Source organism: Limosilactobacillus reuteri, from assembly GCF_034259105.1.
GTDB classification, from domain to species: Bacteria; Bacillota; Bacilli; order Lactobacillales; family Lactobacillaceae; genus Limosilactobacillus; species Limosilactobacillus reuteri_G.
This window is the reverse complement of sequence record NZ_CP139478.1, coordinates 115344-170000: the sequence shown is the minus strand read 5'-3', so window position 1 is coordinate 170000 and position 54657 is coordinate 115344. Positions and strand designations below refer to the sequence as shown.

General features: G+C 40.2%; 47 protein-coding genes, 1 rRNA gene and 4 pseudogenes (2 of these 52 running past the window's edge). 4 read left to right on the top strand and 48 right to left on the bottom strand.

Going from position 1 to position 54657, the window contains the following annotated elements:
* The 20 genes from SH603_RS01710 to SH603_RS01615 form a co-directional block, all read right to left on the bottom strand.
* Window positions 1-484 (bottom strand): 16S ribosomal RNA (locus SH603_RS01710); it reaches 1092 nt to the left of the window's first position.
* Between the two features lie 537 nt (window positions 485-1021).
* On the bottom strand, window positions 1022-2272 hold the full coding sequence (tyrS, locus tag SH603_RS01705) for a tyrosine--tRNA ligase (RefSeq protein ID WP_169477805.1): 1251 nt from the start codon (window positions 2270-2272) through the stop codon (window positions 1022-1024).
* Between the two features lie 352 nt (window positions 2273-2624).
* A complete protein-coding gene (locus SH603_RS01700; RefSeq protein WP_169471793.1) occupies window positions 2625-3674 on the bottom strand; it encodes a hypothetical protein in 1050 nt (349 codons plus the stop codon).
* A gap of 166 nt (window positions 3675-3840) precedes the next feature.
* Window positions 3841-4527, bottom strand: coding sequence for a 2,3-diphosphoglycerate-dependent phosphoglycerate mutase (locus SH603_RS01695; RefSeq protein WP_003665449.1), 687 nt, complete (start codon window positions 4525-4527; stop codon window positions 3841-3843).
* A 95-nt stretch (window positions 4528-4622) separates the two neighbouring features.
* A complete protein-coding gene (gene purD / locus SH603_RS01690; protein WP_169472826.1) occupies window positions 4623-5882 on the bottom strand; it encodes a phosphoribosylamine--glycine ligase in 1260 nt (419 codons plus the stop codon).
* 15 nt (window positions 5883-5897) lie between these two features.
* Complete coding sequence (gene purH, locus SH603_RS01685) at window positions 5898-7436, bottom strand: bifunctional phosphoribosylaminoimidazolecarboxamide formyltransferase/IMP cyclohydrolase (RefSeq protein WP_169483240.1); 1539 nt, start codon at window positions 7434-7436, stop codon at window positions 5898-5900.
* A gap of 3 nt (window positions 7437-7439) precedes the next feature.
* A complete protein-coding gene (gene purN, locus SH603_RS01680; RefSeq protein WP_169483239.1) occupies window positions 7440-8012 on the bottom strand; it encodes a phosphoribosylglycinamide formyltransferase in 573 nt (190 codons plus the stop codon).
* A gap of 9 nt (window positions 8013-8021) precedes the next feature.
* Window positions 8022-9059 (bottom strand): phosphoribosylformylglycinamidine cyclo-ligase, encoded by a 1038-nt coding sequence (purM, locus tag SH603_RS01675; protein WP_169472827.1) that lies wholly within the window; start codon window positions 9057-9059, stop codon window positions 8022-8024.
* 4 nt (window positions 9060-9063) lie between these two features.
* Window positions 9064-10518, bottom strand: coding sequence for an amidophosphoribosyltransferase (purF, locus tag SH603_RS01670; protein WP_169472828.1), 1455 nt, complete (start codon window positions 10516-10518; stop codon window positions 9064-9066).
* Window positions 10494-12722 carry a phosphoribosylformylglycinamidine synthase subunit PurL gene (purL, locus tag SH603_RS01665; protein ID WP_169472829.1) on the bottom strand — a complete coding sequence of 743 codons (2229 nt, stop codon included), beginning with the start codon at window positions 12720-12722 and terminating at the stop codon, window positions 10494-10496. Before purL ends, purF begins: the two co-directional genes overlap by 25 nt.
* A 3-nt stretch (window positions 12723-12725) precedes the next feature.
* Window positions 12726-13406, bottom strand: a complete 681-nt coding sequence (gene purQ, locus SH603_RS01660; protein WP_135951739.1) for a phosphoribosylformylglycinamidine synthase subunit PurQ — start codon at window positions 13404-13406, stop codon at window positions 12726-12728.
* Complete coding sequence (gene purS, locus SH603_RS01655) at window positions 13407-13655, bottom strand: phosphoribosylformylglycinamidine synthase subunit PurS (RefSeq protein WP_169472830.1); 249 nt, start codon at window positions 13653-13655, stop codon at window positions 13407-13409. It abuts the gene before it with no gap.
* On the bottom strand, window positions 13656-14375 hold the full coding sequence (gene purC / locus SH603_RS01650) for a phosphoribosylaminoimidazolesuccinocarboxamide synthase (RefSeq protein ID WP_169472831.1): 720 nt from the start codon (window positions 14373-14375) through the stop codon (window positions 13656-13658).
* Between the two features lie 223 nt (window positions 14376-14598).
* Window positions 14599-15894: an adenylosuccinate lyase gene (gene purB / locus SH603_RS01645; RefSeq protein WP_169472832.1), complete on the bottom strand. Its 1296-nt coding sequence runs from the start codon at window positions 15892-15894 to the stop codon at window positions 14599-14601.
* A gap of 71 nt (window positions 15895-15965) precedes the next feature.
* Entirely contained in the window at window positions 15966-17120 is a 1155-nt protein-coding gene (purK, locus tag SH603_RS01640) for a 5-(carboxyamino)imidazole ribonucleotide synthase (protein WP_169477811.1), read from the bottom strand.
* Window positions 17083-17568 carry a 5-(carboxyamino)imidazole ribonucleotide mutase gene (gene purE, locus SH603_RS01635; RefSeq protein ID WP_169472834.1) on the bottom strand — a complete coding sequence of 162 codons (486 nt, stop codon included), beginning with the start codon at window positions 17566-17568 and terminating at the stop codon, window positions 17083-17085. Before purE ends, purK begins: the two co-directional genes overlap by 38 nt.
* A gap of 185 nt (window positions 17569-17753) precedes the next feature.
* Entirely contained in the window at window positions 17754-18470 is a 717-nt protein-coding gene (gene budA, locus SH603_RS01630; RefSeq protein WP_169472835.1) for an acetolactate decarboxylase, read from the bottom strand.
* Window positions 18471-18486: 16 nt separating this feature from the next.
* On the bottom strand, window positions 18487-20166 hold the full coding sequence (alsS, locus tag SH603_RS01625) for an acetolactate synthase AlsS (protein ID WP_321534005.1): 1680 nt from the start codon (window positions 20164-20166) through the stop codon (window positions 18487-18489).
* Window positions 20167-20359: 193 nt separating this feature from the next.
* Window positions 20360-22021, bottom strand: coding sequence for a formate--tetrahydrofolate ligase (locus tag SH603_RS01620; RefSeq protein WP_321534004.1), 1662 nt, complete (start codon window positions 22019-22021; stop codon window positions 20360-20362).
* Between the two features lie 179 nt (window positions 22022-22200).
* Window positions 22201-23232, bottom strand: coding sequence for an AI-2E family transporter (locus SH603_RS01615; protein ID WP_169483238.1), 1032 nt, complete (start codon window positions 23230-23232; stop codon window positions 22201-22203).
* 170 nt (window positions 23233-23402) lie between these two features.
* Here SH603_RS01615 and SH603_RS01610 point away from each other — a divergent pair, with 170 nt between their 5' ends.
* The 4 genes from SH603_RS01610 (at window position 23403) to SH603_RS01595 (ending at window position 27286) form a co-directional block, all read left to right on the top strand.
* Window positions 23403-24578, top strand: a complete 1176-nt coding sequence (locus tag SH603_RS01610) for an SAM-dependent methyltransferase (protein WP_169471778.1) — start codon at window positions 23403-23405, stop codon at window positions 24576-24578.
* Between the two features lie 145 nt (window positions 24579-24723).
* Window positions 24724-25689, top strand: a complete 966-nt coding sequence (locus tag SH603_RS01605; protein WP_321534003.1) for an IS30 family transposase — start codon at window positions 24724-24726, stop codon at window positions 25687-25689.
* A gap of 221 nt (window positions 25690-25910) precedes the next feature.
* Window positions 25911-26573 (top strand): 3,4-dihydroxy-2-butanone-4-phosphate synthase, encoded by a 663-nt coding sequence (gene ribB, locus SH603_RS01600; RefSeq protein WP_169471777.1) that lies wholly within the window; start codon window positions 25911-25913, stop codon window positions 26571-26573.
* A gap of 53 nt (window positions 26574-26626) precedes the next feature.
* The gene (locus SH603_RS01595) at window positions 26627-27286 is read left to right on the top strand and encodes an HAD hydrolase-like protein (protein WP_169473528.1); all 660 of its coding nucleotides are present in this window, start codon (window positions 26627-26629) and stop codon (window positions 27284-27286) included.
* Between the two features lie 71 nt (window positions 27287-27357).
* On the opposite strand, the pseudogene pyrE reads toward SH603_RS01595, so the two are convergent.
* The 28 genes and pseudogenes from pyrE to SH603_RS01455 form a co-directional block, all read right to left on the bottom strand.
* Window positions 27358-27999 (bottom strand): annotated as a pseudogene (gene pyrE / locus SH603_RS01590) (orotate phosphoribosyltransferase).
* Window positions 27996-28743: pseudogene (gene pyrF, locus SH603_RS01585) on the bottom strand (orotidine-5'-phosphate decarboxylase). Before pyrF ends, pyrE begins: the two co-directional pseudogenes overlap by 4 nt.
* On the bottom strand, window positions 28725-29651 hold the full coding sequence (locus SH603_RS01580; RefSeq protein ID WP_321534002.1) for a dihydroorotate dehydrogenase: 927 nt from the start codon (window positions 29649-29651) through the stop codon (window positions 28725-28727). The pseudogene pyrF and the gene SH603_RS01580 overlap by 19 nt, the downstream one beginning before the upstream one ends.
* Window positions 29651-30941: pseudogene (locus SH603_RS01575) on the bottom strand (dihydroorotase). Before SH603_RS01575 ends, SH603_RS01580 begins: the two are co-directional and overlap by 1 nt.
* Window positions 30942-30954: 13 nt before the next feature.
* Window positions 30955-31884 carry an aspartate carbamoyltransferase catalytic subunit gene (locus SH603_RS01570; RefSeq protein ID WP_169473520.1) on the bottom strand — a complete coding sequence of 310 codons (930 nt, stop codon included), beginning with the start codon at window positions 31882-31884 and terminating at the stop codon, window positions 30955-30957.
* A gap of 297 nt (window positions 31885-32181) precedes the next feature.
* A complete protein-coding gene (locus SH603_RS01565) occupies window positions 32182-33105 on the bottom strand; it encodes a LysR family transcriptional regulator (RefSeq protein WP_225437708.1) in 924 nt (307 codons plus the stop codon).
* 96 nt (window positions 33106-33201) lie between these two features.
* The gene (locus SH603_RS01560; protein WP_169471308.1) at window positions 33202-33546 is read right to left on the bottom strand and encodes an AzlD domain-containing protein; all 345 of its coding nucleotides are present in this window, start codon (window positions 33544-33546) and stop codon (window positions 33202-33204) included.
* Between the two features lie 2 nt (window positions 33547-33548).
* Window positions 33549-34457: an AzlC family ABC transporter permease gene (locus SH603_RS01555; RefSeq protein WP_169471307.1), complete on the bottom strand. Its 909-nt coding sequence runs from the start codon at window positions 34455-34457 to the stop codon at window positions 33549-33551.
* 135 nt (window positions 34458-34592) lie between these two features.
* Window positions 34593-35738 (bottom strand): sensor histidine kinase, encoded by a 1146-nt coding sequence (locus tag SH603_RS01550; protein ID WP_169472892.1) that lies wholly within the window; start codon window positions 35736-35738, stop codon window positions 34593-34595.
* Window positions 35739-35769: 31 nt separating this feature from the next.
* Window positions 35770-36459, bottom strand: coding sequence for a response regulator transcription factor (locus SH603_RS01545; protein ID WP_321534001.1), 690 nt, complete (start codon window positions 36457-36459; stop codon window positions 35770-35772).
* Window positions 36460-36639: 180 nt separating this feature from the next.
* Window positions 36640-37782, bottom strand: coding sequence for an IMP dehydrogenase (gene guaB, locus SH603_RS01540; protein ID WP_169471356.1), 1143 nt, complete (start codon window positions 37780-37782; stop codon window positions 36640-36642).
* 78 nt (window positions 37783-37860) lie between these two features.
* A complete protein-coding gene (locus SH603_RS01535; protein WP_113896975.1) occupies window positions 37861-38799 on the bottom strand; it encodes a sugar-binding transcriptional regulator in 939 nt (312 codons plus the stop codon).
* 110 nt (window positions 38800-38909) lie between these two features.
* Entirely contained in the window at window positions 38910-39620 is a 711-nt protein-coding gene (deoD, locus tag SH603_RS01530) for a purine-nucleoside phosphorylase (protein ID WP_003665392.1), read from the bottom strand.
* A 19-nt stretch (window positions 39621-39639) separates the two neighbouring features.
* Entirely contained in the window at window positions 39640-40938 is a 1299-nt protein-coding gene (locus SH603_RS01525; protein ID WP_169472894.1) for a pyrimidine-nucleoside phosphorylase, read from the bottom strand.
* A gap of 28 nt (window positions 40939-40966) precedes the next feature.
* Window positions 40967-42160 carry a phosphopentomutase gene (locus tag SH603_RS01520; RefSeq protein ID WP_153703336.1) on the bottom strand — a complete coding sequence of 398 codons (1194 nt, stop codon included), beginning with the start codon at window positions 42158-42160 and terminating at the stop codon, window positions 40967-40969.
* A gap of 52 nt (window positions 42161-42212) precedes the next feature.
* On the bottom strand, window positions 42213-42887 hold the full coding sequence (gene deoC, locus SH603_RS01515) for a deoxyribose-phosphate aldolase (RefSeq protein ID WP_003665386.1): 675 nt from the start codon (window positions 42885-42887) through the stop codon (window positions 42213-42215).
* Between the two features lie 205 nt (window positions 42888-43092).
* The gene (locus SH603_RS01510; RefSeq protein WP_065533546.1) at window positions 43093-43863 is read right to left on the bottom strand and encodes a DUF1129 domain-containing protein; all 771 of its coding nucleotides are present in this window, start codon (window positions 43861-43863) and stop codon (window positions 43093-43095) included.
* A 32-nt stretch (window positions 43864-43895) separates the two neighbouring features.
* Window positions 43896-44993: a redox-regulated ATPase YchF gene (gene ychF / locus SH603_RS01505; RefSeq protein ID WP_003670336.1), complete on the bottom strand. Its 1098-nt coding sequence runs from the start codon at window positions 44991-44993 to the stop codon at window positions 43896-43898.
* An 83-nt stretch (window positions 44994-45076) separates the two neighbouring features.
* Entirely contained in the window at window positions 45077-45274 is a 198-nt protein-coding gene (locus SH603_RS01500; protein WP_003665382.1) for a DUF951 domain-containing protein, read from the bottom strand.
* A gap of 13 nt (window positions 45275-45287) precedes the next feature.
* Entirely contained in the window at window positions 45288-46172 is an 885-nt protein-coding gene (locus tag SH603_RS01495) for a ParB/RepB/Spo0J family partition protein (protein WP_019251490.1), read from the bottom strand.
* On the bottom strand, window positions 46159-46929 hold the full coding sequence (locus SH603_RS01490; protein ID WP_004562448.1) for a ParA family protein: 771 nt from the start codon (window positions 46927-46929) through the stop codon (window positions 46159-46161). The genes SH603_RS01495 and SH603_RS01490 overlap by 14 nt, the downstream gene beginning before the upstream one ends.
* Before the next feature lie 12 nt (window positions 46930-46941).
* Window positions 46942-47910, bottom strand: coding sequence for a ParB/RepB/Spo0J family partition protein (locus SH603_RS01485; protein WP_321534000.1), 969 nt, complete (start codon window positions 47908-47910; stop codon window positions 46942-46944).
* A gap of 17 nt (window positions 47911-47927) precedes the next feature.
* Window positions 47928-48652, bottom strand: a pseudogene (gene rsmG, locus SH603_RS01480) (16S rRNA (guanine(527)-N(7))-methyltransferase RsmG).
* A gap of 177 nt (window positions 48653-48829) precedes the next feature.
* Window positions 48830-49714, bottom strand: a complete 885-nt coding sequence (locus SH603_RS01475) for a 3-hydroxyacyl-CoA dehydrogenase (RefSeq protein ID WP_153700710.1) — start codon at window positions 49712-49714, stop codon at window positions 48830-48832.
* A gap of 103 nt (window positions 49715-49817) precedes the next feature.
* Entirely contained in the window at window positions 49818-50726 is a 909-nt protein-coding gene (gene rihC, locus SH603_RS01470) for a ribonucleoside hydrolase RihC (RefSeq protein WP_065533541.1), read from the bottom strand.
* Window positions 50727-50806: 80 nt separating this feature from the next.
* Window positions 50807-52012 (bottom strand): NupC/NupG family nucleoside CNT transporter, encoded by a 1206-nt coding sequence (locus SH603_RS01465; RefSeq protein ID WP_169470888.1) that lies wholly within the window; start codon window positions 52010-52012, stop codon window positions 50807-50809.
* A gap of 955 nt (window positions 52013-52967) precedes the next feature.
* Window positions 52968-54317, bottom strand: coding sequence for an amino acid permease (locus tag SH603_RS01460; RefSeq protein ID WP_113896999.1), 1350 nt, complete (start codon window positions 54315-54317; stop codon window positions 52968-52970).
* Between the two features lie 302 nt (window positions 54318-54619).
* On the bottom strand, window positions 54620-54657 hold the end of the coding sequence (locus SH603_RS01455) for an amino acid ABC transporter ATP-binding protein (RefSeq protein ID WP_003665372.1). 706 nt of this gene lie beyond the right edge of the window; only the last 38 of its 744 coding nucleotides appear in the window; the start codon falls outside the window, past its right edge; it ends in the stop codon at window positions 54620-54622.

Sequence of the window (54657 nt, the reverse complement as noted above, 5' to 3'; positions counted from 1 at the left end):
TCTTCTCCAACAACAGAGCTTTACGAGCCGAAACCCTTCTTCACTCACGCGGTGTTGCTCCATCAGGCTTGCGCCCATTGTGGAAGATTCCCTACTGCTGCCTCCCGTAGGAGTATGGACCGTGTCTCAGTTCCATTGTGGCCGATCAGTCTCTCAACTCGGCTATGCATCATCGCCTTGGTAAGCCGTTACCTTACCAACTAGCTAATGCACCGCAGGTCCATCCCAGAGTGATAGCCAAAGCCATCTTTCAAGCAAAAGCCATGTGGCTTTTGCTGTTATGCGGTATTAGCATCTGTTTCCAAATGTTATCCCCCGCTCCGGGGCAGGTTACCTACGTGTTACTCACCCGTCCGCCACTCACTGGTGATCCATCGTCAATCAGGTGCAAGCACCATCAATCAGTTGGGCCAGTGCGTACGACTTGCATGTATTAGGCACACCGCCGGCGTTCATCCTGAGCCAGGATCAAACTCTCATATAAAATATATAAGAACTTGAATAGCTCTCAATTATCTTTGTTATTAAGCGAATTGACTTCGCAAATGTTTTGCTTCAAATCACATCGTGATTGAAGACCCTACACATTTGATTCGTCGAAACTTTGTTCAGTTTTCAAAGGTCTACCTGTTGGCTAATCAAGCATCCAATCAACATATTCATTATAACATGTATCAGATTAACTTGTCAAGAAGAAATTTTAATTATTTTTGAATCCCATTTGATTGATAACTCAATCAGCAACTTTATTAGTATATCATGTTGCCAAGTCGATGTCAACAATTATTTTTAACTTTTTTGTTAAACCATCTCAATAACACTTGGCTGTTTTGACAACGATAACTACTATACATGGATTTCATCCTTTCGTCAACAACTTTTTCCAACTTTTTTAATTTATTTTTTAAACATGAACTTTTTTATTATTTGAAATAGAAAAAATTTGTTTTTTATATCTAAAAACAAAAAATACGCCCTTAAATTATCTTTTAAGAACGTATTTGCTAACAATTGGTCTAATTTATTTTACGCGAGCTAAGTAATAATGCTTCTTACCCTTTCGAACAATCACAAACTTACCATCAAAATGTGCTTGGGGATCAATCTCGGCGTCAACATCATCAACTTTTTCCCCATTAATTCTGATAGCCCCACTCGATACATCTTGCCGAGCTTGGCGACGTGAAGGTTCAATACCATTATCGGTTAACCAAATAACAATATTTTCTTTCTTATTTTCTACATCTACTGAAGGCATATTCTTAAAGCCTTGTTCAATTTCTGCAACAGAAAGGTCAGTAACATCCCCAGAGAACAATGCTTTACTAATTCGTTCTGCTTCTTCAACTGCTTCTTGGCCATGAACAAATTTAGTTACTTCTTGGGCTAGGCGTCGTTGAGCTTCTCGCTTCCATGGTTCTTTCTCAACTTTTTCTGCCAAGTCATCAATTTCTTCCTTTGATAAGAAAGTGAAGTACTTCAAGTATTTAATAACGTCACGGTCATCTTGGTTAATCCAGAATTGATAAAATTCGTATGGAGAAGTCTTTTCTGGGTCAAGCCAAATTGCACCACCCGCCGTCTTTCCAAATTTAGTTCCATCAGCTTTGAGCATTAATGGAATAGTAAGTCCGTAAACCTTAGTATCTGGTCCTTCAACCTTATGAATCAAATCAATCCCGGCAGTGATGTTTCCCCACTGATCGGAGCCACCAATTTGTAATTGCACATCGTTGTGACGATAAAGATGAAGGAAATCGACTGATTGAAGAATTTGGTAAGTGAACTCAGTAAATGAAATTCCAGCATCTAACCGACTTGCTACTACTTCCTTATTTAACATGGTGTTGATGTTAAACAGTTTACCGTAGTCACGAAGGAAGTCTAATAAACTGATCTTTGATAACCATTCATAGTTGTTTACAATCGTGAAGTTTTCAGTCCCAAACAACTTCTTCATTTGAGCGGTTAATGCTTCTTCGTTGTGGTGAACTTGATCCATTGTTTGAAGCTGCCGTTCTGACTTCCGACCGGATGGATCACCAATTGCACCAGTTCCTCCCCCAATAATAATTACTGGATGGTGTCCAGCTAATTGGAACCGTTTCAAAATCATAAATGGAATTAAGTGTCCAATATGAAGACTATCCCCGGTTGGGTCAGTTCCACAGTAAAGAGCAATTTTATCTTCTGATGTTAATTTGCGTAGGCCTTCTTCGTCTGTAACTTGGTTAATAGCACCACGCCATTCTAGTTCATTAAGAATATCCATGTTTACCTCCATAAGTTTCTCGGATGCAAAAAATCCCCAACTTCAAATAATGAAGTCAGGGACGATTTACCGCGTTACCACCTTGATTGCAGCTAGATAGCTACCACTCTAGTCGATAACGAGACGATCCGTTCAAATACTGAAAGACTCCGTAAGTGTAATTCGTATAACGGCATTGGCAAAGTTTACAGTTACCACTTGCTTCCTAAATGTCCAACCGCTTACTACTAAGATTACTTCTTCATCTTTGGTTATTGCCGTCATTGTACATGGAATTAACGATTACTGTCAAGAAGTATTTAAGATACAAAAAAGCTGAAGAGATTTCGTTACCCTTCAGCTTTTCGTTTTACTATTCATCTTTTTTTGCTTCGTGTTTCTTTCCATCATCACGCTTAACAGTTGGTGATGGTTGTTCTTTTGGTTGTTTTTCTACATATACTTCATGAACATAAGCTTCACCGGTTAATTCAGCTACTGGCTTAAAAGTATCCTTGAAGAGCACATCCATTTCCATTCCTGCTCGAGCCTTGTTGTAGTACAAAGCAAGAATTGCATATACCACTGGAAGGTAGCAGGAAATACCAACAATCACTAAGATGATTCCGATATAAGTAAGGACATAAGTTGCCGTGTAAACACCGTAAAATGCCAATCCACCAAAAATTAAAGTCCAGATAAAAATTGGAAGGAATTCTAAGACAAACTGAATCGCAAAGTAGTTCCACTTTCGGCCAGTCATGAACCGCCGACTAGCAGTTAAGGCATAACGCATTGATTGACCAAGGAATTGTGGTTGTTTTTCACGATAAAGGAAGTATGACTGTGAATATTCGATACTCTTCCACAATACAACAATATCGTTAAGGATTCGAATTGCCCACCCAGTATAAACAGCAGCAACGCCTGATAGACGTGGCAAGAGCAATGCATTAACAATGTTGAGTGGTAAACTCCACAAGAAAGTGAACAATCCAATGTAAAGCACGATCCGCCATACTTGATTCTTTCGCAAGTGCTTATAGTGCATCCAGATTGAGCCAGCACTAACTGGTTGTTCTGGATGAGCCATCTTATCTTGGTATGTATATTGAGTAGCAACGCCAAAGAAAGTATAGAAGAAAGCTAACGCAGCAATAATTGCGACAATCCCCACAATTTCTAATAATGAGAACAAGATTGCAACTGGGGAAGCCATTCCGTACATTACCATCATCATTGTCATACTCAATGAGGCAGCAATATTTGAATTAAGAAGTGCTAAGATCGCTGCTAAAGCAATAAAAATAATTGATACCCCTGCAACTGGCCACATTGCCTTTAAATAGTTGGGCTTTACCAGCTCTTTCAATGAAGGGAAAAATTCCTTCATTGGGAGTGCTCGTTGTTTTTCCATTTTCATTTAAATTCTCTCCACCTTATTAGATTCTGATGTTAATCATACCACAACTCACTATAAGCTCAATTTATTCGCCAATATCTTCAACATTTTTTCAAAAAAGCTACAAAAAAGAGGCGTTAGAAATTTAACTTTCCCGCCTCTCCAAACTTAATATCGTAAATTTATTTTAGTACTTTTCCTTGCTTAATACGTTAAGCTTATCATCGAAGTCATAAACAACTGGTTGACCAGTAGCCATTTCAAGGTTCATGATATCTTCATCAGAAATGTTTTCGATGTACTTGCTCAATGCACGAAGAGAGTTACCGTGAGCAGCGATGATAACGTTCTTGTTGTCCAAAAGCTTTGGTGCAATTTCATCTTGCCATAATGGAATAACACGTTCCAAAGTAACCTTTAAGTTTTCACCGCCAGGAATAGCACGTGGGTCTAAGTTAGCGTAACGACGATCCTTTGCAGCAGAACCTTCATCGTCAGCACTTAGCAATGGAGGTAATACATCGTATGAACGACGCCAAATGTGAACTTGTTCGTCACCGTACTTTTCAGCAGCCTTTTGCTTGTTGTGGCCTTGAAGTGCACCATAGTGACGTTCGTTTAAACGCCAAGTCTTGTATTCAGGAATCCATAATTGGTCACATTCTTCAAGAGCATAGTGCAAAGTCTTGATAGCACGCTTCAAAACAGAAGTGTATGCGTAGTCAAATTCAATGCCGTGTTCCTTAAGGGCTTTACCAGCATTCTTTGCTTGTTCAACACCCTTTTCACTTAAATCAACATCAACCCAACCAGTAAATTGGTTAGATAAGTTCCATTCACTTTGACCGTGACGAATTAATACTAATTTAGCCATGTTCAATTGACCTCTTTCTTCTTAAAATCGCTATAAACAGCATTACCATATTATTTTAATCCATTCCCCTGCAAATGCCAATAGTGATGAAGAAATTATTGTAGTCCAGCTTTTGCACCAATATCATGACGATAAAAACATTCAGGTTCATCAAGCTGGCGTAAGTAGTCATAAACGTGATCGCGGGCTTTTTGAAGAGAATCATCTTTCCCGATCACCATTAGTAAACGTCCACCTGCACCTCTTAAGTCATTAATCGTCCCAGCAACATTTGCATAATCAATAGTGACACTGGGATCAACGGGAAATGTTCCCAGCGCTTGACCATGGATTGGCTTAGTTGGATATCCTTTTGATGCCAAGACAACGCCAAAACAAGCCTCTTTATTTTCTTCAACTTCTGGTAATGGTCGATCATTAATTGCTGCATTTACGAGTTCGAACAAGTCGGTTTTCATGCGGGGCAAAATCACCTGGGTCTCTGGATCACCTAAACGAACATTATATTCAATTACTTTTGGACCATCGTCAGTCAAAATAAGGCCAATATATAAGATACCATGGTAGTGATACTCGCCAGCTACCAAACCATCAACTGTTGGCTTAAGTACTTCATCAATCATCTGTTGGCGAACAGCTGAGGAAAGTTGTGGCAAGGGACTATAAGCACCCATCCCCCCAGTATTAGGACCTTTATCGTCATCAAATGCTCGTTTGTGGTCTTGAGCCATGGGCAAAATTCGGTAATGCCCATTACTAATCAAAACAAACATCGAATATTCGGGACCCGATAAACATTCTTCAATCACAAGGCGCGCCTGCCCATTGACAAACATTTCTTTGATTGTCCTAATTGCTTCTGCACGATCCTTTGCAATGACAACCCCTTTTCCTCCTGCTAAACCATTTTCTTTAATTACTACCGGAAAGCCAAATTGGCCAACGTTATTAATCGCTGCTGTTTGATCCCGATATGTCGCATGGCGGGCAGTGGGAACGTGATAATTATTCATAAAATTAAGGGCATAGTCTTTTGAGCCTTCTAATTGGGCAGCCCGTGCATCAGGACCGAAAACCTTTAATCCAGCGGCCTTAAATTCATCAACAATCCCATCAACCAAACAATCCTCAGGGCCCACGAATGTCCACGCAACATTATGTTCTTTAGCAAATTGAATCAGCTTAGCAAAGTCAGTTTCCGCAATTGCAATGGGAACTACTCCTACAGTCGACATCCCCACGTTGCCTGGCGCACAATAAACTTGCTTAACACGGGGACTTTCTTGTAATTTCTTCGCCACGGCAAATTCACGACCGCCTTCACCTACAACTAATACGTTGACCTGCTTTTCCATGATACCCTCCTAGCTTTAATGGCGGAAATGACGAATACCTGTTATGACCATTGCAATTCCGTACTTATTTGCCATTTCAATTGATTCTTGATCGCGAATTGATCCCCCTGGCTGAACAATCGCCTTAATACCATTTTGGCCCGCATATTCAACACAATCGCCAAACGGGAAGAAAGCATCTGAAGCCATCACTGTCCGATCATCAATCGCTTCGCCAGCATGTTTTACGGCAATTTTCAATGAATCAATTCGGTTAGGCTGACCTTCTCCTACCCCTAATGTCCGATCATCATTTGCTAAGACAATCGCATTTGATTTGGCATGCTTAACTGCTTTCCAGGCAAACATTAATGTCTTAAGCTGTTCCTCTGTTGGTTGCTTTTCAGTAACACATTGCCAGTCGTGGTAATCTTCCTTAAGCGTGTCTTGTTCTTGCAACAACATTCCCCCCATTACTGAAACAACTTCATGTTTAGTAGGTTCATCCTTCTTACTAAAGTCCAGACTTAGTAAGCGAATATTTTTCTTCTTTGCTAACAACTCAAATGCATCATCATCAAAGCCGGGTGCAATAACAATTTCTAAAAAGATTTTGTGCATTTTTTCGGCGGTAGCTAAATCAACCTGGCGATTAAGAGCAATCACTCCTCCAAAAATGGAAACAGGGTCAGCTTCATAGGCATGATCCCAAGCTTGAACCAACTTCCCCCCACGGCCAATTCCACAGGGGTTCATATGTTTCATCGCTACAACTGTTGGTTCATCAAATTCGCGAATGCATCGTAATGCTTCATCAGCATCCTTAATGTTATTGTAGGAAAGCTTCTTACCATGTAATTGTTCAGCCTGTAAAACCGAAAAAGCCTTAGGAAGCGCATCTTCATATAACCAAGCCTTTTGGTGACTATTTTCACCATAACGCATTGTTTCTTTTAAATCCCAGCTTAAAGTTAATTTTTCTGGATCTTCAAGCCCTGTCTGCTTTGTAAGGTATTGAGAGATGAGGGAATCATAGGCTGCCGTATGACGAAAGGCTTTCGCTGCTAAGCGTGCTCGGGTTGCCAATGATGTTTCACCATCTTCTTTGATCTGGGCTAAGACTTCATCGTAATCGGCTTGGTCCACCACGGTTGTTACATCATGATAGTTTTTAGCAGCTGAGCGGACCATGCTAGGGCCACCGATATCAATATTTTCAATTGCATCGGCTAATTCCACTCCCGGCTTTTCGATCGTCTCTTTAAATGGATAAAGATTAACACAGACTAAATCGATTGGCGTAATATTAAGTTTTTCGAGAGTCGCCATGTGTTCTGGTAAGTCCCGGCGAGCCAATAGTCCCCCATGGACGTATGGGTTAAGAGTCTTCACGCGGCCATCAAGAATTTCTGGAAAATGAGTAACATCTTCAATCCCAATTGTTTCAATTCCTGCTTCGTCCAAAACCCGCTTCGTCCCCCCAGTCGAAATAATTTCAAAATCATTTTCAACTAATCCTTTAACGAATGGGACCAGGTTTTGCTTATCAGAAACGCTTACTAATGCTCTTTTCATAATTTAATGTTGCTCCTTTTCTAATGCCTGCTTTAGTGCTTCAGGATATAACCGGTGCTCAGTTTCGTGAACCCGTGCTTCTAAGGTTTCAATAGTATCAGTTGGTAAAATTGGGACGTGTTCCTGGGCGATAATTGGGCCGGAATCGAGTCCCGCATCAATATAATGGACGGTGACGCCTGTCTGTGCTTGTTGATCAGCAAATGCTCGTTCAATCGAATGTAGTCCAGGATATTCTGGCAACCATGCTGGATGAAGGTTAATAATTCGGTGAGCATAATGATCCAAAATCGTGGGCCCAATTACTCGTAAATAACCAGCAAGGACAATAAAGTCAATTTGATACTTTTTCACTACTCCCAATAATTTTTCCTCGTATTCCTGTTTTCCCCCACAAGATTTGACCGTAAAACTTTCTGCCGGAATCCCCAGCCGGGCAGCTCTTTTCATTACCGGAGCATCTGGATGATTACAGAATAATAATGCTAATTCACCAGGAAGGTCATTATTTTTGAAGTGCTGTGCTAAGACTTCAAAATTCGTTCCGTTTCCTGATGCTAAAATTGCGACTCTCATTTACAACCCTCACTTGATAACAATCTTTTTTGTATCTGGTAAACAATGACGAAGATAACCAATTTGATAACTTGTCATGTTTTTATTTGATAGAATCTCTTGAACTTGTGCTACTTGATCTGGTGCCACTGCTAAGACCATTCCTATTCCCATGTTAAATGCTTCGAAACAATCCTCCTTAGTAAGGCCTCCCAGCACCCGCAAATAGCCAAAGACCGGAAGCTGTGGCCACCGACTAGAATCAATCACCGCTTGCAAGTTATCGTCCAACATCCGGGGAACATTTTCAATCAATCCTCCACCAGTAATATGGCTAATCCCATGAACCAATTTGTGATGGACTAGTGGTAAAACGGCTTGAACATAAATCCTAGTAGGAGTTAGGATCGTTTCTCCTACCGTTTTTCCTCTCAATGTTTCTGGGCGATCAGTTAATTTGACATGATTATCCCTAAATAAGATTTGCCGAACAAGGGAAAAGCCATTGGAATGCAAGCCGCTTGATGGGAGGCCAAGTAAAATATCACCTTTTTGTGGTCCAGCAGCGGTAAGAAGTTCTTCTTTTTCTGCTATCCCTGATACTGTTCCTGCTAGGTCATACTCATTGTCTGCATACATATCTGGCATTTCTGCTGTTTCTCCACCAATTAAAGCGGCTCCAGCTTCTCGGCAACCGGTCGCTACTCCGCTAACAATCGCTGCCATCTTAGCCGGATCATTATGGCCGGTCGCAATGTAGTCGAGAAACGTTATTGGTTCCGCTCCCTGCGCCAGGACATCATTAACACACATTGCGACAACATCGATCCCGATTGTATCGTGCTTATTCATTTGTTGGGCAATTAAGAGTTTCGTTCCCACACCATCAGTGCCAGAGACAAGGACTGGATGCCGTACCTGTAATTTTTCTAAGTCAAACATCCCCCCAAAGCTGCCAATTCCCCCAATCACACCTGGGCGATCAGTTGATTTAACTGCATCTTTAATACGGTGAACAAGTTCGTACCCGGCATTTACATCCACTCCTGCATCTTGATAACGACTCATCCTCTTACCCCTTTCTTGCCAATCGCTCTTGTTCGCTTAACGACTTTAAGTACCCTTCTTCATAATCATAAAGCGGCGTTGGGTACTTCCCATCAAAATAAGCCACGGTAAGGCCACCATTAGGAGCATCCCCTGCATCTGGCACGTTAATTGCTTTGATTAAACTATCAATACTCAAAAAATTAAGAGAATCTGCACCAATTAACTGCCGCATTTCTTCAATGAAGTAATGAGCAGCCATCAGTTCTGAACGCGTTGATACATCAATCCCATAAAAACACGGAAACTTAAATGGTGGTGAGGAGATAAGCATATGAACTTCTTTGGCCCCAGCTCTTTTTAGCATTTGGACAATCTGCTTAGAAGTTGTTCCGCGCACAATCGAATCGTCGACTACTACCACTCTTTTTCCTTTTACAACTCCCCGGACAGCTGATAATTTCATCTGAACGCCTAACTCCCGTAACTCTTGAGTTGGTTGAATGAACGTCCGCGCAACGTATTGGCTCTTTATTAACCCCATTTCATATGGAAGGCCGCTTTCTTCCGCATACCCACTAGCAGCAGATAACGATGAGTTAGGTACCCCAATTACCATATCAGCATCAACCGGGTGTTCCTTTGCTAAGAACTTTCCCATTCGTTTTCGCGCATTATGTACCGTTACCCCATGAATAATAGAATCAGGACGGGCAAAATAGATATACTCCATTGAGCAAATCGCCAGCTGGGTTTGGGTAGTGTAATGGTCAATATGTAACCCATTTTTATCAATAACTACTAATTCTCCTGGCAAAACATCACGCACAAATTGAGCATTAATAATATCTAAAGCACAAGTCTCACTAGCAACAACATAAGCCCCATTTTCTAACCTTCCAATACATAAAGGACGAATCCCATTAGGATCTAAAGCCGCAATTAGCCGATCTTTTTGTAGTAATAGGTAGGCAAATCCACCATGGACAAGGTTGAGGCTTTTCTTCAAAGCAGGAATAAAACCTTCATTAATATATTTCCGGATAAGGTGAATTAAAATTTCCGTATCAGAATCTGACTGGAAAACTGCCCCTTCATTTTCCAATTCACGACGAAGGGTAACAGCATTAGTTAAATTACCATTATGGGCGAGAGCAACAGCGCCATCATGAAAGTGAAAAAGAAAGGGTTGAACATTGGCAATCGAATTATGTCCACTTGTCCCATAACGAACATGGCCAATCGCAGCGTTTCCTTTTAATCGTTTAAGCTCAGCCGGATCAGCAAACACTTTCGCCAACAATCCTCGGTCACGGTGTTGATAAAGTTCCGTCCCATCAGTTGAGACAATTCCTGCTCCTTCTTGGCCGCGATGCTGAAGAGTATGCAGGCCGTAATAGGTTAATTGACTAGCGTTAGCCGCATCAAAAATTCCAAAGACCCCACATTCTTCATTTAATCCTTTGATTTCAGTTGGCACGGAATTGCCTCCTCCCATGTTTTTTGTAATTTCGCAACATTTTCATTGAGTTCATCATTTGCCAGTTTAACCATTAACCAGTGACTATTCGTAACTTCTCCGATTAGGTGCGCATCTTTTCCTAATGCCCGTTCGAATTCAGTTGCCTTTTCAGGAGCAACCGTCACGATAAATCTTCCAGGAGTCTCACTAAAAAGGCGAGCTGCGGGCTGATCAGCAAGATCAATTTTCAACCCTAAATCAGTTTTGAAGACCGTTTCTGCTAAGGCCACGCCTAGTCCACCTTCACTCAGATCATGTGCACTAGAAACAAGGCCGTTCTCCATCGTTTTCAGTAACCGTTGCATATATTGATGGACATGATGAAGGTCAAATGATTTAACAATTCCGCTAATATCACCAGTCATCATTTTTTGCAACTCAGAACCCGCATAATCATCACGAGTTTGGCCCACTAGGTAAACCTTATCTCCCGGGTGTTGGACAAACGAAGGAATTACGCGATCAATATTTTTAATCAGGCCGACCATTCCAACCATCGGCGTCGGGTGAATTGCTTGTCCATTGTTTTCGTTATATAAAGAAACATTCCCAGAAATAACCGGGGTATTAAATTCACGGCAAGCATCAGCCATTCCTTGGACAGATTGATGAAGTTCCCAGAAAATTTCTGAATCGGTTGGGTCACCATAATTTAAGCAGTCAGTAATTGCTAACGGTTCGGCTCCACTGGCAATTATGTTGGCTGCCGCTTCAACTAAGGCAATTTGTCCACCAACTTCTGGACTAAGGTAAACAAACCGACCGTTCCCATCAGTTGTCATCGCTAACCCTTTATGTGTTCCACGAATCCGCAGAACCCCAGCATCACTCCCTGGACCGGCCACTGTGTTTGTCCGTACTTGAGAATCATATTGCTGATAAAGACTACTCTTATCCGCAATCGTTGACTGAGCAAGCAGCTTAGTTAAAACTTCAGCAACGTTATCAATATCTGGAATCCACGCTGGCTGCTGTTCGGCTAATTCAATCCGCGCAGGCTTTTTTTCTAGACTTTCTTCTTCTAGTACGTCATCCGTTAAACTCGATACTGGGATGTGACATACTTCTTCATTATCATGAAAGAGAACATAATCATGACCCGCAGTAATCCGGCCAATTGTGACCGCTTCAAGATCGTAAAAATCAAAAATCTTTTTGACATCTTCTTCATGGCCTTTTTTTACGCAAAGAAGCATTCGTTCTTGGGATTCACTAAGCATAATTTCATAAGCCGACATCCCGGGTTCACGTTGCGGAACAAGATCTAAGTTTAGTTCCATCCCACTTTGACCTTCGGAAGCCATTTCCGCACTTGAAGAAACAATCCCCGCTGCCCCCATATCTTGGATGCCTACTAACCAGTCTGGATGATTTCTAATAAGGTCAAGGCAGGCTTCTAATAAGAGTTTTTCCATAAAAGGATTACCGACTTGAACCGCCGAACGTTGCGTCATATTTTCATCATTAAAGTCCGCAGAAGCAAAGGTGGCGCCATGAATTCCATCACGGCCGGTTTTAGCGCCGACATACATCACTGCATTTCCAATTCCGGCAGCGCGACCCTGCTGGATATCTTTTTGGTCCATTAAGCCAACACTCATTGCATTACACAGAACATTGCCCTGGTAGCATGAATCGAATGTTGTTTCACCCGCAATTGTAGGGATTCCCATACAATTACCGTAATCACCAATTCCCCGAACAGTGTTAGTTACTTTCATCCGCGTTGTCGAATTATCTAATTCACCGAAATGGAGGGAATCAAGGGAAGCGATTGGTCGTGCCCCCATGCTGAAAATGTCCCGCAGAATCCCACCGACACCGGTTGCCGCTCCTTGATAAGGTTCAACAGTTGTCGGATGATTGTGACTCTCAGCTTTGAATACCACCGCTTGTCCATCATCAATATCAACAACCCCTGCTCCTTCTCCGGGACCTTGCAATACTCGCTCATTTTTATTAGGGAAGAGACGCAGAACCGGCTTTGACTTTTTATATGAACAGTGCTCACTCCACATCGCGGAAAATAAGCCGGTTTCAGTATAATTTGGTAATCGTCCCAAGATATGAGTGCGAATGTAATCATATTCTGCTTCAGTCAAGCTCCAATCTAAGTATGGTTTCTTTTCTTTAATCTCTTCTGGGGTCATTGCTTGTTTCATTAACTATGCCTCCACTTTAATTCTGCCGTTTTCTAACAAGGACTCAAATAACCGTAAGCCATCCGTACTGCCAAGAATGGTTTCTACTGCTCGTTCAGGATGGGGCATCATGCCTAAGACATTTCCCTGCTTATTGGTAATTCCAGCAATGTTATGCAAACTGCCATTTGGATTTTCAGTCGCGTAACGAAAGACAACTTGATTATTTGCTTCAAGTTCATCTAGTGTTTTTTCATCCGCATAGTAACTACCATCGGCATGCGCAATTGGTAATGCGATTCGTTCGTGATCCTGGTAATGACTAGTAAAAAGAGTTTGCGAGTTCACTACTTCTAAAGGAACGGTTTTACAAACAAAGCGTTGGTTATCATTGCGTTTAAGTCCGCCTGGCAAAAGACCCGCTTCTGTCAAAATTTGAAATCCGTTACACGTTCCAAAAACTGGTTTTCCCTCATTGGCCATTTTGATTATTGCAGGCATGATATTGGTAAACCGGGCAATTGCGCCAGCGCGTAGATAATCACCATAGGAAAAGCCTCCTGGTAACATCACAGCATCAAAACCAGCTAAACTTTTTTGCCGGTGAGAAACATATTCCACATCTGCATGGCAAACGGAATGAAGGACTTCATATAAATCCACATCGCAATTGGATCCTGGGAAAACAACCACCGCAATTTTCATCTAGGCTTCCTCCATAACTTGGTATGTATAAGTTTCCATATTGAAATTAACAAGGAGCTGATCAGCAATTTCTTTTACTGCCGTCGTTACCTCACCCTCATTTGTATCCAAGGTAACGTCAAAGAATTTCCCAACTTTAACGGCAGTTACTTCATCATGCCCTAGAGAATGGATTGCATCCTTAATTGTTTCTCCCTGCGGATCAAAGACCGATTGCTTATAAGTTACGAAAATCCGAACATTAATCATTTATGCTTCCTCCTTAATTACTACTTCTAACCGTTCCAATACCTCATCATATGTTTGGGTTAAATCAGCAAGTTTACGCCGATATACGTCTTTATCCATATGTTGCTTAGTTGTCAGATCCCATAACCGACAATTATCTGGCGAAAATTCATCTGCAAGGATAATCTTGCCATCATTCAAACGGCCAAATTCGAGTTTGAAGTCAACCAACCGTAAATTAGCTTGGGCAAATAATGGTTTAAGTAAGTTATTGACCTTCCGACAGATCCCCCACATTTGCGCAAGTTCCTCTTTGCTGGCAATCTCAAGAGCAATCGTTGCGGATTCATTGATAAAGGGATCATCAAGTTCATCGCTTTTATAGAACATTTCCTCAACTGGCGAAGGAAGCTCTTCCCCTTCTGAAAGTCCATACCGACTCGCAAAATGACCAGCAATTACATTCCGCGTTACAAATTCAAGCGGGAACATCTCACACTTTTTTACCAGGTCTTCGTTAGTTGATAGTTTCTTAATAAAGTGAGTCTCAATTCCCTGCTTCATTAAGTAATCAAAAACAAGCGAAGAAATAGCATTGGCAGCCTCACCCTTACCGGTAAAGTGATCCTTCTTTTTTCCGTTGAGGGCGGTAGCTTGGTCCAGATAAACTACTCGTAAAACTGCTGGATCCTCTGTTTGCCACATCTGTTTTGCCTTGCCGGTATACAATAACTTCTCCATTTAGGGAACTTCCTTTCAGTAAAACACGAACTTTTATTTTAATATCCGAAAATTAATTCGATATTTCATGACAACAATATACTCTTTCCTCTTCCCGCTTGTCAATACAAATTACGATATTTATATGTTTTTTCACTTAAATAGTTCGTGTTTTGCCAGATAAAGCATAACAAAAAGGCTAGAAAAACTTTTTCGTTCGTCTAGCCCCTTAAACTAGCTTATATTAGTCTAATCCCAATCGTTTATAAATGTCATCAACATGGCGGAGGTGCCAGTGGTAATCAAAGGCATCATCAAGATCTTCTTTAGATAATTGCTTTTGAATTGTTGGGTCATCTTCCAATAGTGGGCGGAATGGAATCTGTTCTGCCCAGCACTTAGCGGTATATGGTTGAATCAAATCATAAGCTGCTTCCCGAGTCATCCCACTGTTAACCAACTTCAAAAGAACCCGACCACTGTAAATTAAGCCCAATGTCTTATCCATATTCTTCTTCATTGTTTCAGGGAATACATCGAGATTCTTTAAAATTCGACCAAACCGCCGCAACATGTAATCAAGTAATGAAGTTGCATCTGGTAAAATCATTCGCTCTGCACTGGAATGGGAAATATCCCGTTCATGCCAAAGTGAAACATCTTCATAAGCAGGTACCATAAAGCCACGAAGCATCCGCGCACAACCAGTAATGTTTTCTGAGCCAATTGGATTACGTTTATGTGGCATAGCAGAAGATCCTTTTTGTCCCTTGGCAAAGTGTTCTTCGACTTCATGGATTTCCGTCCGTTGCAGAGAGCGAATTTCAGTTGCCATTTCTTCCATACTTGTTCCAATAAGCGCAATGGTAGCAATATATTCAGCATGCAAATCTCGAGGAAGAACTTGTGTGGAGACTTCTTGAGGACGTAAGCCAAGTTTTTTGCAGACATATTCTTCAACAAATGGATCAATTTCCGCAAAAGTTCCTACTGCACCAGAAATTTTACCCGCTTCAACACCCTTAGCAGCATGTTCAAAACGTTCCTTATTACGCTTCATTTCTGAATACCAACGAGCAGCTTTCAAGCCAAAAGTTGTTGGCTCAGCATGGATACCATGTGTCCGTCCCATACAAACTGTGTACTTATACTTTTCAGCCAATTCTTTAAGGACATCCATAAAGTTATCAATATCTTGACGAAGGATATCGTTCGCCTTTTTCAGACGCAAGCCTTGTGCAGTATCAACTACATCTGTACTCGTCATTCCATAGTGAACCCACTTTCGTTCAGGCCCCAATGATTTAGAAACGTCTCGGGTAAAAGCAATCACATCATGATGGGTCACTGCTTCAATTTCTGCAATTCCCTCTACAGAAAACTTGGCATTCTTTTTAATCTTCTCCACATCTTCTGCTGGAATATGCCCAAGCTTACTCCACGCTTCATCAGCAGCAATCTCAACATCTAACCAACATTGGTATTGTGTTTCTAGGCTCCAAATCTTTTTCATCTCTGGGCTGGTATAACGATCAATCATCAGTTAAAAATCCTCTCTATTTTTTCTAAATGTATTATCGCACAGGAAAAGCGGTTACGTAAAGCCGAACTTTATGCACTCCAAATTCCTGTATTGTCAATTTCTGCTAAAGTAGCTTCAATATCATCAGTCAAGATTGTAACATGGCCCATTTTCCGGTTATGACGAACTTCTGCTTTCCCATAATCATGAAAATGCCAATCTGCCTTTTTCTGAATCTGTTGGCGGACTCCATCAATATGCTGGCCTAAAACATTTGCCATTACCACCGGCTTTAATAATTCTACTTGCGGGAGTGGCCAGTTACAAATTGCTCGGTTATGGATGGCAAATTGGGAGAAGTTACAAGCTTCAATTGAATAATGCCCGGAATTGTGCGGGCGGGGAGCAAGCTCATTAATATAGATCTCTCCATTATCTGTTACAAACATTTCAACCCCTAAAATTCCTCGTAAATTAATCGCTTGGGCAATCTGTACCGCTATTTTTTGCGCCCTTTGTTGTAATTCAGAAGAGATCCTTGCTGGGACAATGCTTAAATGTAAAATTTCATCATGGTGAATATTTTCTGAAACTGGAAAAACCGTTATTTCTCCATCTTCATTACGTCCGACCATCACTGAACATTCGCGGCTAAAAGGAACCCATCCCTCTAAGATACAGTTGCCAGTGGTTAAAATAAGGGCACACTTATCAAGATCGTCCTTATTACGTAACACTTCTTGCCCGTGTCCGTCATATCCCCCTTCACTGGTTTTCAAAACTGACGGGTAACCAATTTTCTTTACCGCATCTTTTAATTCAGCAGAAGTATGCACTGCCATGAATGGAGCTGTTTTTACCCCTGCCTGACGCAAGAAGTTCTTTTCTCGCAAACGATTTTTGGTCGTGTAAAGCAAGTTAGTTCCTTGGGGAAGATAAACGCGATCCTGTACATCTTCCAAAGCATTTAAATCAACATTTTCAAATTCGTAAGTTAGTACATCCGCTTTATCAGCCAACTTTTCAATCGCTTTAGTATCGGCATAAGGAGCAACAATTTGTTCATCAGTAACCTGCCCCGCTGGACAATTTGGTGTCGGATCTAAAATAATAACCTTCATCCCCGTCTGTTTGGCATCCAATGCCATCATCTGTCCCAATTGGCCACCACCAATAATGCCAATCGTTGAGCCTTGTGGAATAAATTTATTCAAGATACTGCCCGCTTTCTTTTGCTTGATCATGCATTGCCTGTCGATACTCGATGATTTGTTGTTGGATATGCTTATCTGTGATCCCCAGAATTTGCAATGCTAATAACGCAGCGTTTTTAGCTCCTGCTTTCCCAATCGCAGTAGTTGCCACCGGAATTCCCGCTGGCATTTGAACAATTGATAAAAGCGAGTCCATTCCACCGAGAGCCTTTGTTTGTCCCGGAATACCGATTACTGGTAGGGGGGTATTGGCTGCAATCATTCCGGGGAGATGGGCTGCACCCCCGGCACATGCAATAATCACTTTAATTCCATTATCAACCGCATTTTGCGCAAACGCGAACATTTCGTTTGGCATCCGATGAGCAGAAATCACATTCTTTTCATATGAAACACCAAATTCATCTAAAATATCACAAGTTTCTTTAACAGTTGGCCAGTCTGATTTACTGCCCATCACAACACTAATATCACTCATAACAATGCCTCCTCAAATCTGCTTTAAGGATAGCAAATCATTTTCCGTAATTCAATATAAATTCGAACTTTAAATTAAATAAGCAATAAATAGTTCGTATTTAATAGATGAAAAAGAAAGGGAGTGGGACTGAACTCACTTGCGAGTTTTCAGTCCCACCCCCGAAGAACGGATGGTTAAGCGTTCTATTCAGCATTACCTTCCGATTTAGCAATTCCATCACGTAAAGTTGCCATATCAACTGTACTCTCCCGAAATTCTTTGTTATGAATTGGCAGATGTTGTTCTAGATTATCAAAAATTTCAAAACTACCTGTTAATTCAGAAGCATCAAAGGCCAAGAGATGTCCAGCAAATTGTCGATCATCGCTAATAAAATGAAGGTGCCAGCCCGCTGCCGTAATCGTGCCAAAAATTTCTGGTGCATAATAACCGATAATGGTCCCAGAAATATTTTCAGCCGTAAACTCAGGCTGATGTTGAGCGACATCGAGCAACGTCGGGTATGGCTTTTCTTGCTTCGGAGCAATCCGAATTTTGACGTGTTCAAACTCACCACTCAATTGTAAGAATGCAAAAACATTAGCAAGCTTATGTTCTTTAACAAAATCATTATTAAGTTTAGCAAAGTTTACATTTCTTAATGTTATATCCTGTTGTTCAGCAGGAAAATGGACTGAGGCGAATGGCATTGTAGCATCCATATCTGTAATATGATTGACCTGACCGCTTGAAACGGCCTGATACACTTCATTATTCAGGATAACAACCTCACCGTCTAAGCCAGTAAAAGTCCCGATTCCCATCGAACCATGTTTTAACAAATCGCTGACAGTAATTGTGCCATCAAAATTCCCTGCCATCAACGCAGCTAACGTTCCATGTTCATATAATGTTGTCATAATCTTTGTTCCCCTCTTAGCCAAGTTGTGAATCAATCAAGTTAGCAGCTAATTCTTTATTATTACTGTAATCAACCGGAACATCTACCACAACTGGTCCATCAATATTAAAGGCCTGACTGAGTACCTTAGTAAGGTCAGCTGGCTTATTTACCCGCAGTCCAGTTGCACCAAAACTCTCAGCATACTTAACAATATCAACATTTCCAAACTTAACACCAGCTGCTTGCGGGTATTTCATCTCTTCTTGGAACTTAACCATGTCGTAATGGCCGCCATCATTCCATACAATCGTTACAACATTAAGATGGTGTTGAACAGCAGTCGCTAATTCTGCCCCAGAGAAGAGGAAGCCTCCATCCCCGCAAACTGCCACTGACTTATGTTCAGGATAAAGCATCGCTGCAACCATCGCCCATGGCAAGCCAACTCCCAGCGTTTGCATCCCGTTACTGATTAACAGGTGTCGTGGTTGGTAGCAACGGAAATGCCGGGCCATCCAGATATAGTGGGAACCCACATCTAGCGCAACGTGCATATCATCAGTAACATTTTCTTGAATTGCATGCACAACCGCTAACGGATGACTAGCATCATTGCTTGCTGGTACTTGAATCTTTTTATCTTGATCAAGTTCTTGCTTATACTTGGCAAGTTGCTCAGTCGCTGCAACAGGATATTCATACCCCTTTAGCAACTTATCAAGTTCCGTTAAGCTTGTAGCAATATTCCCAACTAGTTGCATGATTGGCGTATAGTGGTTATCAATTTGAGCTGGCAAGGTATCAAGGTTTACTATGCGCAGATTCCCCTCCTTATTCCAGTTTCGTGGTTCGTATTCAATTGGATCATAACCAACAGCAATAACAAGGTCGCTTTGTTGAAGGAGTTGATCCCCAACTTGATTGCGGAAAAGGCCAATCCGTCCAAAGTATGACTGTTGTTCTAAGTCACGTGATACCACTCCAGCTGCTTGATATGTTTCGACAACTGGCAACGAATAATCACTTAATAATTTGCGAAGAGCGGTTGTAATTTCTTCATCCGCACCCCGTTGACCAACTAAGATAACCGGCATTTTACTATTTTTAATTAGTTCGACTAGTTTTTGTAAGTCATTTGGATCAGCAGGACCCATCTTAGGTGTTTCATAAATTGGCAATGGCTTTTCGGTTACTTCAGCATCATCAACGTCTTGTGGAAGACTAACGAAAGCTGCTCCCTTACGTGCATCTTGACTTGCTTCAAACGCATTGGCCATAATCTCTGAAATATTATTAGGGTCTTGAATTTCAGCGCTATATTGCGTAATTGGCGCCATAATTTCAGTTGAAGGCATGCTTTGGTGGGTTGCGCGGTGAAGGTCCTTCCGTTGTACTTGGCCCCCAATCGCTAACATTGGATCTCCTTCTGCGTTAGCTGTCATAATCCCAGTTACTAAATTACCAACCCCTGGACCAGAAGTAGCAATTGCGACCCCTGTTTTTCCGGTTAAGCGACCATAAGCTTGGGCCATAAACGCCGCATTTTGCTCATGCCGGGTAACAATTAACTTAGGTGCATCTTCACTGTCTTGACCATTTAGCCCCTCAAACAAACGGTCAATCTTTGCCCCGGGAATCCCAAAGACGAGATTAATCCCGTGCTTTTTCAAACTATCAATAACAACATCGGCACCATATAGTTTCTTTTCCATTAGCCATTCACCTCTACCTAGTTAAACTTATAAAACGATATACCTCTACTGTAGCCCTTATTTTATAATTTCACAAGAAAACGAGTAAGTTCACATAGCAGTATATCAACGACTTCAACCCGCTAGCCCTAAAAAGTTTGTGAAAAAAACATCGATGTACGTTATTGCACAATCGATGTTTCATGTTGGTTATTTAGAATAATCCGGTAATTTTACCATCATCGTCAATCGTCATGTTTACAGCAGCTGGTTCTTTAGGGAGACCTGGCATCGTCATCATATTACCAGCTAAAGCCACCACAAAGCCAGCACCGATCTTTGGTACCAATTCCCGAATACGGAAAGTAAAGTCAGTTGGGGCACCAAGTTGTTTTTGGTCATCTGTAAATGAGTACTGGGTCTTAGCAATACATACTGGCAAATCATTCCATCCGTACTTAGCAAATCGCTTCAATTGATTTTGTGCTTTACGGCTAAATGATACTTCTTTAGCACCATAAATCTGCTTAGCAATCTTCTCTAACTTAGTTTGAAGGTCATCAACTTGAACGTCATAGATATGAGTAAATTCACTTGGACTATCAGCAAGTTCGACTACTTTATTAGCCAAATCATGGGTTCCTTTACCGCCCTTAGCCCAAGCATCAGTCAAAATTACTTCAACATTTTGCTTAGCACAGTCATCCTTAATCATTTGAATTTCTTTATCGGTATCACTGACAAAATGGTTGATTGCAACTACGATTGGTAACCCATATAATTGCATGTTCTTAATATGACGATTAAGGTTTACCATTCCTTTTTTCAGCGCATCAAGATTTTCTTCATTCAAGTCTGCGAGCTTGGCCCCACCATTGTATTCTAACGCTCGGACAGTAGCTACGATGACAATTGCATCAGGATGCTTACCGAGAACACGTTGCTTAATATCAAGGAACTTTTCTCCACCAAGATCAGCCCCAAAACCAGCCTCCGTTACAGTATAGTCAGAAAGGTTAAGGGCAGTTTGTGTCGCTAGCACACTATTACATCCATGCGCAATGTTAGCAAATGGTCCCCCGTGTACAATTGTTGGGGTATGGTCTAAAGTTTGAACAAGGTTAGGCTTTAATGCGTCTTTCAAGATAATTGTAATTGCATCCTGAAAATTAAGCTGACCAACTGTAACCGGCTCTTTATCGTATGTATATCCTACTACAATTCGACTAATCCGTTTTTTCAAGTCATGAAGACTAGTTGAAAGGCATAAAATTGCCATCAACTCGGAAGCAGCTGTAATGTCGAAGCCCGTTTCACGTGGAACACCAGCCATTGGACCCCCAAGACCGGTAACTACATTCCGGAGCGCGCGATCGTTAACATCTTCTACTCGTTTCCAGATAATTCGCCGCGGATCAAGGTTCATTGCATTATCACGCATAATATAGTTATCAATTAAAGCAGCCAAAGTATTATTAGCACTTGTAAGAGCATGCAAGTCACCAGTAAAGTTCAGATTAATATCTTCCATTGGAACAACCTGACTATATCCACCACCGGTTGCACCACCTTTTATCCCAAAAACAGGACCCATTGATGGCTCACGCATCGCAATCGTTGTCTGATAATTTAACTGATTTAATGCATCCCCTAAACCAATTAGGACAGTCGACTTTCCTTCACCAGCAGGAGTCGGATTGATGGACGTAACTAAAATTAGTTTATGTTTTTTATCAGGTAATGGCTTTACATTTAAATCAATTTTAGCTTTGTACTTACCATATTGTTCGATTTCGTCTTCTGAAAGTCCGAGTTTCTCGGCAATTTCTGTAATTGGTTCCAGGGTCGCTTGGTCTGCAATCTCAATGTCTGTCATGAATATCAGCTTCCTTTCTTTAGGCCTATCTTAATTTCATTATACACTAACTCAAGACTTTTTCAGCCATTTTGTAAAATAAGTTCGATTTTCATTAACTTTCTTTAGCTCACACGCAAAAATTGTTCGGATAATAAAAAGTAAAAAATAAATTTCCGCTATGGAATTTTATTTTTCACTTACTTATTTTTTATTCTTTTCGCTCCACGAATTGGTTTTACACCTAATACATCGAGCAAGAAGGTAAAGATTGGTACTCCAACAATCAATCCCCATGTACCAAAAAGATGTTCACCAATCAATAATACAATAAAGGTATAAAAAATTGGGAGATCTGTCCGGCTAGACATAAACTTAGGGTTTAAAACGTAGGCCTCCAGAGTATGAATGATGATGATCATAATGATAATATAGACCACATCGCGAACTCCGCCAACTGAGTAACCGACCATCGCTAATGGAATTGTTGAAATAATTACTCCAGCAACTGGAACCAAACTAAAGATAAATACAATTAACGATAGGGCGAAAATCTGCGGCATTCGCATAAATAATAGGCAAATCGTGGTAATCACCGTGTTGCAAATAGCAATAAAGAATTGGGCCTCTAATACCACCCCAAAAGTGTTAACAAATTTCTTACCAAAATAGTCAATATCTTGGAAGAACCAGCCAAAATCACTATCTAAAAAGCTATGAGAAAATTCATTCATCTGTTTTAATTCAAGTGTATAGAAAAAGCTCAAGATTAAAGACATTACAAATGAAACGGTAATGGCACCAATACTTGTCAACGTACTAACCGCGATCGTTATTCCATGCCGAACCTGGCTCATAATGGTAGCTGTACTTACGTAATGACTGACATAACGATATATCATTGTTGCTTGATGAGTACTATAGAAATGAACTACTGAATTAACCATTTTAACAACTTGTCGAGACAAAACTGGTAAATAGCGTGTCACTCCTAAATATAAAAGAACAATCAATAACACATAGGTCACAATTACAATTAAACTTGTCGACATTCGTGGTAACCACCGTTGGACGAGTCTTACCCAACTAACAACAAGGTAAGTAAGAATAAACGTAAATAAAATTAAATTCATCATTGATCTCATTAGCCAGAGTACGACAATGATTAATAATAAGACGGTGAATCGCCGTAGTTTTACATTCTCAATAAAATGCTTCCAGGCATTCGTCATTCAATCATCTCCCTATTTTTCTTACTAATTAGCATAGTAGCAAGCTTTCATTTTTTCAGCAATTAGTTTATTGCTTTCTTATGAAATGTTTTTTATAAATTGTCTTGAAACACTTTTATTTTAAGGGTGTTATAATGAATATTATTATTGCAGAAAGAAGGATACGTTTCATGTTAGAAAAGACGTTCTATAAGTCACTACTAAAGCACTCGTTTAACATTCCCGTAAAGATCGTATTTTGGGATGGATCAAGTGTTTTTTATGGTGACGAAACTCCTGAGGTAACTATCACCTTTAACGAAAAAATTCCAATGCGTGATATTACCAAGAACGCCTCAATTGCACTTGGGGAAGCCTACATGGATAAGAAGATCGAGATCCAGGGTAGCATTCAAGAATTGATCGAATCAGCCTATGAAAGTGCTGATAGTTTTATGCGGAGTTCTAAGTTCCGCAAATTTTTGCCTAAACAAGGTCACTCAGAAAAAGAGAGTGAAAATGATGTTCAAAGTCATTATGATGTTGGAAACGACTTTTATAAATTATGGCTTGATGACACGCTAACTTACTCATGTGCTTACTTTACTGATGGCAACCATGATGATCTTACAAAAGCACAAGTTGATAAGGTTCATCACATCTTAAAGAAGCTTGATCCAAAGCCTGGCAAAACATTGCTTGACATCGGATGTGGTTGGGGAACATTAATGTTAACCGCTGCTAAAGAATACGGTTTAAAAGTTACCGGGGTTACTTTAAGCGAAGAACAATACCGCCTTGTTAAGGAACGGATTGAAAAAGAAGGTTTGCAAGACGTTGCCGAAGTTAAACTTATTGATTATCGTGAACTTGGTGACCAAAAGTGGGATTACATTACATCCGTTGGTATGTTTGAACACGTCGGAAAAGAAAATCTGCGTCTTTACTTTAAGGATATCCAAGGTTACCTTGCCGATGATGGGGTTGCCTTGATTCATGGTATTACTCGTCAACAAGGCGGTGCATATAATGGGTGGATTAACAAGTATATCTTCCCTGGCGGCTATGTACCTGGTCTTGAAGAAATGATCGGTCACATCGAAGAAAATCATATGCAAATTGCTGATATTGAAATGCTCCGCCGTCATTATCAACGTACCCTCGAAATTTGGGATATGAACTTTAATGAACATCGTGACCAAATTCTTGATATGATGGGTGAACGTTTTACACGAATGTGGGATCTATATCTTCAAGCATGTGCTGCATCATTTGAATCGGGAAACATTGATGTTATTCAATACTTGATTACTAAGGGTCCATCAGGTAAAAACTTACCAATGACTCGGGATTACATGACAAAATAGAACAACCTAAGATTAGTTCAGGACGAAAAATATCTCGTTCTGGACTTTTTTGTTACTCGCCGTTTGTAAAATTAAGTTAGAAAAATAGAAAAGCCATTTGTGGTAGACTTTTGAATACCCCTAAACAAAAGAAAGGAAACCACAAATGACTTACACCCATCTTACCACAAACGAGCTGACAATCATCGCCCATTCTTTCGTGCAAAAGCTTAAAGCGTACCGAGTGGCCCAAATGATCAACCGTTGCGCCGAAACCGTTTATCGCGTTTATCGTTACCTGGAAACCGGTGCCTCAATTGCTGATTATCAAGATCACTATATGCGCAATAAGCAACGTTGTGGCCGAAAACGTACTCAGTTGTCACTGGCTGAACTCACTTATATCAACGACAAAATTGCCCAGGGGTGGACGCCTGATACCATTATTGGGCGCGCTGAGCGCCCAATTAGTTGTAACCGGCGAACTCTTTACCGGATGTTTGAACGTGGCCAGTTCGGCTTCGATGTCCGTTCCTTGCCGATGCGAGGTAAGCGGCACCCGAATGGCTATGTCGAGCGCCGCGGGAAGGCTGGCCAATTGGGGCGAAGTATTCACGAGCGTGCCAAGGACTTTCCGCACTATGCCACTGAATTTGGGCACCTTGAAGCTGATACCGTCCAAGGCAAAAAGCACCAAGGGGCGGTAATGACCCTGACCGAACGCCAATTGAAGGTCGAAATTGTACTCAATGTGCACGAAAAGACGGCTGATGCGATTAACCAACACTTAAGTCAGTGGCTTCGGAAATTCCCGCGGCACTTCTTCAAATCGATTACCTTTGACAACGGAAAAGAATTCGCCGGCTGGCGCGAGATTGCCAATCAATTTGACCTTCACACTTACTTTGCCGAGGTTGGTGCTCCCAATCAACGAGGGCTGAACGAAAACAACAACGGTCTTTTACGCCGGGATGGCTTAACGAAACAGCTAGATTTCCGCAATCTTCCTGATGAATTGGTAACCCAACTGATGAGTAAGCGAAATAACCTGCCCCGTAAATCACTAGGCTATCGAACTCCATATGAAGTATTCATGTCTTACGTCACTGATGAGCAACTATTTTCTTTCTAACTTAAATTGACATTTCGGGACTCTAAAAATAGAACGTAGAGCTGGTGAGAAATCTTTATTTTCTCCAGATCTTTCACAAACTTATCCTTTGAAACCCTTTAATATTATTCGTTTTTTAGTTTAAAAATAGGTTGATTTAAATTAAAATGTTCGTTATTATAATGACACATTCGAATGTAACTGTTCTATCACTTTCAGAATTTCAAAGGAGTATATAAATTATGCAAAGTCAATTTTCAACTGTTGAAGAAGCATTAAACCAATTAGTAAATGGTGGTTATATCATCTTAGCCGATAATGAAGATCGTGAAAACGAAGGTGATTTAGTAGCTTTAGGTGAAAATGTCAACGCTGATACTATCTATGAAATGTTGAACGAGGCAAATGGTTTGATGTGTGTACCAGTAAGCGAAGATATTGCTAAGCATTTAGCGTTTAAGCCCATGGTAGAACATAGCACTGACCCACACCAAACACCATTTATGGTTACTACTGATGGTACCTTAGAAGCAACCGGTGTTACTACTGGTGTTTCCGCTTTTGACCGCGCAGCAACGATTCGGCAAATTGCCAAGCCAACTGCACAAGCATCTGACTTTAATCATCCCGGCCACATTCAACCTCTTTACGCCCAACCTCATGGATTAAGAGATCGAATCGGTCACACCGAAGCAGCTGTTGATCTTGCCTATTTAGCAGGGAAGGCACCAGTTGCTGTTATTATCGAAGTGTTAAAGAGTGACGGCAAGATGGCTCGTCGTGGTAATCTGTCAGTCCTCGCTAACCGAGTTCATGTACCATTTATTACAATCAATCAAATTATTGAGTATTTGGACGCAAAGGGAATCGATTATGCCGCTGACCTCGCTAAAGTAAATGCTTAATTAATGTATTCCCTTTCATTTTCGATTACGTTAAAATATAGACATAATTACCTATGAAGGGATGTTTAATCATGGACGGTGCGATTTTTTCGTTTAATAATATCTTTGTTAATACAAATAAGTTATCCTTTACTGCATGGCAACGTTTTGCAATGTATGAATTTGGGATGGGATTACCTGGAAAATTAGCTTCCCAATTCGATAACCTTACTCCTTCGCAGGGGCTCTCCCTAGCCTTAGCCCATTTTAATGCTAATCCTGCCCCAAGCGAAAAGGCTTCAATGATTGCAGAATGGCAAAAATTTCTTAACGAAGAAGCGGATAGCCTAAGTGAAAAGGATCAACTTCCAGGAATTAAGCGTCTTTTACTAAATCTCTATGATCATTACGTTAAAATTGCCGTGTTAGATGCTAATGGGGATGTACAAAATGTTCTTAAACAAATTGACCTTGATAATTATGTCGATAGTATCGTTAAGACTAATGATAAAGAAAACCCATATCTAACTGCTGTTAATCAATTAAATCTTATCGGAGCTAATTGCATTGGAGTTGGAACGACAGCTCATGATATCGAGAATATTCATCACATAAATGCGATTGCAATTGGTGTTGGTGATGCCAAAACATTAGCAAGTGCAGATTATCAAGTAGTACAAGTTGGCGACTTACGCTACCCAATGCTCCAAAAGATTTGGGAAGATAAACAATAAGATAAAGCCTAAGATTAATTCAGATTAACATTTTTTCTGAATCAATCTTAGGCTTTTTTGATAAGTAATTATTATGATGCTTGCTCTTTACTCCAACTTAACGGATCTTTCCGCCATTCTTGAAGAGACTTGAGGTGGTCCGCACTAATTTGGTCATTTCCCTTTGCGACCTTAATCAAAGTCATATAATCCGTTACTGAATAGTATTTTAGTCCATTTGCCATAAAGTTTTGTTCAGCAGCTGGCAAATCATAAGTAAAGACAGAAACAACGCCAATTACTTTTCCGCCTGCATTGTTAACCGCCCGCACAGCGTTTAGTACACTACCACCAGTTGAAATAAGGTCATCAATCACGACGACTTTTTGTCCTTCTTTAAGAACACCTTCAATTTGCTTGCCTTGACCATGATCTTTCGGCTTAGTCCGAACATAAATCATCGGTAATTCCATATTCTGAGCAACTCATGCCGCATGAGGAATTCCAGCAGTTGCTGTCCCGGCAATAACATTGGCCTCACTAAAATGGAGTTTAATTTGTTCAACCATCCCATTAAAAATTGCTTGCCGAACTTCTGGATAAGAAATCGTCAATCGATTATCTGTGTAGATTGGGGATTTTAGACCACTTGCCCAGGTAAATGGTTGGTCTGGGTTAAGGGTAACAGCATGAATATCTAATAATGCTTTTGCAACGCGTTGTGAATATGTCATTTTTCTTCCTCCTCATTTAAGAATGCTTTTTGGACTTCTTGATAAGCAGCAACCGGGTCAAAGCTCTGGGTGATTGGCCGGCCAACCACAATCGCATTGCTTCCATCTATTCTTGCTTGGGCAGGGGTAACCACTCGTTTTTGATCATCTTTTATTGCATGAGTCGGGCGGATTCCTGGCGTTACACATAGGAAATCATCCCCAGTCACTTCACGAATCGCCTTGATTTCATGGGCTGAGCATACTACGCCAGCCAATCCTACTTTTTCTGCTAAGCGCGCGTAGCTTTGAACTGACTCAATCAACGACAAATCAACATGCTGTTGTTCATGCAGAATTTTTTCGTCAATCGAAGTAAGTTGGGTAATTGCTAATAACTTTGCTGGTTCAACGCCTGCTTCCTTAGCTCCTTCTTCTAGACCGGCCAATCCGGCAATCAGCATTTCACTGCCCCCCGCTGCGTGAATTGTCGTAAAATCAATTCCCAATCGGCCAATAGCTGCCATTGCGCGATGAACAGTATTTGGAATATCGTATAATTTCAAATCAAGGAATACCTTAAATCCCCGTTTTTTTTGCCTCTTTAACAATTACTTGTCCTAGGCCATAGTACAATTCCATTCCAATTTTTACGATCGGCTGCGGTTTTACCATTAATTTGTCAAATAAGTCAATTGCTTCCTGCTTAGTTGCAACATCGATCGCCACCATTGGTACGAAGCGTTTCAAAATCTTACCTCCCATAAATCCGTCAGTTTCTTAATCCCGTATCTACCCATTACGATTGGTAAATCAGCTGCAATTTTCGGACAAGCCAATGGATCATGAAAACTAGCTGCCCCGATTTGAACAGCATTAGCACCTGCCATCATAAATTCAAGGACATCTTCAGCTGACTCAATTCCACCCACGCCGATGATAGGCAAAGAAGAAACCTGGCGTACCTGGTGAATCATTCTTAATGCTAAAGGCTTAATTGCAGGACCTGATAAACCGCCCGTTACATTAGCTAAAGCCGGGCGTCGGGTTTTTAAGTCGATGCTTAATCCCGTTAACGTATTAATCATCGTCAGGCCATTAGCGCCCCCTTGCTCAGCCGCTTGCGCGAGAGGAACAATATTAGTTACATTTGGTGTTAGCTTTACATAGATAGGAATTCCTAGGGCAGCTTTAACTACTTGTTTTACTAATCGTTGCAGTACTTCTGGATCAGTTCCCATTGCCATCCCGCCGTGTTTTACATTCGGACATGACACGTTTAATTCAATTGCTTTCACCCCAGCCGTATTAGCAAATTTACTAACGACTTTAACGTATTCGTCTTCAGAAAAACCAGCAGCACTTGCAATAATCGGTAGTTGCGGATAATTTTTTCGTAACCACGGAATTTTTTCATTAGTTGCTGCGGTAATGCCCACATTCTGAAGACCATTAGCATTAAGCCAACCGGCACTGGTTTCACAAACTCGCGGACGTGGATTACCTTGGCGGGGATGGAGGGTAGTGGATTTTAACACAAGGGAGCCTAACTGATTAAGATTATACTTTTTAGCTGCTTCTTGCCCATACCCACAAGTCCCACTTGCCGCAATAATCGGATTTTTTAGTGATAATCCCGGCAATTCAACTGCTAATCGTTGTGTTTCTTGCATTATCCTTCTCCCTCCAGATATACGAGTTTTCCATCAACATAAGTTCGCTTAGTCATTCCGTATACTTGTTCACCAACAAATGGAGTATTGTGACCCTTAGAGAAAAACTGGTCTGGTTGAATTACATCTTGATGATCGATGTCAAATACAGCAATATCTGCTGGGTCCCCTACCTTTAATAATCCAGCGTTATCAAGGTTAAAAATCGCTTGCGGTTTAACGGCCATCCAGTCAATCAATTGGGCAAGCGTAAAGATACCCGTTTTAACAAAGTGTGTATAGAGTAAGGCAAAAGCTGTTTCTGAGCCAACAATGCCATTTGGCGATTTAAGAAATCCTTGTTGCTTCTCCACATCGGTATGGTGCATGATCGGTAGCAATACAATCAATCGTGCCATCCAATAGCCCAATTAAACAAGCTTGTTGGTCAAGACGCTGCCGAAGAGGTGGATTCATCTTAAATTCAGCATCATCCTCTTTAATATCAGCATCGGCTAAAAGTAAATGATGGGGAGTCACTTCACATGTAACGTTAATTCCTTGTTGTTTGGCATGACGAATCAGGTCAATACTTTCTTTAGTTGAAACATGGCAAACATGATAATGAACCCCAGTTGCCTGCGCAATCACCAAATTCCGGGCAATTTGCGCTGTTTCACTAATCGCTGGCATTCCTGGTAGTGCTAGTTTTTTAGCAATAGTTGCGCCGTCATTAATTACCCCATTTTGTGCAAGTTGATTATCTTGAGCATGATCACATAACAGAGCGTTAACTCTAGCTAGTTGTTGCATTGCTTGGTATACAACTCCAGCATCTTGAATTCCCGCACCATCATCGCTAAAAAGACGGGCACCTGCAGCATACTGCTCAGCAACATCAACCGCTTGTTTCCCAGCCCGACCAACTGTAACTGGTGAGTATTGGAGGATTTTTACCAGTCCAGCTTTCTCGTTTCGATCAACCTGTTCTTTAAATTTTTCTGGTGTGTCACATGTCGGATTAAGGTTGGCCATTGCAGCAATTGTCGTAAAGCCACCGTGTGCAGCAGCTTTACTTCCTGTGGCAATCGTTTCTTTATTGGTATAGCCTGGCTCGCGAAGATGAACATGAACATCAATTAGTCCTGGTGTAATCAAGCCATTATCCAGGTCGATTATTTCTGCATCACTTGGTGCCTGGATATGCTCGCCAATTGCCTTAATCTTGCCATCTACAATCAAAACTTCACTCTTAACCAATTCATCATTATAAATTCGCTGGCCATTCGTTAGTAAAACTGCCTTACTCATCGCAATCACCTTTTTACATCAATCCTTGGTAACGAAGAACTCGACTAAGAATTGCCATCCGGGTATATACGCCGTTTGTCATTTGTTGGAAAATGCGGGAATTAGGCGCTTCAACAAGGGAGCTATCGATTTCAACACCCCGGTTAACTGGCGCTGGATGCATAATGATTGCACCCTGCTTCATCTTTGCGGCCCGTTCTAAAGTTAAACCATAAGCTTGGTGATATTGATTAGCATCAAAAGCCTGACCGTCAGCAGTCGTTAACCGTTCATTTTGAACTCGTAGTAAATTAACTACATCCATTTGAGGAAGCAATTTGTCAAAGTCACCAAAAGTTCCATATTGTTCCAGTGTAGGATCATACCATTTTTCCGGACCAGCAAAGTAAACCTCTGCTCCTAAGCGATTAAGCATCATTGCATTTGAGTGCGCTACTCGGGAGTGACTAAGATCACCAATAATTAGTACTTTTAACCCCTTGAAATCGCCAAATTCTTCATTAATTGTCATCATATCAAGTAAACATTGGGATGGGTGCTGGCCGCTGCCATCACCACCATTTACAATTCCGATCTTAAAGTCTGAATGGTTAAGCAATTGGTTGTAATATTCATTTTCAGGATGACGGATTACCGCAACATTTACACCAATTGATTCCATTGTCTTAACAGTGTCATAGAGGCTTTCCCCTTTTTTCACTGAACTCGTACCCGCTTCGAATTCTAGTACATTCGTCTCCAACTTCATTTGTGCCATTTGGAAACTGGTCTTCGTTCGGGTTGAGTTTTCAAAGAAGAGGTTAACCGCGTATGCAGGTGCAGTGAGAACCGCTTGCTTTCCAGCTTTATATGCTTGGGCTTCATGAATTAAATCAATTGCATCTGCTGCATCCATGTCGGCAACTGTTACTAAATTTGGTTGAATTCTTTCTGTACTAATCATCAATAGCGCTCCTTTTCCAGTCTAATTACAACAAAACAGTGATAACTTCCCATTTAGATTTCGAGAGTCATCACTGTTTGCTTTTAGGATATAAGTAGGCTAAAAACAACATACCGTTTTGCTCTCTCTGGAAACAATTAAATGGTCGGTCGTTTCAAAATACCTATTGATTTTACTGGCGTATTCTTGGTGCTACTGCTTAAAAGAAAAACCTCCTCAGCAATAGCTAAGAAGGTGTACTTAAACGCTCAATTAAATCCTTCCTAGCCTCACGGGACTAAGTTAAAGGTATTTTTATTATTTATGATAATAAGCGTAGTTCATGAAAATGTCAAATCTTTTTTCTATTTTGCAAAAGATTCTTTTAGAGCTTGCCATAGCTTTTCCTGCCTTTGGCATCTGTTCGACATTATTTTTGCGACGAACAAAAGCAAGTTTTTGGGTAACTTGGGGAACGATTGGCACTTTAACCACTTTGCTATCTAAGTTTTCACTTATTGATTGTTCCATCAACAAGGTTATCCCCATCCCCAAGGCAACCATATTTACTAATGTTCTTCCTTTTTCTCCTTCAAAAACGGAATATGGGTCAAATCCAGCCGCAGTACAAGCTTGTTGAACAAAGACCGCAAACGGATTTTGATGGTTTAATGTTAAGAACTTTTCTGCTTTTAGATCTGTAAGCGTTAATTCCTTTTGTTTAGAAAGTGGATTCCGCGCTGGAATATAAGCTACTAAATCATCAGTTCCCACTGAAAGCACCTCAAAATCATCAGGAAGTTTACCAGCATAACTAATAAATACCAGCTCGCTTTCCCCTTGTTGTAGCTGTGCCATTGGATCAACATCTTCAACAATATTCATTTTATGCTGTTGGGCTAATTTTTTAACAACCGGAGCTGCTTGATAATTAGTAAAGCCTGGGACGACAGCAACTTTGATCGCTTCTTCTGCTTCCTTTTTTCGATAATCCGTAACCACCGATAATAATTTAGCGTGTTTTTGAGCAATTTCAGTGATCAATGGTAAAATTTTTGCCCCGATTTCAGTTAATTCAACTACGCCGCCTTCCGGTCTAATAAGCTTGATCTTAAGCTCTTCTTCGAGTGCTTTAATTGTGCTAACCAATTCATCAACCGTTATACCTGATTTTTTTGCCGCATATTGATAATCCAAAGTATTGGCAAGGTTAACAAATGCAATTGTTTGCTTAAAATCCAACGTACTCACTTCCTAAAATAAAAGGGATTGGCTTCTTAGCAAGTTAGAAACCAATTCCACTGTTTAAAGCTTAATTTAATTATAACAAAACTACTCTTATAACGCTAAACTCAGAAGCCAAACAGCAACTAATCCAGCAATTACTGAAATCGACATTGACCGTGTAAAGTATGCAATCACAATCACGATCACTGCTGCAATAATTCGTTCTGGATAACCGAATAAAGTAAAATGATAAGAGCCAGTTAAGAAGATCCCTTTTACAACCAGGGTCGCAAATAAACTAACTGGGACATATTTCATCCATTCATTAAACCATTCTGGGATTTTTCGCGTTGAGAAGAATAATACTGGTAGATAACGGGGAATAAATGCCGCTAAAGCTGCCAAGATAATCACCATAATATGGTAAACGATTTTATTACTTAATAGTTGCTCCATGTCTAGCCCTCATCAGGATGTTGATCATCATGTTTTTTCTCTTCATGTTTCTCATCATGGTGTTCAACAACATCTTCAATCTTAGTTTCCAGTTTTTCAACTTCCTTAACTTCTTTTTGTTGCGCTTGTTTATCCTCGATCGTAGTCTTTGTGATCTTCGGCCTAAACATTTTTGTCAAGAACCAGTTCGAATTTGGATGCTTACTATGGTGACGAACTGTATTTTCAATCAAGAACCCAACAAAGGAAGCAATTAAGGTCGCAATAATAATCCCAAGTGTACTTTTAGTCAATGCCTGGAAGTATACACCAAGAACAGCTGCCAAAATACCAATAACTAGGGTCAAGTGGTTTTGAACCTGCATTACGATCATATATAAGAATAAGGCAGTTAATGCAAAATCAACCACTTCAAGGTCAATCGAAATTGCACCACCAATCAAACCACCAACCACGTTTGAAATTGACCATGCTGCAAGTGAATAATACTCCACTAACAACGCGTCATCGGGATCCCATTTCTTATCAGTTACAAACTTCATATAGTTAACAGCATAGTTTTCATCGTTCATTGATGCAGAAAAGATGAGAATGAAACGTGCTGATTTATCCTTAATATATTTAGATAAACTCGATCCTAACAATGCATATCGTAACTCCAAGAAGAAAAGTGAGATAAAGATAGTCCCTAATGGAGCGTTACTTGCTAATAACGATGCTAGAATAAATTGTGCCCCACCAGAAAACACTAATACCGACACCAATAAAATCATTATAAAGTTTAAACCTGCTGCGTGTAGCAAGATTCCACAGGCCAATCCAATCGGAATATAACTAAGACACAATGGCATTGAGACACCAAGCACCTCAAGCCAGCGTGTCCTTTCTGGATTTATTTGTGCTTTAGCCACAGAATTTCCTCCAATAATTTGTATCTTTTATAATATCAAGTGACACAATGCTCTTTTAGTCTACCACATATAAAATTAGTTGAATATAATTGAAAAAGAAAAAAGTCTAAAATCAAATGATTTTAGACTTTTTTCTCATTTTTGGTTGTTTTCTTTAATTTCTTGTTTTAAAGGTAATGTGACAATAAATGCTGTTTCGTCTTCATTTGAAGTAACCTTGACGCTCCCATGATGAAGATCAACAATGCTTTTGACAATCGCTAAACCTAATCCCGTTCCACCAGTAGCTCGTGAACGGGAAGCTTCCGCGCGGTAGAAACGCTCAAATAGGTGATCAAGTGCTTTTTCAGGAATTGGTGTGCCATCATTAGCAACTTTGACGACCACCATATCATTTTCTTGCCGGGCATCGATCCGAATGTAACTTGCGCCATTGCCATATTTAAAGGCATTTGAAACTAAATTATTAAAAACTCGACCAAGCTTCTCCGGATCCGCCTCAATCATTAAAGGACTAGGAATAACTGAGGAAGTAATTTCGATTCCGCGATGCTGGGCTTCTAATTCAAAACTTGCCGTTAACTGTTCAATTAACTGATTAAGATCGAGTTTCATAATATTTACTGGTGCCCCATGTTGCTGAACTTTTGTATATTCAAACAAATCGTCGACCAAGGTCTTCATTTGTTTAGCCTTCTCATAAGCAGTATGGGTGTATTTTAGAATATCTTCCTCACTACGATATTGCTTATCTTCAATCAATCCCAAGTAGCCAATAATACTAGTCAATGGCGTCCGTAAATCATGGCTTACATTAGTAATCAGCTCATCTTTTGACTTCTCAATCTTCCGTTCATCATCCATTGAACGCACCGCGCTATCAACTAATGCATTTACACTAGTAATAACATGCTGTTGATTTCCTTTTAGCCGAAATGGAATCCGATGATCCAAATGTCCTTGCGCAATATAGTGTAATTCCGCGATAATATGATCCATTTGATAAAGGTGGTATCGGCGACGCAATCGCCACCATACCACCCACACATCAATAATTACTAAAAAGGCAATTAAGATCCGCTGATAGCTCCATATTTGTGCTTGAAGCGGGCCAATCTTCAATGATTGCTTAATCATAAAGATTCCATTGGTTACTCCCGGATTTGACTGAATGGCATCTTGAATAATTACGATAATCGCCATATTCAGCAATAACAATAGAATAACCGTTACTACCCCTTCTAAAATAAGCGAACTCTTTTCACGCCCCGTTAACTTCACAATTTTTCCTCCACATCATTAAGGCTAGGCTTTAGTGGTCTTCCACCTTATAACCAACACCCCACACAGTTTGAATAACCTTTTCACCGTTAGTTGCTTCTTCAATTTTATCCCGTAAATGACTCACGTGAACCATGACTGTTTTAGCTGATACGACACTTTCTTGTTGCCATACCCGCTCAAAAATATCATCTGCTGAGAAAACACGGTTAGGGTGACTGGCAAGTAAATATAAGATACCAAATTCAAGGGCTGTTAATTGAATTACATCCCCTTTAATCGTCTTAACCTCGTGAGAATCTTTATTGATTAATAATGGACCAACATTAAGAATATCCGGTTGATCATTTGTCACTTCTCCTTGGCTCCGACGAAGTAATGATTTAACTCGTGCCATTACTTCGAGCGGATTAAATGGCTTAGTAACATAATCGTCCGCCCCAGTGATTAGACCTTGTATCTTATCCATATCTGCCGTCTTAGCTGAAAGCACTAAAATTGGAATATCAGAATCTTTCCGCACCCGCTTAATTACATCCATTCCATCGATTTCTGGCATCATTAAGTCAAGAATAATCAGACCAATATCAGGATTAGTATTTAGCTTTATTAATGCTTCTTTTCCGTCATAAGCAGAAATTGGCTCATATCCTTCATTTCGGATGTAAATTTCAAGTAATTGAACAATTTCTTTATCATCATCAACAACTAGAATTTTCATAAGAGGTACTCCTTTTTACAGCATAATATCCTATTGAATATTATAACTAACTATGCGAAAAAAGCGATCATTCTAAGATAGCCTTAACAAAAAGTTTACCCTCCATTATTTCTCGGGAAATAAAAACTGCTGTGACTATCTTTTCACGAATAAAGCCATAGCAGTTTCTTATTGAATTAGTTATTTATAGTTAGGTGCACTACGAGTAATTTGGACATCATGAGGGTGTGACTCGATAAGTCCTGCATTGGTAATTTGGACAAATTGAGCTTTTTCAATTAGGGTTGGAATATCACCAGCACCAACATAACCCATTCCTGAGCGAAGGCCACCATCAATTTGGAAAATAATATCAGAAACATCGCCCTTGTATTCTACCCGAGCTTCAATACCTTCTGGAACAAGCTTATTGGCTTCATTTACCCCACCTTGGAAGTAACGGTCGGAGGAACCATGTGCTTGAGCCATTGCACCAACCGAACCCATTCCACGATAAGCCTTGTACTTCTTGCTATTGTCTTCAAAAACTTCGCCAGGTGCTTCCGTCGTACCAGAAAGCATACTACCGAGCATTACTGCATTACCACCAGCAGCAAGAGCTTTTACAACGTCACCAGAGTACTTAATACCTCCATCAGCGATAATTGGCTTGTTATATTCACGAGCAACACTAGCAGCGTCATAAATAGCAGTAATTTGTGGAACACCAACTCCAGCGACCACCCGAGTAGTACAAATTGAACCAGGACCGATACCAACCTTTACAACGTCAACACCAGCATCAAACAAGGCGCGAGTAGCTTCACCAGTAGCAACATTACCAGCGATTAAGGTTGCGTCTGGGAAGTGTTCGCGAATTTCCGCGATCTTACGAAGAACACCTGCTGAATGTCCATGAGCTGTATCGATAACGATTGCATCTGCGCCCGCCTTCAAAAGGGCCTCAGCACGTTCAAAAGTATCACTAGTAACCCCCACCGCTGCAGCAACTAATAATCGATTATTATCATCAACAGCAGCCTTAGTTGCGCCTGCAGGTACGACTACGCTCTTTACATTAGCTACTTCTCCTGCTTGGGCTTGGATTGACATGTTTTTGTGAACAACCCCTAAACCACCTTGTAAGGCCATTGCAATCGCCATTGGTCCTTCAGTAACAGTATCCATTCCGGCACTAATCAATGGAATATGAAGCTTCAAATTATCAGCTAACTGTGTACTCAAGTCAACTTCATTTGGTAATACATGACTTTCGGCTGGAATAAGTAATACATCATCGAAGGTTAAGCCCTTCTTGGCAAATTTCGTGTCCCAATTTGACATCTGTAGTGCAACTCCTTTGATTTTTAATTAGGTATACTCTACTAGGATTTCGCACTGAGGTCAATCTAAATATTTAAATTAATTTAAAAAATTAACTAGGCTATTCGCACTCTCCTGATCAATAACCAATGTATTTGCATAACCAGCAGTTAAAACACCATGCACTGCTGGTACCTTAGCAACACTGGCCGCTACTAAAATACTGTGTTTTTTCTTTCGCAACTCTGGGAGCGCAATCCCAATCGTTCGTTGGTTAATATCTTCATTTACTATCTGACCCTTGCTATCAATGAAACGAGAGAAAACATCCCCTACCGCCTCATGTTGTAACGTTAATTGCTCCTGCTTGGTGAAGTAACCTAATTTAAATAACAATGCTGAGTCACGTACTGTTCCCACTGTGAAAACAGCAATATTAGATTGCTCCCCTAACTTCATAATATGTTTGATATGGGTATCGTTAGCGACTAATTCACGTGTCTTTGCATGATCAAAGATAACAGGTAACGGCAAATACTGGGGAACGGTATTAAAAGCATTCGCAAAGATATTAACCGTTTCAAACGCATAATTTCGCGTATTAGTATTTGCCATACTGCCTTTCATTTGAACAACAGTGATATCAGTAACGTCTTTAGGTTTCAAATGCAATCCTACTTGATAGACGGTTTTTCCCCAGCCTAACCCAATAATGTCTTTATCTTCTACGACTTGTTCGATATATTTAGCTCCCGCTGCGCCAACTTCTTCAAGTGAATCATCCGTGCCTGGAACAATAATAATTTTATGCAATGATGGATATTTAGCGAGTAAGTCTACTTCCAACTGGTGAAGCGGAGCAACGGGATTATGAATTTTAATGGTTACTAATCCTCGGTCCCGACCAAATTGTAATAATCGTGACACTGTTGCCCGGGAAATATTCAGTTCAGTTGCAATATCACTTTGGTTCCATCCATCACGATAATATAAGGTTGCTACTTTTAGCGCTAATTCAATCTTATTTTTATCATCCATCTAACTTTCCTCCTTTCTCCATACTAAAAGAGACTGGGCATTACCTCAGTCTCTTTCATTATCTAAACCACATTTTATTATAAACTGCACTCTCTAGCTTATGCAAGAAGCTACTTTCCAGCAATTGCCGTTTCAAGCGAAATATTAATCATATCATTAAATGTTCGCTCACGTTCTTCAGCGGTTGCTTTTTCGTCGCCAAAGATTAAGTCACTAACAGTCAAAACTGAAAGTGCCCGGAAATGAAGCTTAGCAGCTAATAAGTAAAGTCCAGCCGATTCCATTTCTGTCCCTAAAATTCCATAGTCACGAAGCTTTTCCATATCAAGCTCATCATTGTAGAAACGATCGGCAGCAAAGATATCCCCAACCTTTGTTTCAATACCTAATTTACCAGCTACATGGTAAGCAGTATCTAACAACTTGAAATCAGCTAATGGTGCATAATGGAATCCTGGCCCAAATGTATTTACCGTTACTGCTGAATCTGTTGAAGAACCTTGGGCAAGAAGAACATCGCGAACATGAACATCTGGAGCAATTCCGCCACAAGAACCAACCCGGATAATAGTTTTAACACCAAATTCACGTACTAACTCATTAATATAAATTGACATCGAAGGAATTCCCATCCCAGATCCTTGTACTGAAATACGGTGACCCTTATATTCACCAGTATAACCAAAGGCATTCCGGACTGAATTTACTTGTTTAACATTTTCCAGGAAGTTTTCTGCAATATATTTTGCACGCAGCGGATCCCCTGGAAGTAATACAGTGTCTGCGTAATCACCCATTTTTGCATTAATATGTGTACTCATTGAAATATCCTCCTGCTCTTTATTCAACAATTTCATGAATTAGCGTCGGCACTTTACCATTATCACTAATTTCAATACTTTCTCTTAATAACTGTTCCACGTCTGGAATTTCTTGGCGGTTACTATAGATTGTTAAAATTGGTTCGCCGTCTTTAACGTAATCACCTAGCTTATGGTGTAATTCGATTCCTACACTATAATCCAAGGCATCATCTGCTTTTTGACGGCCGCCTCCTAATAACATGCTAGCAGTTCCAACTTCATCTGCTGAAAGTTTTGTCAATACGCCATCCCGATCAGCTTTGAAAGGAATCTTGTATTTAGCTTGCGGCATTAATTGGTAGTTATCAACAATAGCAGGATCTCCACCTTGCGCTTCTATCATTGCCGCAAACCGTTCCAGGGCTGATCTATCCTGAATAGTTTGCTCTAACATCTTTCGTGCCTCAGTAGTATTTTGTGCTTTTTCACCCATTACAACCATATAACTACCAAGCGTCAGAACTAATTCGGTAAGATCTTTTGGGCCCTTTCCTTTTAAGACATCAATTGATTCTTCAATTTCAAGTGCATTACCAATTTTATTTCCAAGCGGCTGATTCATATCTGAAATTACTGCCATGCACTTTAATCCTGCTTGTTTACCAATCTCAACCAAGGCTTTAGCCAGTAGTCTTGATTGATCAAGCATCTTCATAAAGGCACCAGTACCAGTTTTTACATCAATTACAAGCGCATCTGTTCCAGAAGCAATCTTCTTACTCATAATTGAACTAGCAATTAACGGAATTGAGTCAACAGTGTCAGTAACATCCCGTAATCCATAGATCTTCTTATCTGCTGGCGCAACCTCACCAGTCGCACCTACGATTGCTAATTTTTCTTTGGCAACTTGATTAATGAATTCATCTTCGGAAAGTTCTACCCGAAATCCCGGAATTGCTTCCAACTTGTCAAGCGTGCCTCCTGTATGACCAAGGCCACGACCTGAAATCATTGGAACCGGAATTCCTGTAGCGGCGACCATTGCTGCAAGTGGCAAACTCACTTTATCACCAACACCACCCGTTGAATGTTTATCAACTTTAATTCCAGGGATTCGGCTCAAGTCTAATCGTTCACCAGACTCCATCATCTTCATTGTTAGGCTCGTCTGTTCTTCTTTGGTCATCCCCTGGAAGTAGATTGCCATAAGGAGAGCACTGATTTGATAGTCAGGAATCGTTCCATTAACGACGCCATCAACAAAGAACTGTAATTGCTCATCGCTTAGGACTCCGCCATTTCTTTTGGTGTCAATGATATCAACCATTCGCATCATGTTTCGCCCCTTTCCTTAATTAATCTTAATCGTTACTAATTTCCTTGTAGAAGCTGGTACCCTTTACTGGTTCAACGTTAAAGTTCTCTAAGATAGTTGCACCAAGGTCTGAGAATGTCTTCCGCAGCCCAAGGGATTGATTTGGTTTATTCATTGAAGGAGAGTAAACCAACAATGGAACATTTTCACGAGTATGATCAGTTCCCTTAAAGCCAGGGTCATTACCGTGATCAGCAGTTACCATCAAAAGATCATCTGGCTTCATTTCATCAAGAACTTTGCCTAAACGCTTATCAAAGTCCATTAATGCTTGACCAAAGCCCTTTGGATTACGACGGTGACCATACATTGCATCAAAATCGACCAAGTTTGTGAAGCAGAAACCGGTAAAGTCTTGCTTCATTACTTCATCAACATGATCCATTCCGTCCATGTTGCTTTCGTTATGGTATCCTTTATCGATCCCTTCACCAGAGAAGATATCATTAATCTTACCAACACCAATTACATCGTAACCAGCTGCACGGAGGCGATCCATATCAGTCTCACCAATTGGCTTCAAACTAAAGTCATGTCGATTAGCAGTCCGGGTAAAGTGGTCTTTATCTGGGCCAACATATGGACGGGCAATAATCCGACCAACAGTATATTCTGGACCATTAACAAGTGTCCGAGCATATTCACAAATCTTGTAGAGTTCCTCAACTGGAATAACATCTTCATGAGCAGCAATCTGCATTACTGAATCACCAGACGTGTAGAGAATTAATTCTCCGGTCTCCATTTGGCGTTCACCATAATCATGAATTACTTCTGTTCCTGAGTATGGCTTATTAACAATAACTTTTCGTCCTGAGAATTTTTCAAGCTTATCAACGATTTCTTGTGGAAAACCATTTGGGAACGTTGATAATGGCTTCATTACTGGCAAGCCCATCATTTCCCAGTGACCGTCCATGCTATCTTTTCCGGCAGAAACTTCTTCCATCTTACCGTAATCACCAATAGCTGGATCAGCAACTGGAACCCCTTCAATCGGAGTATCACGCAAATTACTAATCCCTAATTTACCAAGGTTTGGTAGCTTCAAGGCACCTTTGTAATACTCACCAACGTGGCCAAGCGTATCTGATCCAACATCATCAAACTTTGCGGCGTCATGAGCAGCACCTGTACCAACTGAGTCCATTACAATAACAAAAACACGTTTATATGACATTTTCCGACTCCTCCTATTTCTGTAAATTAAGATTAGTAATTAAACTTTATTCTTATTGTTTTGCGGCTTCTTCTAAGATTTGAACAGAAGCGGAAACACCTAAACGGTTAGCACCAGCTTCAATCATATCGTAAGCTTCTTGAAGGCTGTGAATTCCACCAGCTGCCTTAATCTTAAAGTCTGGTCCAACTGCTTCACGCATAATCTTAACGTCGTCTACCTTCGCTCCTGAAGTTGAAAAACCAGTTGAAGTCTTTACAAAGTCAGCATCACCTTTTACAGTAAGCTTACTTGCACGTGCTTTTTCTTCGTCAGTAAGAAGAGCATTTTCAATAATAACTTTAAGAAGTTTACCCTTTTCGTGAGTAGCATCAGCAACCGCCTTAATATCAGCAACAACCGCATCATCATTTCCTGCTTTTAATTCACCGATATTGATAACCATATCAATTTCATCGGCGCCATCTTCAATTGCCTGCTTAGTTTCAAAAACTTTGCTTTCTGTTGAAGTTGCACCGAGAGGGAAGCCGATAACTGTACAAGTGTTAATATCAGTACCTTCTAATCCTTCATGAACTCGCTTAACCCAGTAAGGATTGATACAAACTGAAGCTGTATTGTATTTACGAGCTTCTTCAACTGTCTTATCAATCATTTCGGGGGTAGCTTCTGGTTTAAGCATTGTGTGATCCATGTATTTTGCTAATTGCGCTTGTGTTAACTTCATAATAATATGATCTCCTCTCATCTTTGAATGCGTTTTCATAAGTTTACGTATATATCTTAACAATCTATTGAACATTTGTCCATATATTTACAGAAATTTATTTCAAAAAAGAGCGAAATAAAAGGGCGAGAAAAATTTTCACCTTTTTCTCACCCTCATTTATTTTAAAAGATAGCCTGGCAAATAGTTCCGTTGCTAAAATATTTTAACGCCGCGGCGCACGATTACCATAAAGGGAGCCTGTAACATGGAATCTAGACCGGAAGTACATATCCCCAATGAAAGTAATAACTCCGATGCCAATGTAGACCCATGGATTAAGCCGTGGGTTGATTACATTTGGCAACATACTTACAAGCATGTAAATAATTAACCAAGCTGCTAACCCGGCAACGATTAAAAGAATCCGTTGCCATAATGGCTTCTTGCTTACCCGTTTACCCTTCTTATTAATTTGCGGTTGAACCTGGGTAGCCACATAACCAAAAATCAACCCTCCAGTGATTGCTACGATTAAGATTGCGGTAATACCACTACTTCCAGCATTCTTTGTTTGCATTGCAGCTGGTGATAACCAAAACATTAAACCAAACATAAACGTAAAGATACTTAAGAAAATCAGCATATTATCAATTGCCAATAACTTAATTGATTGCTTACTTGCTTCAGCAGGAGTTGGCTTAGGATTCTTCAATTCTTTAGCATATTCAGTTGGCGTACCAAATAATGCCCGCGCAGTTTGTCCCTTCTTTTGTCCTACTAGCAATTTATCAATGGTTTCCTTTAGCATTGGGTCTTTCTTATCAGAAGGAACACCGAGACGATCCAACTGTTTATTTAATTGATACATAAAATCTTCATTTTTTCGTGTTAGATCATAGTTGCTAAAAGCATTCCCATTTGCTTGCCGACGTTCCTTTTCTAATCGTTTTTGACGTTGGCCGGCTTGTGCATTCCGTGGTTGTTCTTCACTCACTATAAAACTACTCCTCTCTTATCCTCAGAGGTTTAAACGTTGAACCGGAATTCAACAATATCCCCATCTTGCATTACGTAATCTTTTCCTTCAAGACGGAGCTTTCCCGCTTCCTTTACCGCTGATTCAGAACCTAATTCATCAAGATCTTCAAAGCTCATTACTTCGGCCCGGATAAACCCACGTTCAAAATCAGAGTGAATAATTCCCGCTGCTTGTGGAGCCTTTGTGCCCTTCTTGTAAGTCCAAGCCCGCGTTTCAGGCCCACCAGCAGTAAAGAAGGTTTCCAAGCCTAAGAGCTTGTACGCTGCCCGAATCAACCGGTTCAATCCCGGTTCTGTAACGCCTTCCATTTCAAGAAAATCAGCCTTATCTGCTTCATCCATTTCGGCAATTTGTTCTTCAGCAGCCGCTGCGACACCAATAACTTCTCCGTCATCTTTTACGTGTTCTTTAATTGCATCCATGTATTTGTTGCTATCTGGATCTGCCATATCTTCTTCGGCAATGTTAGCAACGTATAAGACTGGTTTACTTGTTAGCAAGAAAAGCCCTTTGACAATCTTTTGTTCATCATCGCTAAAATCAATTGAGCGAACACCCTTGCCATCTTCAAGAACTGGTTTAATCTTATTGAGCACTTCTAATTCTGCTAAAGCATCCTTATCACGACCCTTAGCAGCCCGCTGTACTTTTGCCAAGCGCTTATTAACAGCATCTAAGTCAGCCATTACTAATTCTAAGTTGATAGTATCGATATCTTCAATTGGATCCACTTTACCAGAAACACTAGTAATATCATTATCATCAAATGCTCGCACAACATGAACAATTGCATCAGTTTGACGAATATTTTCCAAGAACTTGTTCCCAAGCCCTTCACCTTTACTAGCACCCTTAACAATTCCGGCAATATCGGTAAATTCAAAGGTAGTTGGGACGATCTTCTTCGCTGGAATTAATTCCTGGATCCGGTCAAGTCGACTATCTGGAACTTCAACCATCCCCACATTGGGATCGATTGTTGCAAATGGGTAGTTAGCCATTTCGGCACCAGCTTTAGTAATTGCGTTAAAAAGTGTTGATTTACCAACGTTTGGCAAGCCAACGATTCCTGCAGTTAATGACATAAATTGTTCACTTTCCTTTTCAATTAATCATTTATTATTTTAATCTACAATTAGTTATTTGTGATCATCAATCATTAAAAATATTAATCATCTTGATCCGCTTTTTCGATAACCTTTTTTAATCCCTTATCAAATTTTTGACGGGTCATCATGACAATATGACCACAGCCTTGGCATTCAATTTTAATATCTGCACCCACTCGTGTAATCTTCCAGCGGTTAGTTCCACACGGGTGAGCCTTTTTCATCATTACAATGTCACCTTTATCATATGCTGCCATGAGTTATTCCTCCTTAATCTAAGGTTATATTTAATAATTCAAGAATTCGAGTAAAGTCTTCATTTGACGTATAAGGTATTTCGATCTTTCCTGCGCCTTTTTTCCGACTTTGCGCGACAGCAACTTTTGTACCAAATTTACTCTGCAACTGTGATTCAGCTTCTCGAATATAGATTGGTTTTCGTTGCGTCCGCCGTTCTTCTTTCTTTTTGGCCGTTCCATTAGTCTGCGTTACAATCTCTTCTAATTGTCGCACTGTAAGATTTTGTTCGACAGCTCGTTGGGCAAGCGGAACAAGTTTTGTCTTATCTTTTAAACCGAGAATTGTCCGTGCTTGACCCATCGATAGTTTGCCAGTATTAAGAAACTCTTTGATCACTTTTGGTAACCCTAGTAATCGCAAGTAATTGGCAATATAAGGCCGACTCTTTCCTAGTCTGCTTGCCACCTGTGCCTGTGTTAATGACAATTTATCCATTAACATCTGGTAGGCTTGCGCTTCTTCAAGTGGTGTAAGGTCTTCACGTTGAAGGTTTTCGAGAACCGCGATTTCCATCATCTGGTCATCGCTCATCTTACGCACAATTGCTGGGATAGTTTTCTGTTTGGCGATCTTAGAAGCCCTAAACCGTCGCTCCCCAGCGATTAGCTCATAACGGTTAATTTTTGGATCCGTTTGTCGCAGAATAATTGGTTGAAACACCCCTGATTTTTCAATCGATGAAGCTAACTCTGCCAACGCCTCTTTATCAAACGTTCGCCGTGGTTGATAGGGATTAGGATGAATTAACGATAGCTTGATATCTTGAACCGTTTCATCCGCAAGTTCAGTTACTTCATTTTCTGCAAAGAGGGCTTCAATACCTCGGCCAAGCCCACCTTTTTTATTCTTTGCCATGGTTAGCCAACACTTCCTTTGCTAATTGTTGGTAGACGTGCGCCCCCGTTGAATTTTTATCATAATCAATAATTGCTAAGCCGTGACTAGGTGCCTCCGATAAACGAACATTACGAGGGATAATCGTATCATAAACCTGGTCCCCAAAAAACTTTTTGACCTCAGAATTTACCTGTTGTCCAAGGTTTGTGCGCCGATCAAACATTGTCAAAAGGACCCCTTCAATCTTAAGTTGCGGATTGAAGTGTTTACGAACAAGCTTGATGGTATTTAAAAGCTGACTTAATCCTTCCAAGGCATAATATTCACTTTGGACAGGAATCAGAATTGAGTCACAAGCAGTAAATGCATTAATCGTCAGGAGCCCCAAGGATGGTGGGCAATCGATTAAAATAAAATCATATTTTTGACGAATTTCACCAAACGAATCTTTAAGCCGTGTTTCCCGGGCCATTAAATTAGTTAATTCTACTTCGGCCCCGGATAAAGCAATTGTTGTGGGAGCAATATCAACTCCTACGTGACTTGTCTTTTGAATGACATCCTCTAATGGCACTTCATTAATTAAAACGTCATAAATACTTTGCTTAATATTCTGTTTTTCAACGCCCAAACCACTAGTTGCATTTCCTTGAGGATCAAGATCAATTAATAAGACGCGCTGGCCAGTCTCAGCTAAGCATGCACCCAAATTAACACTCGTTGTTGTTTTACCAACACCGCCTTTTTGATTTGCAAGGGCAATTACAGAACCCATTTTTTGGCCTCCCTACTGTTTCTTCGGAATCTCAATTGTTAATTGATAAGTATCGCCGTTTTCCTTCTCATGCATTTTAATTTCAAAGCCTTCATTTGTCGCCAGCTTAATTGACTTTTTAATCGTATTTAAAGCTAAACGCGCATCATTAGCCTGCTGAGTTTTTTTGCTTCGGGCCTTCTTAGCTGTCTTTCGTTTAGGAGCGCGCCTCTTTTCTGCAGGCTTTTCTACTGGTACCTCTTCAACGTCTGCTGTTTCTTCAGCATGGTCCTCAATAGAAGCTAATTCTTTGCGCTTAGCGGCTGCTTTTAATTCTGCAATTTCTGAAGGTAACGGACGCCCTAATAAGCGAGCAACTTCATCTTCTGTCTGCCGAACTGTTAACCGTTCATTAACAATCCGCATTAACATATCACATTGTTGTTTTTCATCTAAATCTAATAATGCTCGACCATGACGTTCCGTAATCCGGTGATCTAAAATAGCTGTTTGGACTGGGGTGATCAGACGCAGCAACCGTAATTTGTTAGCAACAAAGGACTGACTCTTCCCCATCCCCTTTGCTAATTGCGATTGGGTAAGATGGTTCAGATCCATTAATTGTCGGTAGGCCTGCGCTTCTTCGACTGAACTCAATTGCGACCGTTGCAGATTTTCAATGAGGGCAAGCGAAGCAGTCTCTTGATCACTCATCTTTTCAATGATCGCTGGCGCTTTTTCCCACTTTAAGAGCTTCATCGCCCGGTATCGGCGTTCCCCAGCAATAATTTCATATTTTGCTGGCTCGTATTCACGTAAAACAATTGGTTGTAACAACCCGTGTTCGTCAATTGTTTGTGCTAATTCGCGGATACCGTCTTGATCAAATACCTTCCGTGGCTGATAACGATTAGGAATAATTTGATCAATTTTTACTTCTACGACCTTATTTTTTGTATTATCGGAATTATTTTTTCCAATACCAAATAATGAAAAAGCCATACTTTCAACTCCTTATCTTACTGAATTGGTTTTTTACTTGGTAAGCCTGGACGACGTGGGTATTTCTTAGGGGTCGCCTTTATCTTATCAATCACAATAATATTACGTTCTCCATCAGTTCCTGGTAAAGTCAATGTCACCGTTTTTTGAACTTTTCCACCAAGTTGTTTAATTGCTGTCCCGCCCTGTTGAAGTTCTTCAGGAGCCGCACTTGCCTTATAAGCAATAAATTCGCCACCAACTTTAACAGCTGGCAAGCATAATTCGCTTAAAACTGATAGGCGGGCAACTGCGCGGGCGGTAACGATATCAAATTTCTCTCGATATGGACTGTTCTTGGCACTAAAAGTTTCTGCCCGATCATGGATCAATGTAACGTCAGTTAAACCGAGCTTGGTAACTAAGTCTTCAAGAAAAGCAATCCGCTTATTTAACGAATCGACAATCGTTACCTTTAATTGTGGAAAAGCGATCTTCAACGGTAAGGAAGGAAAGCCAGCCCCGCACCGATATCACATAATGTCAGTTTTTCGCACTCTAAGCGTGGTTCAGCAAACGTTCCTGTAATTGAGTCATAAAAATGTTTTAAATACACTTCATTCTTTTCAGTAATCCGTGTCAAATTTACATGTTCATTAGTTTCAACTAATAATTGGTAATAGTCAGCAAATTGTTGCATTTGTTCTGCTGATAAGGTGATACCATGATCAGCTAATGCTTGTTGAAATTGTTCAGGATTCATTTATTAGGTCTCCTTTCGTGAAACATTTTTTGTTTCACGTTCTCTACTACTGTACCGTAATTTTGCCATTGTTGCAACCGGATTACGTGAAAATTGGAGCGCAAAATAAGGGAGTAAGATAGCAGTCACGAGTGACTTTTATCTTGCTCCCCTTCCTAACGTTTTCAATACTTAATCTTAATGCTTCAGAAAATCTGGATCCATGAAAGCTGGATTGGGATAATTGTAAAATCCTTGTCCCGATTCTTTTCCTTCGTGCCCTTCTTGAATCATCTGTTCCATCTTATCGGCAATTTCCTTATGACTTTCATCCTTAGTCTGGGCATAGGCATTCCGTTCAATTTGCGCTGCCGTCCGTAAACCAACCATATCTAAAATACCAAATGGTCCCATTGGTGCACCTGTCGAAATCATCCAATCCTTATCAATCATCGCTGGATCAGCAACTCCTTTAGCCCATAAGCTAAGACCAGATGCAAGTAACGGAATCAAAAGGGAATTCAGAATATACCCGTGTTGTTCTTTATTAAGAATAACAGGAACCATCTTTATTTCCCGGGCAAACTTTGTAGCTTCTTCAATCACCTCTGGACTTGTTTGGGAGGTGCCCATAATTTCGACCACATTAAATTTCCAAATTTGGTTAGCAAAGTGCATATTAAGAAATTTTTCTGGCCGATCAGTATAAGGAGCTAGTTGGCTAGGGATAAATGTAGAGGAGTTGCTAGCAAAGATTGTTTTTTCAGGGGCTAATCCTGAAACCTCTTCGTAAAACTGTTCCTTTAACTCTAACGATTCTGGTAAAGCTTCAATCATTAAATCAGCATCTTTAACCGCGGTCGCAACATCATCAGTAATTACTTTAATATTATCAAGGCCCTGTTGAAATTCCTTATCAGTCAAATGCAAGTCACGTTCATAATCACTTTTCAACGCCTTAATCCGTCGTTCAGCGGTATCAATATGGTGATTATATACGCTGACATTAAAGCCGGATAAAGCCGTTTGATATGCAATCTGGCTACCCAATACACCAGCGCCGGCAATCATTATATTCTTCATTTGGTATTTCCTCCTTACTTTAACTACTACCATTATACCGTGAAGCGCTTACACTAGAAAGTAATAAAAAGGGGCTGGATTATTTTTCCAGCCTCCTAGCATCTTATTTCATTTTGCTTACTTCTTCTAAGAACCACTTATTGAAGTATTCAGCATCAATGTCTAAACAAACTTTTGCGTTAGTCTTGCCATCATGGTAAGCAGCGCGAATATCACCAACAGTAGCACCGATTGCTGGACCGTCTGTTTGAACATCAACCCACATATCCTTCGTAGTAAATGCTTCTGGATGAAGAAGATAGAAGATGGTATTAACATCGTGCATTGGACGCCCTTGATCACTACCATCATTATAGTGCGTGATTAATCCATGCAGCATTTCACCAGTCTTATTAAGACTACCAAGTTTCTCAATCGTATCCGCAGTTAAGAGCGCCTTTAAGGTAACATCCAATCCAACAGTTACAATTGGAACACCCGCATTGTACATAATCTTAGCAGCATCTGGATCAGTGAAGACGTTAAATTCAGCTACACTAGTCATATTACCGCCAGAGAATGAACCACCCATCGCAACGATTTGCTTAATGTGGCTCTTTACTTCTGGATATTCGCTAAAGAGTAGTGCAATGTTAGTGTATGAACCAGTTGGAACCAGGATGACTTCATCTTCAGCCATGATTGCGTCATGAAGTGCTTCAACAGCAGTCTTATCAAGTGGCTTACCATAATCGTCACCAAAGTCATAACCAGGCATTCCTGATTCACCATGAATTCGGGCAGCATCTTCAAAAGGCTTAATCAATGGTTGCTTGGCACCTGCTGCAACTGGAATATCCTTACCGAAGAAGTGAATAATCTTCAAAGCGTTAGCAGTGGTTTTATCAGCAGTAACGTTACCGGCAACTGTTGTAACTAATTTCAAGTCTAATGATGGATCATTAATAGCCATCGTTAAAGCAGCTGCGTCATCAATACCTGGGTCAGTATCCATAATAATCTTTGTAGTCATAATTTTATCTCCTTTTTATCGTGCAAGCGTTTTCGGATTTAATGTTGAAAAAAGCAGCCTTGCCAGCTGCTTTTCCATTTCTACCAAACAAAGAGACCAACAAATGCGGCTGATAATAATGAAACCAAAATACCAGAAAGCATTAAGTAACCAATGTTTGAAGCAATGTAATCGTTGTTTTCCTTGTCAACTAATCCTTTGAAGGCACCAATAATCATACCTAAAGTACCGAAGTTGGCAAATGAAGTTACGAAGACAGTCAAGACAGCCCGCAAGTGAGGTGCGTAACTGTTGATTTCATCAGTAACTTTACCCATAACAACGAATTCGTTAGTAATCAATTTCATACCCATATCTTGGGAAAGCATCCATGCTTGGTGAACAGGTAAACCAAGTAACCATGAGAATGGGAACATGATAACACCTAAGATACTTTCAAGTGAAAGGTCCTTCCAGAACAATGCTAAGATAGCATCGATCAAGGCTGCCAAAGCAACGAAGGCAACAACGTTAGCAATGATGATAAGGATTAACTTACCAGCACCTAGAATTGAGTCTCCCAAGAAACTGAAGAATGGTTCACGCTTATCAGAGTCAACTTCAGCACCAACCTTTTCGATGGTGTCATCTTCAGCTGGAACCTTAACAGGGTTTAACATACTTACAGCAATCAATGAGTTAATAATATTAATTGGAACAGCAGTCAGAATATATTGTCCTGGCATCATTTCAATATATGCACCAAGAATTGAAGCAGTAACACAAGACATTGACATCATGGCAATCGTCAAATTACGTTCCTTGTTCATGGCACGTAATTGCATACCAGAAACAGCCAAAACTTCGGTGTTACCTAAGAACATCATTTCTACAGCAAAGAATGATTCAAACTTAGGTTCACCAGTAATGAATGAAAGTCCACGTCCGATCCACTTAATAATCCATGGTAATACACCAATGTAGTTTAAGATATCGAACAATGGAACAATCATAAGGATTGGCATCAATGCAGAACAAATGAAGTTAAGGTTCTTTGGTGTGTACCAATCACCCAATGCAAACACAGTTCCTTTTGCAGAGACGTTAACAATCCAAGCAAAACCATCAGCGGCCGCTTTAACCCCAGCACGACCAGCTGCTGAACTTACGAGGAACCATGCTAAAAGTAAGTTCAAGACTACCATGATTCCTACAGTCTTCCAGTTGATTTCCTTTCGATTCTTGGAGAAAAGCCATCCAATTCCAAGAAAGACAATCAACCCAATAATGTTGATAATAAGATACATAGACATGGCTGTGTACCCTCCTTAAATAGAATATTCGTTAACAGCCGTTCCAAATTAAGATACTATAATTGCAATTGTGGCGAGTTAACTATTTAAGAATATCTTTAAATTTGCTTCCTGTAAAGCGCTGTTTTGTAGACAATTTGTGAATTTTTATCATTTTTTAAATTATAATTTTACAATTCGCTCATTTTATTAACTTTTCAACTTCCGGAAATTTCACAAAGTTTTTTAGAATTTATGAAAACGTTGTCATGTGTTAACAAAAAGAAACGGAAAGTTACACGTGGCAAATCATCTTTGCTATGTGTCTTTCCGTTGCCCCTGCCAAGGTTTTCTATTATACTCAATTAAAATCAATTGAGCAAATGTTCAAATATTTAGAGAAGTAATTTACAGTTTCACTAACTTTAGTATTTCCCAGGAAATAACATAAAATATTTAAGGTTTAAACTGGCAGAAGCCCGGGACGTTTATCAAAATAACATTCCGGGCTTCTCAACCATGAAGAAGTGGGAAGAAAGGCCGAGTATTATTATTTTTAATTTTTGGTAACTTATCTATCTGCTTAATACGAGGAACTTAAGCTTATCATTATAGGTTCGTTGTAGATATGGCCACTAATTATTTTTAGCTAACATACTTTTTACGGAAACTAAAGCGTTTCATGTGGAGTGGGGTGTTGGTATTTTCATGCAAAAAGTCTAATTAACGTACTTCAAAGTAGTTTTATTATGAGAAGATGTTTGTTAAATTCGGCCTTCTATCTTTCCACACTTTCAGTATAATCCCTACCCAACAAAAAGACAATTAAACCGCGTCACACCGGGATTTAGATCTCCTCCAACTATTAAACAAAATTAACTTTTCTATTACTTTTTAGCTCTCTCTTAAACTATTCATTATTAAATGCAAAAGAAAAGAGACTCAAAATTTTCGAGCCCCTGCTAAGTTTTTAATTTTTCTTCTTCAAAAATCCATAACCATAAGCAAGCAATGCAAAAATGACGATTGAAAGGATTAATGGAATTCGTGTTGAATCAATAAAGAGTAAAATCACTAGAACTGCCAAGAAGAAAATAATTGTTAACCAACTAGTAATCGGATATCCTGGCATTCTGAAATTCGTAACTCCCTTTGGATTCTGCCGCCGGAACTTAATATGTGCAACCAAAATAATGATCCACGTAAAGATAAAGGTAATTGTTGAAATTCCAGCAATCACATCGAATATTCCCGCTGGCATAATATAATTCAAGATAACTGTGATAAAAAGAATCAATGAAGAGAAAGTTAATGCATGATTAGGAACTGCCTTCGCGCTTAATTCACCAAAACGTTTTGGTGCGTTCCCGCTTCGAGCTAATGAGTAGAGGGAACGACTAGTACTAAAGATCGCACTGTTAGTTGCAGACATTGCAGCCGTCAAAACCACAAAGTTTAAAATCGCAGCTGCTCCTGGAACACCGATTGCTGCAAACACTTGAACAAACGGACTCGAAGTAGTCTTAATATGGAACCATGGGTAAATTGACATCATCGCAACCATTGAGCCGATATAGAACAAACCAATCCGGACTGGTAAGGTATTAATCGCCTTCGGAATATCTTTATCTGGATTCTTAGTTTCACCAGCTGTCAAACCGACCATTTCAATTCCCACAAAGGCAAAGACTACCATTTGGAAAGACATTAAGAAGCCCATCGGACCAGTAGGGAAAAAGCCACCCTGGTTAACTAGGTTTGAAAGGGTTACCGGCCGCCCTTCTACATGACCATGCATCACAAGTAAGACCGCGCCAACTGCTATTAAGGCTAAAATTGCAATCACCTTAATCATGGAGAACCAACTTTCTAGTTCACCAAACAGCCCGACGTTTACCATGTTTACTAACATCAATAAAATAACAATAATTAATGGACCAACCCATTGTGGTAAATTAGGGAACCAATATTTCAAGTAAATACCAGTAGCAGTAAGATCTGCCATTGCTAATGTTAGCCAACATGCCCAGTACATCCATCCAGCAACAAATTCCATTCGGTCACCAAGATATTCCTTAACCGAATCAATAAATGAATGTTTTGAAGTATCAGCTAAAATAAGTTCCCCTAACGCCCGCATCATAAAGAAGCAAAAGATACCGACGATCAGGTATGAAAGAATGATTGAAGGACCTGCTTGGTGAATAGCTGTTCCTGATCCAAGAAAAAGACCGGTCCCAATAGCTCCACCAATAGCAATCATCGTCACATGACGACTTTTAAGCGATCGTTCTAACTTCTGTTGTTGTTTTTCGTCCATAATATGCCTCCTTAAAAATTTAGTTAATAACAAAAACGTTTTCTTAAACAAATAAAAACGTCTCTGGTAATCATCTACCAGGGACGTTTTTTAACGCGGTTCCACCCATCTTTATAGCTCACATTTGCGAACTACCTCTCGGTTGATAAGGAAACCACTCCATTCAAACGCTCATGCCATTTAATTGGATCCAGCTTTCAGCAAATGCTAGATTCTCTGTCAACCAATTATTAGAAGTTGCTCATTATTATAATGATTATCCTAACTTTGTCAAATTTAAATTACTAAAAGTCAGTCGATAATTAAATATTTAGCACTTTATCCAAGAAATTCTTCGTAT

What these genes read in the sequence shown, in the direction of transcription:
- SH603_RS01495 (WP_019251490.1), bottom strand. Translation starts at nt 46,172, where the DNA reads ATGGCAAAGAATAAAAAAGGTGGGCTTGGCCGAGGTATTGAAGCCCTC.
- budA (WP_169472835.1), bottom strand. Translation starts at nt 18,470, where the DNA reads ATGACAACATTATATGAACATGGAACGTTAGCTGCGTTGATGGCAGGG.
- purS (WP_169472830.1), bottom strand. Translation starts at nt 13,655, where the DNA reads ATGATTAATGTTCGGATTTTCGTAACTTATAAGCAATCGGTCTTTGAT.
- SH603_RS01700 (WP_169471793.1), bottom strand. Translation starts at nt 3,674, where the DNA reads ATGAAAATGGAAAAACAACGAGCACTCCCAATGAAGGAATTTTTCCCT.
- purB (WP_169472832.1), bottom strand. Translation starts at nt 15,894, where the DNA reads ATGATTGATCGTTATACCAGCCCAGAGATGAAAAAGATTTGGAGCCTA.
- SH603_RS01520 (WP_153703336.1), bottom strand. Translation starts at nt 42,160, where the DNA reads ATGTCATATAAACGTGTTTTTGTTATTGTAATGGACTCAGTTGGTACA.
- SH603_RS01490 (WP_004562448.1), bottom strand. Translation starts at nt 46,929, where the DNA reads ATGGGTTCTGTAATTGCCCTTGCAAATCAAAAAGGCGGTGTTGGTAAA.
- purK (WP_169477811.1), bottom strand. Translation starts at nt 17,120, where the DNA reads ATGATCAAGCAAAAGAAAGCGGGCAGTATCTTGAATAAATTTATTCCA.
- purN (WP_169483239.1), bottom strand. Translation starts at nt 8,012, where the DNA reads ATGAGAGTCGCAATTTTAGCATCAGGAAACGGAACGAATTTTGAAGTC.
- SH603_RS01485 (WP_321534000.1), bottom strand. Translation starts at nt 47,910, where the DNA reads ATGGCTTTTTCATTATTTGGTATTGGAAAAAATAATTCCGATAATACA.
- purL (WP_169472829.1), bottom strand. Translation starts at nt 12,722, where the DNA reads ATGAAACAAGCAATGACCCCAGAAGAGATTAAAGAAAAGAAACCATAC.
- SH603_RS01615 (WP_169483238.1), bottom strand. Translation starts at nt 23,232, where the DNA reads ATGACGAATGCCTGGAAGCATTTTATTGAGAATGTAAAACTACGGCGA.
- purQ (WP_135951739.1), bottom strand. Translation starts at nt 13,406, where the DNA reads ATGAAAATTGCGGTGGTTGTTTTCCCAGGATCCAATTGCGATGTGGAT.
- ychF (WP_003670336.1), bottom strand. Translation starts at nt 44,993, where the DNA reads ATGTCATTAACTGCAGGAATCGTTGGCTTGCCAAACGTTGGTAAATCA.
- alsS (WP_321534005.1), bottom strand. Translation starts at nt 20,166, where the DNA reads ATGGAAAAGAAACTATATGGTGCCGATGTTGTTATTGATAGTTTGAAA.
- purH (WP_169483240.1), bottom strand. Translation starts at nt 7,436, where the DNA reads ATGAAAAGAGCATTAGTAAGCGTTTCTGATAAGCAAAACCTGGTCCCA.
- SH603_RS01605 (WP_321534003.1), top strand. Translation starts at nt 24,724, where the DNA reads ATGACTTACACCCATCTTACCACAAACGAGCTGACAATCATCGCCCAT.
- guaB (WP_169471356.1), bottom strand. Translation starts at nt 37,782, where the DNA reads ATGTCAAATTGGGACACGAAATTTGCCAAGAAGGGCTTAACCTTCGAT.
- SH603_RS01620 (WP_321534004.1), bottom strand. Translation starts at nt 22,021, where the DNA reads ATGACAGACATTGAGATTGCAGACCAAGCGACCCTGGAACCAATTACA.
- SH603_RS01560 (WP_169471308.1), bottom strand. Translation starts at nt 33,546, where the DNA reads ATGGAGCAACTATTAAGTAATAAAATCGTTTACCATATTATGGTGATT.
- purE (WP_169472834.1), bottom strand. Translation starts at nt 17,568, where the DNA reads ATGAGTGATATTAGTGTTGTGATGGGCAGTAAATCAGACTGGCCAACT.
- deoC (WP_003665386.1), bottom strand. Translation starts at nt 42,887, where the DNA reads ATGAAGTTAACACAAGCGCAATTAGCAAAATACATGGATCACACAATG.
- SH603_RS01610 (WP_169471778.1), top strand. Translation starts at nt 23,403, where the DNA reads ATGTTAGAAAAGACGTTCTATAAGTCACTACTAAAGCACTCGTTTAAC.
- purC (WP_169472831.1), bottom strand. Translation starts at nt 14,375, where the DNA reads ATGGAGAAGTTATTGTATACCGGCAAGGCAAAACAGATGTGGCAAACA.
- purM (WP_169472827.1), bottom strand. Translation starts at nt 9,059, where the DNA reads ATGAGTCGTTATCAAGATGCAGGAGTGGATGTAAATGCCGGGTACGAA.
- ribB (WP_169471777.1), top strand. Translation starts at nt 25,911, where the DNA reads ATGCAAAGTCAATTTTCAACTGTTGAAGAAGCATTAAACCAATTAGTA.
- SH603_RS01570 (WP_169473520.1), bottom strand. Translation starts at nt 31,884, where the DNA reads ATGATTAGTACAGAAAGAATTCAACCAAATTTAGTAACAGTTGCCGAC.
- SH603_RS01545 (WP_321534001.1), bottom strand. Translation starts at nt 36,459, where the DNA reads ATGAAAATTCTAGTTGTTGATGATGATAAAGAAATTGTTCAATTACTT.
- SH603_RS01535 (WP_113896975.1), bottom strand. Translation starts at nt 38,799, where the DNA reads ATGGATGATAAAAATAAGATTGAATTAGCGCTAAAAGTAGCAACCTTA.
- rihC (WP_065533541.1), bottom strand. Translation starts at nt 50,726, where the DNA reads ATGACTACAAAGATTATTATGGATACTGACCCAGGTATTGATGACGCA.
- SH603_RS01460 (WP_113896999.1), bottom strand. Translation starts at nt 54,317, where the DNA reads ATGGACGAAAAACAACAACAGAAGTTAGAACGATCGCTTAAAAGTCGT.
- SH603_RS01695 (WP_003665449.1), bottom strand. Translation starts at nt 4,527, where the DNA reads ATGGCTAAATTAGTATTAATTCGTCACGGTCAAAGTGAATGGAACTTA.
- SH603_RS01580 (WP_321534002.1), bottom strand. Translation starts at nt 29,651, where the DNA reads ATGCAAGAAACACAACGATTAGCAGTTGAATTGCCGGGATTATCACTA.
- SH603_RS01475 (WP_153700710.1), bottom strand. Translation starts at nt 49,714, where the DNA reads ATGAAGAATATAATGATTGCCGGCGCTGGTGTATTGGGTAGCCAGATT.
- deoD (WP_003665392.1), bottom strand. Translation starts at nt 39,620, where the DNA reads ATGAGTACACATATTAATGCAAAAATGGGTGATTACGCAGACACTGTA.
- SH603_RS01465 (WP_169470888.1), bottom strand. Translation starts at nt 52,012, where the DNA reads ATGTATCTTATTATCAACATTATTGGGTTGATTGTCTTTCTTGGAATT.
- SH603_RS01500 (WP_003665382.1), bottom strand. Translation starts at nt 45,274, where the DNA reads ATGGCAGCATATGATAAAGGTGACATTGTAATGATGAAAAAGGCTCAC.
- SH603_RS01525 (WP_169472894.1), bottom strand. Translation starts at nt 40,938, where the DNA reads ATGCGAATGGTTGATATCATTGACACCAAAAGAAATGGCGGAGTCCTA.
- purD (WP_169472826.1), bottom strand. Translation starts at nt 5,882, where the DNA reads ATGGAAAAGCAGGTCAACGTATTAGTTGTAGGTGAAGGCGGTCGTGAA.
- tyrS (WP_169477805.1), bottom strand. Translation starts at nt 2,272, where the DNA reads ATGGATATTCTTAATGAACTAGAATGGCGTGGTGCTATTAACCAAGTT.
- SH603_RS01595 (WP_169473528.1), top strand. Translation starts at nt 26,627, where the DNA reads ATGAAGGGATGTTTAATCATGGACGGTGCGATTTTTTCGTTTAATAAT.